Genomic DNA, 57,671 nt, shown 5'->3' with positions numbered 1-57,671 from the left:
TCATCGGCCGGGTCGGGGCGGCCAGCCTCGGTGGCCCGCTGCTCGCCCCGCTTGACGGCGTCGTCTATGACGGGGTCGAGCGTCGTGTCCAGCAGGCACTCGATCAGCGAAGACGGGGTGTAGTAACTACCCGTCGTCTTACGGCTGTTGCCCGCCACCTCGATCAGCTCGAAGTTGCGGTCCGTCGCCGAATGCTTCGGCTCCAGCTCCAGCAGGGACTCGTAGACCGAGCCCAGTTCCTCGGCGTCCAGGTGGCGGTAGTCGACCGCGCGCCAGCGCCGCGCGCCCGGGTCACGAACCTGGGCCAGGTGTCGGACGGCAGCGAGTAGCGACTCATTGGACAGCTTCAGGCCGTCGAGCGGCGCGTCGGCCTCCTTGTGGGAGAACAGGCCACCGAGGCCCGGCAGGCCCAGCTCCTGACGACCACCCTCCGTACCCAGGGCGTCGAGGACGATCCGCAGAGCCTCGTACTGGTCACCATGAGCCGTGCCCTGACGCCGCCGGGCCCGCTCACGCAACCGGGCAGAGGAGAAGTAGCGCTCGTACGCCTCCCGTTGCCGCTCGTCGGCCTCCGGGTCGAGCAGGGCCTCCCGGTCCTCGGCGACGAAGACGAACAGCAGTCGGTACACCAAACGCAACAACGCATCCCGAAGCGCCTTCGGGTCGGTGTTCTCCCGCAGCCGGACATTCTCCGGATGCCGAAGGAACCCCGTACCGAGCACGGTCAGCGCGTTCTGCACCCCCAGCCGCAGCTGATCCAGGGCCCGCGCCCCCGAAGTGACAGCCTCCGCACGCCACTTCTCCAGCCAGCACGCCGAAGCCGCCGCCCCCTCCGCCACCGCGAACCGCGACGCGTGCAGCAAGCTGTACAGCAGCACGAACTCGCTGAACAGCTCGCCGTCGAAGATGGCTTCCAGGTCGAAGTCGACGTAGGCCGCGGTGGAGAAGGACGACGAGTCGCGCAGCAGACGCAGGTGGCGGCCGTTGGTGAGGACCGCCCACAGGTGGGCCTCGGTGCGGTTGAGGCAGTCCTGGAGCATGGACTGGGCCGGTACCTGGCCGGGGGCCGGTCGCTTGTCCAGCTCCTGGTTCCACGGCAACAAATGAACCAGCGCCGGGCCGTGGCGGTGGGACACCGGGAAGCGCTTCTCCGGGTCGGAGTCGGCCGCGATGCCCGCCCCGCCGACCTCCGTCAGCGCACCGAAGTCCAGCTTGCGGAACAGCTGGGAGAGCCAGTCGGTGCCGGCCCGGCCGGTCGGGTCGGCGGCGGGCGCTCCGGTCACAGGGTCGGAGGGCAGGGCCGCGCGCAGGTCGCGCCAGAGGGGCTTGAGGTACTCCCAGGCGCGTTCGGCCTCGTCGCGCACGGGGACCGAGGCGGGCAGGCCGTAGTCGGCGGACTTGGTGCCCGGCAGGTTCCGCGCCTCGGCGATGCGCAGCAGCATGTCGGCGGGGAGCAGGCCGCCGACCGTGGTGACGGCGGTGAAGGCCAGGGCGGTGCGGGTGGCGGCGGGCATCAGGCTTCGGCTCCGGTGACGGTGGAAACGGGCTGCTGCGGCAGGTAGACGTACACACCGAGGACGTCGGCGGGCTCCTGCGGGACGACCTTCAGGCCACGGACGATCTCCTCGTTGGCCTTGCGCACCCGGCGGTGCGAGGCGTCGAGTTCGGCGGCCAGGCGTGTGCCGTACTCGGTGAGGTGCGCGGACAGGTCCGGCAGACCGTCCAGGGCGCGGGTGATCTGGTTGCGGGCGAGCTGCTCGTGGGTGTTGGCACTGGCCCGAGCGGAGAGGAGCGCGGCGGCCTTGTCGTCGTCCAGCCAGCGGGCGCGCGCCGGCATGCCCTCGTAGGCGAGCAGCCGGGCGTCCTCCGCCACCACCTGCCGCTCGCCCGTGCGGGACGGCAGGGTGAGGTGGAAGCGGTAGCGGACCAGCAGGAGCGTCGTGCGGATGCCGACCGCGTCCGTGGTGACCACACCGCAGCGGCGGGCCGGGCGGGGGCCGGGGGTGTTCGCGTCGAGCGCCGAGTCCAGGACGTACGAGGCGATGGCGCCGATCGCCGGGTCGGTGCGCACCAGGGCGGCCTCACCGCGGCCGATCGCCGGTGTCGTACGGAACGGGATCTGCCGGTCCTCCTCGATCAGCCGTCCGCCGAGCGTGGCGGCGAGCGCGTCGCGCAGACCGGCGGGGGCGCCGCCGGCCTGCGCGGTGAAGTCGCCGTTGCCGTCGCGTGGTTCGAGGACCAGGGCGTCCAGGTCGCGCAGCGCCTCCAGGGCGAAACCGCGGACCTCGTCGGCGCCGCCGAGCGCGGCCCGTACGGCGGCGACCTCGCGGGCCACCTCCTCCGGGTGGATGGCACGCTGGGCGTACTTGGAGCGGGAGGTCTTCTCCCGCTCGGCGGCCGAGTTCCACTCGCGCTCGATGCGCTCGAAGGACTCCTGGTGGGTGTCCAGCTCGAACAGGCTCTCCTGGCTGCCCTGCCGTCCGTGCAGCAGCAGCCACTCCACCACGGCGTCGGTGACGCCGGAGGCGGTCTCGTCGGGGACGGAGACGGAGATGCCCAGGTCCTTCTTGATCTGCCGGTGCTTCTGGAACAGCACCTCCAGGACCTTGCCGTCGATGCCGTTGTCCTCGCCGAACATGGTGATGACCCGGACCTGGTCGCGCTTTTGGCCGTAGCGGTCGACGCGGCCCTCACGCTGGTCGTGGCGGGTCGGGTTCCAGGCCAGGTCGTAGTGGACGACGGCGTCGAAGTGGTGCTGGAGGTTGACACCCTCGGAGAGGCAGTCGGTGGCGATCAGAACGCGGCGCGCGGCCGGGTCGCCGTCCTCGGCGGACTCGGCGGCGAGCAGCTCGATGCGCTCCAGACGCTGCTGCGGGGAGAGGGTGCCGGTCACCGCGGCGATCTTCGTCTTCTTGCCGAGCTTGCCGTCGAGCTGCTCGGCGAGGTACTCGGCGGTGGGGATGTACCGGCAGAAGACGATCGGGTGGTAGCCCTCCGCGATCAGCTTCTTCAGGTGCCCGGTGAGCGCCTTCAGCTTCGCGTCCTCGGCCGGTCCCACCAACTGCGCGGCCCGCTGGGCGAGATCGAGCAGACGGGCGCCCGCATCCTCCGTCTCGGCGGCGCCCGGCGCGACGTCCATGCCCTCCAGCCGGTCGTTGTCCGCGGAGTCGGAGGCCACCGGGGCGCCCAGCACGTCCGCCTCGTGCGCGGTGCGGGCCGTGGCGGACTCGGATCGGGTCTTCAGGGTCTGCGCGGCGGCCGCCGGCGAGGAAACCATCGAGCGCAGCAGCGCGATCACTGACCACCAGGCGATACGCGCCTCCCGCCTGCCCTGCGCGTCCGCCGCCCGGACACGGTCCCTGGCATAGGCGATGGCGTCGTCGAGCAGCGCCCGGTAGGCGGGGGTGAGCCGATACTTCTCGTCCCTCGTCCAGCGGTCGGACGGGAACGCGGTCCGCTCGGCCAGGGAGTCGTCGGCGAGACCGTCCTCCTTGGTGAGATATTCGCGCACGTCCGCGCGTTTGCGGGCGACGAAGTGTTCGGCCAGCCGTGCCCGGCCCGCCGCCGACTCCAGGTCGAGGTGCGCCAGTTCGGGCCGCACCAGGCCGAGCAGATTGCGGAACGCGGACTCCTTACCGGAGTGCGGGGTCGCGGTCAGCAGCAGCAGGTGTCGGTCCGCGTCGGAGGAGACCCTGCGCAGCAGCTCGTAGCGGAGCTGGTTCGAAGCCGACGACGCGGCACCCTGCGCCGCGTCGTCGGCGGCCACGCACGTGTGGGCCTCGTCGACGATCACCAGGTCCGGGCAGTGCCGTACGAAGTCCTCGCGGTGCCGGGTCGACTTGATGAAGTCCGTCGAGATAATCGTGAACGGGTGCTTGTCGAACAGGGACTGGCCCAGTTCCAGACCGCGCTCCAGGCGCGACACCGTGGAGGCCAGGACCAGTTCGGCGTCGATGCCGAACTTCTCCCGCAGCTCGCCCTGCCACTGCTCGGCCAGTGCCGGGGAGCACAGCACGGCCAGCCGGGTCGCCTCGCCCTGAGCCAGGAGCTCCTTGGCGATCAGGCCCGCCTCGACCGTCTTGCCGATACCGACGTCGTCCGAGATCAGCAGCCGCACGGTGCGCTGCCGTAGCGCCATCAGCAGCGGGACCAGCTGGTAGGCGCGGGGTTCCACCGCGATCGACGCCAGGGAGCGGAACGGGCCCGCACCCGACCGGAACCCGATGCGCAGCGCGGTGCGCAGCAGACCGGCGGCACGCTGGTCGCCCAGGTCGGCCGGGCTCGGCGCCGCGAACTCGGCGGGACGCACGTCCTCGAAGGCGGGGAAGACGGCCGCGATGTCGTCCTCGCTCCCGCCCAGCGGGCGCAGCACCAGCATGTCGGCGGCGCTCTCGGGCAGCACCACCCATTCCCGGCCACGGGCGGCGACCAGCGAGCCGGCTGTGTACGTGAGGCTCATGGGATGTCTCAGTTCCTAGAGGTCGAGAGAGGGGGCGAGGCGATCAACGGAGGTGGAAGTAGGCGGCATTGAGTTCCGCGATGGCGTCCCAGTCCGCGTCCGCCGGGAAGCGCAGGACGTCCCAGCCGGCCTCCTCCAGGCGATATCCGGCCTCGATGTCACGCGTGGAGTCGGCCGGGTGGCCGACGACGTCGACGAACACTGCGAGGTTGGCACCGTCCAGACGGAAGACGAGGTCCGGGCAGGCCCCGGCCTCCGGGACGAGGACGCCGGCCTCGTCCGGCAGCCGGTAGCCCTTCGCCCTCAGCCATCCCAGCAGATCGCCTTGCGCGACCAGGGCCGCCAGATCCGCCTCCACCGTGGTCGGCGAGGCGCTCCGGGGCGAGGCGCTCGCGGGGGCGAGCCTGCGGAACCGTTCGCTGCGGGACTCGCCGCGGTCCTCCCGCTCGGTACGGGCGTCGGCCAGCTGAACCAGCAGCGGTCGGGCCGCGAGCCGGCTCAGCTGGCGGTGGTGCGTCTGGTTGGCGTAGGTCAGCAGACAGGCGTAGCAGCCGCGGGCACACTTCTCGCCGTCCGCCGGACCACCCTGGTCCTCGCCGGTGTCCGGGTCGAAGTGGCAGATCTCCAGCGCGGTCCGGGCGGCCTTGGCGAGGGCGTCCTTGTCGTGCTGGATCCGGCGCAGCACACCGGCGCCGCCCTCGGCGGCCTCCGTGAACAGCATGTGGCGGCGCGGGCCTTCGTCCGGCGGCAGCAGCTCCGCGGTGAGTTCGGAGTCCTCCAGCTCGAACGCCGCCTCGATGCCCCGCTCCAGCGCGTACAGGAACGACCACGCCACCGGCTCGGGCAGCGGCTCCTCAAGGGTGACCACGAGGATGTTGCGGCGGTCCTCCACGAAGGGCAGGACCCGCTTCTTGCGGCGCTTCTCGTTGCCGTCCTCGTCGACCACCGGCATGCCGGTGCCCTCGATGGCGTCCGCGGCGGCCCGGTCGTTGAGCCAGCGGCCGTCGCCCAGGTCCAGCCAGTAGCCGTCGTGCTCGCCCTTGTCGCGCACGCGGCCGAGGTTGGTGATGCGGACGGTCGCGGAGTCGCCGTAGTCCAGGTCGAGGACGGGCGCGCCCGAGGCGTCGGTGACGTGCGAAGTGAGGCGTCCCTTACGGGCACCGTGGTCCTGGAACGCGTACGAGGTCTCCAGGCGGAAGCCGGCCCGGCGGCGCTCCTCCTCGTCGGAGGAGATCCGCTCGCGCGGCGTGGTGTACACGGTGTGCAGGTGGAGCAGTCCGGTGCGCTTGCTGCCCAGCTCCGCCCCGCACATCGTGCACTTGTCGGCGCCGGGCTTGACGGCGTAGTGGTAGCCGCAGCCGTCGCAGCGCCTGGCCTCCGCCGTCGCCAGGTCGCCCGAGGCGTCCGGCGGCAGCTGCACCCGGGTGACCTGGTAGCGGGCACCCTCGTGGTAGATGAGCGCACCGGGGCCGAACTCGCGGATCGCGAGGAACCGGGGACGCTGCAGATAGTCGCCGTCGGCGTTGCGGCGATTGCCCGAGCGCGGGATGTACGCGGCCAGCGGCAGCCGGGGGAAGCTGTAGCCGGGCAGGAACCCCTCGGACGCCAGATAGCGGTACGGATTGAAGTCGCTCATCACCGACTTGCTGTCGACGGAGCGGTTGAGCAGCAGGTTCGTCTGCGTCTCCGCCTCCCGGCGGCGCGAGCGGGCCCGGCTCTGCTCGCCGGGGGAGAGGGTGTGGTCGACGACGCGCTTGTTCTGCTCGTACTGGTCGATGACGGCCGCCCGGAACAGGTCACGCCACCGCTCGAAAGCGGCGTCGAACTCCTGCGGTGCCCGCTCGATCCGGTCCTCGATCCACTCGTCGTACCACCAGGTGGTCGACTCGAAGTCCGCGATCAGCGGGGCGAGGACGGTACGGGCGGTGGCGGCCGCGCGCCTGCGGGCATCCTCGTCCAGAGAGTGGCTGAGGAAGTCGGGACGGAGCGGCAGCGGCATCTGCGGATCGGGGCGGTCGTCGCCTTCGGGGTCGTAGGCGACGTCGACGACGTCCGGGATCGCGGTGCCGAGCTTCATGCCGGTCTCCGCCAGCCATATGCCCTGGAGATGGGAGCGGACCAGGTCCTCGTTGGCCAGGTCCAGACGCGGCGGGGCCACCTGGCCCGACACCATGTCCTGAGAGCGGCGGAAGTAGTACTGGTCGTGGCTGTTGCCCGTCGCGCAGTACGTCGTCACCAAGGCGGGCTGTCCGGATCGGCCCGCCCGGCCCGATCGCTGCGCGTAGTTCGCGGGGGTCGGCGGCACATTGCGCATCAGCACGGCGTTGAGCGAGGAGATGTCCACGCCCAGCTCCATCGTCGGCGAGCAGTACAGCAGGGGCAGTTCGGCGTCGCGGAACAGCCTCTCGCGCTCCAGCCGGTCCTCTGGAGTGACCTGCGCGGTGTGTTCCCGTGCGAACAGGCCGGCCAGCTCGGCGGCCGCGGTCCGGTACAGGTCGCGGAAGAACGGGTTGACCCGCGGGCCCTCGCCGCTGGTGTAGGTGCGCGCCAGGGGATCGACGGCGCCCCGCTCACCGGTCCCGGCCCGCCAGATCAGCGCGGCCGCCGACACCCGGTAACCGGTGCGCTTCTGACCCGCGCGGCGGCGGTAGGCCGGACCGGACTGCTCGGGGGTCGCGTCCACCTCGCACACCAGGTACGCGTCGCGCAGCACGATCAAAAGGTCCTCGATGACCTTCTGGACGTCGTCCAGGTGGACGTCGCGCAGGTCGGGCATGTTGCGCCGCAGATACTTGCCGAACTTGCCGCGGGCGGACAGGAACTGAGCGGTCCGCTCCATGCCCGGCCGCGAGCCGTACGGGTAGGCGGTGCCGACGGCGGGCCGGTCGCTCTCGCCAAGTACCCACGGCCCGGTCAGTCGCTCCTCGCTCGCCCGCTGCAAGGTGTCGAAGTCGTCGCGGAAGTACTGCACATCGATGGCGAGGGCACGCCGCATGAAGTCGAGCAGCGTCCGGGCGATCTCCTCGCGCAGTGCCGGATCGGCGTCGCGCAGCGCGGCGTGCGCGGACTGCCAGCGTTCGCGGTCGGCGGCGATGACGCCCAGGTCCTCGTAGTCGATCCGCAGCAGCCCCGTCTGCTCCAGGTTCGGCATCGTGATGCGCCAGCCGCGCTCCAGGTCGCGGTAGAGGCGATATCCCACGACATCACGGAAGGCCTTCACGGCCCGACGCTCCATGGACGGAGCCAGGTTGGCGCCCGCCGCGAACTCGCGGGGCGTCAGGCCCATCACCTCGGTGACGGCCTCGGCGAGTTCGTCGTGGCTCAGGCCCTCCTCACCGGCGCGCACCGCGGCCTGGTAGAGGGCGCCACGCAACTGGGTCACCTGGGCGAAGTCGTTGAAATGCCCGGCCTGCAGTGAGGCGTCCTGCCGGTTGTCGACGAAGGTGAGGAGCTTGCGCGCCTCCTTGCCCAGGCTCTCCTCCGGCACCGCCCGCAGGGACTTCACGATCGACGCGGAGATCAGCGAGGTCGCCGAGGAACGTCCCTCCTGATCCAGGGTGGCCAGCTTGGCGAAGTCCCGGCCGCGGGTCTGCTCGTAGGAGACCTGACAGTGCACGCAGAACAGGAACGGTGCCGGGACGAAGGCCGCCACCAGCCCCTCGCCCGACTCGTTCCCGTGGGCGTCCACGACGACACGCTTGGGCAACCGGGGCCTGTAGGACTTCTTGACGACCGTCACATCCTGCGCGTCCCGCTCCAGCCACGACTCCGGCAACCGCCGGTCGTCCACGGCCTTCTGCGGATCGGCCGGCCACTCGTAGTCCTCACCGGGCATGCCCAGGTAGAGGTAGCCCTCGCCCTCGCGGCCCCCGGAGGCGGAGGTGTCCCGGCGCGGCTCGTACCGGAACGAGCCGCCGTCCTCGGCGCGCCAGACCGTCAGATATTCCTGGCCGCACTCGCGGCAGAAAGCCAGCGGGAACAGCGGCTTGCCGTCGCTGTCCGGCTGCTCCAGCTGATAGGTGCGGGTCAGGGGCCGGGTGAGCGGGTCCTCGAGCGTCGTGTAGACGGTGTCGCCCTTGGAGAGGAACTGGTGCAGCCGGAACGCGAACAGCGGCCGCTCCGTCACCGGATGCTTGGCCTGCGCACCTGCCTCCAGCGTCGTCCGGATCGCCTCGCGCGCGCTCTCCTCGGCCACCCCCGACTCGTCGGCCAATTCGGCGGCCGCCTCCTCGACGGTGCCCGGCGCGCAGCGGCGAAGGCGCCCCGTGTCCTGCTCGCGCTCCAGACCGAACCGGGACTCCACCCAGCGGGCCAGCGGGTCCTTCGTCAGCGCCTCGTACGAGCGCGGCGCCGCCGGGACCCGCAGCCGCTCGGCGGGCACGGAATCGGGGGCTTCCTCGGTCGCCCGGATCAGGGTCTCGCCGATGACCCGCTTGGGCAGCACCGTCGTACCGAACAGCCGGCCCGCGACCCTGGCCACCTCACGCCGCTGGTCCTCCCAGGAGCCCTCGGTGGACATGGTCGCCGAGGTGCCGATGCACTGGAGAGTCGCGGAGGCGCGGCAGGCCTCGCGCACCCGGCGGATCAGGAACGCCACGTCCGCGCCCTGTCGGCCCCGGTAGGTGTGCAGCTCGTCGAAGACGAGGAACTGCAGCCCCTCCGCCATGCGGATCAGGCTGGATCGGTCGTCCGGCCGGGTCAGCATCAGCTCCAGCATCACGTAGTTGGTCAGCAGGATGTCCGGCGGGTTCTTGCGCAGCTCACGGCGCTCCTCGGTGGACTCCTGACCGGTGTAACGGGCGAAGGTGACCGGCTCCCGGCCCTTCCCGAAGCCATGGCGCAAATACTTCTCCAGCTCACCCAACTGTGAGTTGGCCAGCGCGTTCATCGGGTAGACGACGATGGCCCGCACCCGGCCACCCGCGTCCGGACCAGCCTCCTGACGCTCCTTCAGCACGTGGTGCACGATCGGGACGATGTACGACAGCGACTTGCCGGAACCGGTGCCCGTCGTGAGCACATAGGAGTCGCCCGCCTGCGCGGCCTCGATCGCCTGTCGCTGGTGGAGGTGGAAGGTGAGGGGCCGGCCGTCGGGGCGCGGCGAGGTCTCCTTCTTGCCGGCCTGGAAGATCTCCGCGCACTTCGGGTGCAGCACGCCGTCCCGCACGAGGTCGGTGACCTGGCCGCCGTCGGCGAAGAACGGATTCAGGGACAGCCAGGGGTCGGGCCACTGCGACTTCGCCCGCAGGTCGTCCGCGACGAAGCCGTCGATGCGGGCGTCCCGGATCACCGTCGCGCTCTTGGTGAAGTCCTCGTACTCGCTGATCAGGTCGGCATGGATACCGAAGACGTCCATCGCCTCGGGCAGACGCGGCTCTCTGCGCGGCACCGGTGCGGGGGCGGCCGGGGCAGGCTCGGGGAGCAGGGCACGCAGCCGTGCCACGGGGTCCATCGCCTGCCAGTGCGGAGCCAGCAGGGCGGCCGTGTCGTCCGGCGCGAGCGCGAGCGGGATCAGCGCCTCGCGTACCTGGGCGGCGTTCTCGGGCCGGTTCTCGGCGTCCTTCTCCAGGAGGCGGTCCACCAGCCGGACCAGCTCGGCGGGCAGGTCGGGGCGCACCAGGGTCAGCTTCGGCGGGTCCTCGTGCTGGTGCTGTTCGGACAGCTCGTACGGGGTCCTGGCGGAGAACGGCGGCCGTCCGAGCAGCAGCTCGTACAGGATGCAGCCGAGTGCGTAGAGGTCGGCCGAAGCGGAGACACGCTCGGCCCGGAACTGCTCGGGTGCCATGTAGCGGGCCGTGCCGACACTGACGCCCGTGCTGGTCAGCCGCGTCTGGTCGGGATCGTCGACGACCGAACCCATGCCGAAGTCGAGGACCTTGACCGTGCCGTCGCGGGTCAGCATCGCGTTGGCCGGCTTCAGATCGCGGTGGACGACCCCGGCGGTGTGGGCGGCGGTGAGACCGGCGGCTATCTGCGCCCCGACGGCGGCGGCCCAGGAGACCGGCAGCTGGGGCTCCTCGTCGATGAGGTCCGCGAGCGGATGACCGTCCAGCAACTCCATGGCCAGGTAGGGCAGGCCGCTGCCGCCCGGCGTCCGGTCCACACCGCCGTCTATCAGCAGGGTGAGGTTCGGGTGGCCCTGGGAGAGCATGCGCATGATCCGCACCTCGCGGCGGAAACGGTCGATCTCCTTGTTCGACCCCGACGCGTCGACGGCGACTCCGGTCCGGGCGCGCAGCACGGTCTTGACCGCGACCTCCCGGTGCGGGGAGTCCGGAGCGGCCTGGAGGTCTTCGGCGCGGTGTACTTCCCCCATGTTTCCGCGCCCGACGATCCCCGTGATCCGGAACCGTCCGTCGACCGTCTCCTGGCTCACTGGCCCTCCCCGTCTCACCCGTCGCATACAAGGTGGGTACATTGCGTAGGGAGCGTATACCTTCACCCGTTGACGAGCATCACACCTTCGTGTTGACGATGTCAACGGAAGTTCATGCCTCTCCTGTGCCGTGGCCGGAAAGCCTCGCTCCTCTGTTCGCCGTGCTTAGAGTCGTCCATCTCGGTGCAGGCCTCATGGGAGGCCCGGTCTGCGGGGGCAACAGGGGGCGGGATTGAACGAGGCCGCGAGACTGCCTTATCCAGTGAAGGAGCTGCTGGCGGCGGCACGCTTGGAAGTCGCCGCAGAGCTGCGCAGCGATGGCAAGGACGGCAGCAAGGTCTCGCTCTCGGCGGGGCGCAGGGTGTCCAGTGCCGACGGCAGGAACGAGTACCTGTTCGACTGTAAGAAGTGGCTGGACGGACTCGACGGCAAGGCTGCGCTTGTGCGTGCGTCGCGTTCGACGGGCGCGTGGACACCGGCGGAGGTGTCGCGCATGCCTGAGGGGAAGGTCCGCGTCGCGACCGGGGCGGACCTCGGAGCAACGCCCTCCCATGTGCAGATCCGGGAGGACGATGCGGCCCCCTGGCGCGTTCTTGTGGAACGGCTGGAGACGGTGGGGCAGCCGAATCACCCGGTCAGGGTGGATCGCGCGGCCTGGGCTCTCGGACAAGGTGCTCCACAGCTGGGAAGAGGTGCAGGAGCCGCCGCCCGATGGGTGGCGAACTGGGCATCTCTCAAACTCAATGCTCGTCAGCGTCAGGCGGTGGAACACGCACTGGATGGTGAGGTGCTGTTCCTGTGGGGCCCGCCCGGGACGGGAAAGACCGATGTCGTCGGGCACATCGTCGAAGGGTGCTACCGCCAGGGGCATTCGGTGCTCTTCCTGGCTCCCACCAATGTCGCCGTGGACCAGGCTCTGGAACGCATATGTGAGCTGCTTTCGGGAGAGGAGGGGTTCGACGGTGGGCTTGTGCAGCGAGCAGGGGACATCGCCGTCGCCTCTCTGCGGGACAAGTACGGCGACCAGGTCGACGCCCAACGGATCGCGGCGCGACTGAGCGCCCACCTCGACGAGTCTCTCGGGCAGCTCGCAACGGCGTTACGGCATACCCGAGAGGGCATCGCCGCCCATGACAGGGTGGACGGCCTCCGTACGGAGCTCGCCGCTGCGCGGCGTGCGCAGACCGATGCGGGCAACAGGCGGACGGGCCACATACACGCCCAGAACACCGCTCGATCCGTCATAGCCGCCCAAGAGGAAGTGATCAGGAAGACAGGAGCCCCGAGCGGCCTCTTCGCAGGACGCAAACAGGCACAGCTCGACAAGGCGCAGGCCGCTCTCCGCCAGGCACGCATCGACGTCCAGCAGGCGTCGACAGACCGGGCGGCGGCGGAACGAGACGTGCGCCGGGCAGCGGTCGAGGTGGAGAGGCTGGACGGGGCACTCGCGGCCGAACAGCCGAAGCTCTCCGGGCTGCCCGCCCGCTCGACCCTGCTGTCCCAGGCCGAGCACCTCCAGCAGCAGATCGGCGAACTGGAGGAACAGCGCCGGAAGATCAAGGAGACCGTGCGCTCGAAGTGCCGGGTCCTCGGCGCGACGGTCACCATGGCCGTGCAGGTGCGCAAACTCCTCGACCGAGTGGACGTGGTCGTCGTCGATGAGGCCGGGATGGTGAATCTGCCGTCCGCCTGGTACGCCGCCGGACTGGCAGGGAAGCGGATCGTGTTCGCCGGGGACTTCCGCCAGCTGCCGGCGGTGACGAAGGGGGACGGCGACCGCAAGGCAACGGAGGCTGAGCGGGAGCACGCTCGGCAGTGGACGGCGCGGGACGTGTTCCACAGCGCTGGGCTGGTGAGCGCGGGCGGATCGGTGATGCCGGATGCGCGGCTCGTCGCACTCGACACCCAGTACCGCATGCGCAGCGCGATCTGCGACCTCGTCAACACCGTCGCGTATCCGGACGCGCCACTGAAGACGGGCCGCGACGACGGCTCCCGCATTCCCTTCAACGGATTGGTCGACGCGCCACTGATCCTCGTCGACACCTCGCGTCAGCGCATCCGTGGGCGCGATCACCAGACCAACACCGTTCATGAGGCCGCCGTGCACGAACTCGTCCGCGGACTTCAGTACGAGGGCGTGCTGCCCGGCCGCAAGTGGGACGACATGCCGGTCGGGGAGAGGGCAACCGACCGCCTCGCCGTGATCGCCCCGTATCGCAGGCAGGTCCAGGCGCTCAAGAGCAGCCTCGGCTACCGTTTCGGTGAACAGTTCGAGGGCCTGGTCGACACTGTGCACCGCTTCCAGGGCAGCCAGCGACCCGTCGTCATCCTGGATACGACGGCAGGGGCCGGCGCCCAGCCCGGCTACTTCTTCCAGGGTGCTGGGCTGTCCTCGAACACCTGCCGTTTGCTCAACGTCGCGCTCAGCCGGGCGCAGGACCACCTCATCGTCATCGCGGACGTCGAGCATCTGCGGCAGCACCTGTCGGCGACGAGCGAAGCGCGACGGATGCTCGACCACCTCGAAGCACACGCCCAGTGCATCTCCGTCGACCAGCTCATCCCCGTGCGTGAGGCCGCGCAACTTGCGTCGCTGTCCGAGGAAGAACTCGCCCGGCCGGCGTTCTTTCCGGCCGACGAGGTGCCTCGCGCCGTGAGGTGGGACATCGACCGGGCCAAGCGCAGCATCGAGGTCTACTGCCCCTTCCTCGATCCACGGCCCGTGCGGGACTGGTCGACGCGGCTGGCCAAGCGAGTGGCGGACGGAATCAGTGTGACCGTCCGCACACGGCCGCCGGAGGAGCAGTCCTCGGACGCAGCTGTGGAACGCGTCCGCGCACTGGTCCAGGAACTGCGAGCGGCCGGATGCCAGGTGGAGTTCCGTGAACGCATGCACGAGAAGGTGCTCATTCTCGATGCCGCAGTGCTGTGGCACGGTTCGCTCAACTTGCTGGCGAACGCGGGCCCGACGGATCTGATGATGCGCCTCACGGACCCCGCCGCATGCCAACGGGTGGGACGCGTGATCGAGCGTGCACGCAAGGAGCGCGCCGCATGGAATCCAAGGGCCTCTCGACCGTCAGAGGATCCGGCCGCGGCGCGCAGTGGGAGCCGGCTCTACCTGAACGTTCCCTACGCCGAGAAGGACGAGGCGAAGAGCTTGCTCGGTGCGCGGTGGGACAGTCGGCGCCGCCAGTGGTACGTGGACGCGGACCGTGTCAGCCGCGAACAGGCGTCGAGATGGTTGCCGAACCGCCCTGACGGCGATTCCTGAGCGCGCATTCGACTTTGGCCGGCCGTGGCCGACTTGGAGCACTTCGATCGAGGCCGGAAGTCCCTGAGGAATCCCGGAGACGCCGCCGCATCTGCCCCGACCTGTGTTCGTGCTGGTCGGAATGGGTGCGGCGGCACTCATCCGGAGGGGTGTCAGATGTCCCGGAAGATCTCGATCTGCGCCCCGATCGAGTTCAGGCGCTCGGCGAGATCCTCGTAACCCCGGTTGATGACGTACACGTTGCGCAGCACCGACGTGCCCTCGGCCGCCATCATCGCCAGCAGCACGACCACGGCGGGGCGCAGGGCCGGCGGGCACATCATCTCGGCGGCGCGCCAGCGGGTCGGGCCCTCGACCAGGACCCGGTGCGGGTCGAGGAGCTGGAGACGGCCGCCGAGGCGGTTGAGGTCGGTGAGGTAGATCGCGCGGTTGTCGTAGACCCAGTCGTGGATGAGCGTCTTGCCCTGTGCGACGGCCGCGATCGCCGCGAAGAACGGGACGTTGTCGATGTTCAGGCCCGGAAAGGGCATGGGGTGGATCTTGTCGATCGGGGCTTCGAGCTTGGAGGGGCGGACGGTCAGGTCCACCAGCCGCGTACGGCCGTTGTCCGCGAAGTACTCGGGCGACCGGTCGTGGTCGAGGCCCATCTCCTCCAGGACCGCCAGTTCGATCTCCAGGAACTCGATGGGGACGCGGCGCACGGTCAGTTCGGACTCCGTCACCACGGCGGCGGCCAGCAGGCTCATCGCCTCGACCGGGTCCTCGGAGGGGGAGTAGTCCACGTCGGCGTCGATGTTCGGCACGCCGTGCACGGTCAGTGTGGTGGTGCCGATGCCCTCGACCTTGACGCCCAGCGCCTCCAGGAAGAAGCACAGGTCCTGGACCATGTAGTTGGAGGAGGCGTTGCGGATGACCGTCACGCCGTCGTGCCGGGCGGCGGCCAGCAGCGCGTTCTCGGTCACGGTGTCGCCGCGCTCGGTCAGCACGATCGGCCGGTCGGGCAGGACCGTGCGGTCGACCTGCGCGTGGTACTGGCCCTCGGTGGCCGCGATGTCCAGGCCGAACCGGCGCAGCGCGATCATGTGCGGCTCGATGGTCCGCGTGCCGAGGTCGCAGCCGCCGGCGTACGGCAGCTTGAAGTGGTCCATGCGGTGCAGCAGCGGGCCGAAGAACATGATGATCGAGCGGGTGCGTACGGCGGCCTCCGCGTCGATCGCCGCCATCTCCAGCTCGGCCGGCGGCACCAGTTCCAGGTCGACGCCGTCGTTGATCCAGCGGGTGCGCACGCCGATGGAGTTGAGCACCTCCAGCAGGCGGTACACCTCCTCGATGCGAGCCACCCGGCGCAGCACCGTGCGGCCCTTGTTGAGCAGCGAGGCGCACAACAGCGCCACGCAGGCGTTCTTGCTCGTCTTCACGTCGATGGCGCCGGACAGACGACGACCGCCGACCACGCGCAGATGCATCGGGCCCGCGTAACCCAGTGACACGATCTCGCTGTCCAGGGCCTCGCCGATGCGGGCGATCATCTCAAGGCTGATGTTCTGGTTCCCGCGCTCGATGCGGTTGACCGCGCTCTGACTGGTGCCGAGCGCCTCCGCGAGCTGCGTCTGTGTCCAGCCTCGGTGTTGCCGGGCGTCACGGATGAGCTTGCCGATGCGTACGAGGTAGTCGTCTGCCATGAGGTTGAGGTTATCTCAGATATGAGATGGTGCCTGTCAGGGGGGCCGTTCGGGTGACACGGTGACGGTCCGTCAGTGCCACCTTTCGGAAGGGTGCGCCATCACCCGGAAAGATACGGGCAAATGCCGCGATGTCGTATGAGTTGCGGTTACCCCCGTTCGGCGTATTGATGGGGGGGAGCGGGGGCGTGTCCGCTCCCCGTCGGGCAACCCCGGTCCGCGCGTGTCCCTCTCTTTCCCCGAAGGGGGATGCGCATGAAGACCAAGTTGTGCCGGCACCTCGTCGCCGCGGTGCTCGTCTGCTGTTCGCTCGTTTCCTGTGGCGCGCGGCGCGCGGACGTGGCAGAGGGGGGTTCGCCGACGCCGCGACCGTCCGTCGCCGACAAGGCGTGCGACGTCGAGGGCGTTCCGGACACCACCGACGACGACCAGGAGCTCCCGGACACCACCAGCGACGACCAGGAGCTCCCGGACACCACCAGTGACGACCAGGAGCTCCCGGACGTCACGTCCGACGACCAGGAGCTCCCGGACACCACCAGTGACGACCAGGGGCTTCCCGACACCACCAGTGACGACCAGGGCTCGCCCATGGGTGACACCACGGAGGACGGTGCGGGCGTGCCGCAGGTCGGCCCGCATAGCTGGTTCCCGATGACCCGCGACTTCCGCGCGTACCTGAGTGCGAGCACCCGGAAGGCGGACGCCGCCATCGCCGCCCACGTGGAAAGAGTCTGCGTCCGCACACCCGAGGGCGGCGGCCGCACCCTGTCCGAGGTGCGGGTCGACTACGGCGTGTGGGAACAGGACGCCATGGACCGCACCGCCAGGGTGTTCGCCCGCTGGCGACAGTCCGTGTACGGCGATCACGGTCATGTGGACGTCATGGCCCCCGCCAAGATGGACGCCGAACAGGACTGGTAGATCACTTGCCCGGGACCGGCCGGGTTGGGCATGACCATCCAGCGGCCATGTACTAGAGTTATCTCGACATCGAGATATCTGCCAGGCGCACCGTAGTCGCCACCCGCTAAGGGTTACCTGACTTAGCCTTACCTCAGCGGAACGGCCCAGTCGGGGTGGCGGCACGATTGACGGTGGTACGCGCACATCAATGAAGGAGACTGTCGTGTCGGCGAACAGCTTCGACGCCCGCAGCACGCTGCAGGTGGGCGACGAGTCGTACGAGATCTTCCGGCTGGACAAGGTGGAGGGCTCGGCCCGCCTGCCGTACAGCCTCAAGGTCCTGCTGGAGAACCTGCTCCGCACGGAGGACGGCGCGAACATCACCGCCGACCACATCCGCGCCCTCGGCACCTGGGACTCCCAGGCCCAGCCCAGCCAGGAGATCCAGTTCACGCCGGCCCGCGTGATCATGCAGGACTTCACCGGCGTGCCCTGTGTCGTGGACCTCGCCACCATGCGTGAGGCCGTGAAGGAGCTCGGCGGCGACCCCGCCAAGATCAACCCGCTGGCGCCGGCCGAGCTGGTCATCGACCACTCCGTCATCGCCGACAAGTTCGGCACCAACGACGCCTTCAAGCAGAACGTCGAGCTGGAGTACGGCCGCAACAAGGAGCGCTACCAGTTCCTGCGCTGGGGCCAGACCGCCTTCGACGAGTTCAAGGTCGTCCCGCCGGGCACCGGCATCGTCCACCAGGTGAACATCGAGCACCTGGCCCGTGTCGTGATGGTCCGCGACGGCAAGGCCTACCCGGACACCCTGGTCGGCACCGACTCGCACACCACGATGGTCAACGGCCTCGGCGTCCTCGGCTGGGGCGTCGGCGGCATCGAGGCCGAGGCCGCCATGCTCGGCCAGCCGGTCTCCATGCTCATCCCGCGCGTCGTCGGCTTCAAGCTCACCGGTGAGCTGCAGCCCGGCACCACCGCCACCGACCTGGTGCTCACCATCACCGAGATGCTGCGCAAGCACGGTGTGGTCGGCAAGTTCGTGGAGTTCTACGGCGAGGGCGTCTCCGCCACCTCCCTCGCGAACCGCGCCACCATCGGCAACATGTCCCCGGAGTTCGGCTCCACCGCCGCGATCTTCCCGATCGACGACGAGACCCTGAACTACCTGCGCCTGACCGGCCGCTCCGAGCAGCAGGTCGCGCTGGTCGAGGCCTACGCCAAGCAGCAGGGCCTCTGGCTGGACCCGAAGGCCGAGCCGGACTTCTCCGAGAAGCTCGAGCTGGACCTGTCCACGGTCGTTCCGTCCATCGCCGGCCCGAAGCGCCCGCAGGACCGTATCGTCCTCGCAGGCGCCGCCGAGCAGTTCAAGCTGGACGTCCGCAACTACGTCGACGACATCGACGAGGCGGGCAAGGAGTCCTTCCCGGCCTCCGACGCCCCGGCCGTCCACCCCAACGGCTTCCCGTCCAACCCGGTTCCGGTCACCGCCCCCGACGGCACGACCTACGAGCTGGACCACGGTGCGGTGACGGTCGCGGCCATCACCTCCTGCACCAACACCTCCAACCCGTACGTCATGATCGGCGCCGCCCTGGTCGCCAAGAAGGCGGTCGAGAAGGGTCTGACCCGCAAGCCGTGGGTCAAGTCCACCCTCGCCCCGGGTTCGAAGGTCGTCACCGACTACTTCGAGAAGGCCGGCCTCACCCCGTACCTGGACAAGCTGGGCTTCAACCTGGTCGGCTACGGCTGCACCACCTGCATCGGCAACTCCGGCCCGCTGCCGGAGGAGGTCTCCAAGGCCGTCAACGACCACGACCTCGCGGTCACCTCGGTCCTGTCCGGCAACCGGAACTTCGAGGGCCGGATCAACCCCGACGTCAAGATGAACTACCTGGCGTCCCCGCCGCTGGTCGTCGCCTACGCCATCGCGGGCTCCATGAAGGTGGACATCACCCGTGACGCCCTGGGCACCGACCAGGACGGCAACCCGGTCTACCTGACGGACATCTGGCCGTCCGAGGCCGAGGTCAACGACGTCGTCGCGAGCGCCATCGGCGAGGACATGTTCTCGAAGTCGTACCAGGACGTCTTCGCCGGCGACGCCCAGTGGCAGTCCCTCCCGGTCCCGACCGGCAACACCTTCGAGTGGGACGCCGAGTCCACCTACGTCCGCAAGCCCCCGTACTTCGAGGGCATGGGCATGGAGCCGGCCCCGGTCGAGGACATCGCCGGCGCCCGCGTGCTCGCCAAGCTGGGCGACTCGGTCACCACCGACCACATCTCCCCGGCCGGTGCGATCAAGGCCGACACCCCGGCCGGCCAGTACCTCACGGAGCACGGCGTCGAGCGCCGCGACTTCAACAGCTACGGCTCCCGCCGCGGCAACCACGAGGTCATGATCCGCGGTACTTTCGCCAACATCCGCCTGCGCAACCAGATCGCGCCGGGGACGGAAGGCGGCTACACCCGCGACTTCACCCAGGACGGCGGTCCGGTGTCGTTCATCTACGACGCCTCCCGCAACTACATCGAGCAGGGCATCCCGCTGGTCGTCCTGGCCGGCAAGGAGTACGGCTCCGGCTCGTCCCGCGACTGGGCGGCCAAGGGCACGGCTCTGCTCGGCGTCAAGGCCGTCATCGCCGAGTCCTACGAGCGCATCCACCGCTCCAACCTCATCGGCATGGGCGTGCTCCCGCTGCAGTTCCCGGAGGGCGCCTCCGCCCAGTCCCTCGGCCTGACCGGCGAGGAGACCTTCTCCATCTCCGGCGTGACCGAGCTGAACGAGGGCACCACGCCGCGCACGGTCAAGGTCACCACCGACACCGGTGTCGAGTTCGACGCGGTCGTCCGCATCGACACCCCCGGTGAGGCCGACTACTACCGCAACGGCGGCATCATGCAGTACGTGCTGCGCAACCTGATCCGCAAGTAAGCGGACCTGCACAGCGGTTCAGGGCCGCACCCCCGGCACCGGGGGTGCGGCCCTTCGCCGTCCCTCCGCGACCGGGTCATCGCCCCGGCCCAGCCGGAACACAGCCTTCTCTCAGCGGACCGGCACAGAATCGCTACATGTCTCGCGCCCCCGGTCCGCCGGACCCACCGCCCGGTCGCAGTCGCACGAGAGCTCGGGGAGGTCCGCGGTGACGGCGACCGCCGGCTCCGTGCGGCTGGTCGCTCCCCCAGGTTCTCGGCTTCGCTCGAACCCGGGGGGACCCCCATCGCGGCGGAGCCGCACATCGATACGGCCCGCGCCCCTTCGGGGCGCTCCCGCGGTCCCGCCGACGGGGAGGCCCGGATGACTCGCCGCCCCCTGCGCACCCGCCTGCCCCTCCTCCTCACCGCCGTCCTCGCCTGCGTGTGCGCCGCGCTGGCGCTCGTCACCGCCCTCACCCAACGCGCCTATCTGATGGGCGAGTTGGACGACCGGGTCAACGACGCCGCCGTGCACGGGGTGACCGGGGCCGCGGACCACCCCGAACGCCCCGCCGACCTCGCCTTCCTCGGCACCGGCGGGCATCCGACAGGGCTGCTCGCCGCCCGGTTCGACACCGGCGGGCACATCCTCGCCGCGGCCGTCGTCCGCCGGGACGCCGGCCCCGCCCCGCTCACCGCGGCCCAGCGCGCCGCCCTCGCCGGGGTCCCCGACGACGGCGGGGCCCACACCCGCGCGGTCCCCGGACTCGGCACCTACCGTGTCACCGCCCTCGACGCGAGCGGCAGCCGGTTCCTCGCGGGCCTGCCCCTGGGCGACGTACGGCACACCTTCGACGCACTGGTCCGGATCGAGGCCGCGGCCACCGCCGCCGTGCCGGCCCTCGCGGGCGGCATCTGCGCCCTCGTCGTACGGCGGCAACTGCGCCCGCTCGGCCGGGTCGCCGCCACCGCCGCCCAGGTCGTCCGGGCGCCACTCGGACCGGACCGGCCCACCGCACTCGCCCGGGTCCCCGCACCCGATGCCGACCCCGGCACCGAGACCGGCCAGGTCGGCGCCGCCCTCAACCACATGATCGACCAGGTCGAGGCCTCACTCGCCGAACGCCGCCGCGGCGAGCAGCGGATGCGCCGCTTCATCGCCGACGCCGGCCACGAACTGCGCACCCCGCTCGCCTCCATCGCCGGCTACGCCGAGCTGATGAACCGCATCGCCCCCGACGCCGCCTGGCACCGGATCACGGCCGAGTCGGCCCGGATGACGGGCCTCGTGGAGGACCTGCTCCTGCTCGCCGGGCTGGACGCGGGCCGGCCGCTGCACGCGGCCGAGGCGGACCTCGCGGCGGTGGTCGCGGAAGCGGTACGGGAGACCCGTACGTCCGGAGCGGACCATGTCTGGCGACTCGAACTCCCCGCCACGTCCCCGGCCTTCATCGTCGGTGACGGCCCGCGCCTGAAGCAGGCGGTGACCGCACTGCTCGTGAACGCCTGCGTACACACCCCGCCGGGTACGACGGTCACCGTCGCCGTCGAGACCACCGCCGGCCACCACACCGTCCGCGTCCGCGACGACGGCCCGGGCATTCCAGCCGACCTGCTCCCCGCGGTCTTCGACCCCTTCACCCGCGCCGACCCCTCCCGCACCCGCACGGGCCTCAGCGAGGGCGGCTCGGGGCTGGGCCTCGCGGTGGCGGCGGCGATCACCGGCGCGCACCAGGGCCGTATCGACGTCCACAGCGCGCCGGGCCGCACCGAGTTCCGCATCGAACTCCCGGCCGCCGAGCCGTCGTCCAGGTGCGCGCAGACCCCCTCGGCGCACCGGCCCGGGCCGCTGCACAGCCCCCTCTGAGCCGTCCGGCCGCGCCCTACGGCAGTGCCTGCTCCGCCCAGATCACCTTGCCCTGCGGGCTGTACCGGACGCCCCAGCGCTCGGTCATCTGCGACACCAGGAACAGCCCACGGCCGCCCTCGTCGGTGGTCGCGGCGTACCGCAGATGCGGCGAGGTGTTGCTGCCGTCGGCCACCTCGCAGATCAGCGTGCGGTCACGGATCAGCCGCACCCGGATCGGCGCGCCGCCGTAGCGGATGGCGTTGGTGATCAGCTCGCTGAGCACGAGTTCCGTGGCGAAGTCCAGCTCGGCGAGACCCCACTCGTCCAGTTTCCCGGACACGGCGAGGCGCATGTCCGACACGGCCGCCGGATCGGTCGGCACGTCCCACTCGGCGACCTGCCCGGGCGTCAGCGCCCGGGTGCGCGCGACGAGCAGCGCCACGTCGTCCGTGGGCCGCCCGGGCAGCAGCTCGTCCAGCACCGCCTGGCAGCTCTCGTCCGGTGCCCGGCCGGGATGACCCGCAAGGGCCTGCGCCAGCAGCTCCATGCCCACGTCCAGGTCGCGGGCGCGGTCCTCGATGAGACCGTCGGTGTACAGCACGAGCTCGCTGCCCTCGGCCAGCTCGAGCTCCGCCGTCTGGAACGGCATGCCCCCGATGCCGAGCGGGGGCCCGGCCGGCAGGTCGGCGAAGGTGACACTGCCGTCGGGCTGGACCAGCGCCGGCGCCAGATGCCCCGCCCGCGCCATGGTGCAGCGGCGCGTCACCGGGTCGTAGATCGCGTACAGGCAGGTGGCGCCGGTGATCTCCCCGGCCGCCTCCGCAGAGGCCTCGTCCTGGTCGATGCGGCCGACCAGGTCGTCCAGATGGCCCAGCAGCTCGTCGGGCGGCAGGTCGAGGGTGGCGAAGTTGTGCACCGCGGTGCGCAGCCGTCCCATGGTGGCCGCCGCGTGCAGGCCGTGGCCGACCACGTCACCGACGACCAGCGCCACCCGGCTCCCCGGCAGCGGGATCACGTCGAACCAGTCCCCGCTCACCCCCGACTGCGCCGGGAGATAGCGGTAACCGACGTCGAGGGCGGTCTGCTCGGGCAGCGCCCGCGGCAGCAGACTGCGCTGCAGGGTGACCGCCAGCGCGTGCTCACGGGCGTACCGGCGGGCGTTGTCGATGCTGACCGCGGCGCGGGCCACCAGCTCCTCCGCCAGCGACAGGTCCTCCTCCTCGAACAGCTCCCGCTTGGCCCGCCAGAAGGTGGCCATGCCCAGCACCACACCGCGGGCCCGGATCGGGGCGACGATGAGCGACTGGATGCCGTAGTCGAGGATCTCCCTGGCGCGCTGGGGATCCTGTGCGTGCCAGTCCTGTACGGCGGACAGGTCGGTCACCAGTTCCGAGCGGCCGCTGCCGTACCCCCGCGCCTGGGGCGTGGACGGCACGAAGTGGATCAGCCGGTCCTTCTCGTAGAGCGGATGGTCGTCCCGGACGCCGTGGACGGCGATGCGCCGCATGTCCGTCGCGGTGGCGGACGGCTCCTCGCCGTGCAGCACGCCGTCGGCCAGGTCCACGGTGACGAAGTCGGCGAAGCGCGGCACGGCGACCCGCGCCAGCTCCTCCGCCGTGCGCTCCACGTCCAGGGTGGTGCCGATGCCCAGACCGGCGTCGTACAGCAGCGTGAGCCGCTCCCTGGCGACCTCCGCCCGTCCGGACAGTGCCTGGAGCTCGGTGGAGTCCCGGAGGGTCACCACCCTGCCTCCGGGGCAGCCGGCCCGGTCCGTGGCCCGCTGGTTGACCGCCAGCAGCCGTTCGCCGGCGAACAGCACCTCGTCGGTGGCCTCGCGCCCGGAGACGAGCAGGTCCACGATGTCCGGATCGAGGTGCACCAGCTGGGACACCTGCTGTCCCTCGGCCTTGGCCGGCAGCTCCAGCAGCCGCCGGGCCTCGTCGTTGGCGAGCAGCAGCCGCCCGTCGGAGGCGACGATGAGCACGCCTTCCCGCACCGAGTGCAGCACCGTGTCGTGGTGCTCGTACATGCGGGTCATCTCGTCCGGGGCCAGGCTGTGGGTCTGCCTGCGCAGCCGCCTGCCCACCAGCGCCGTGCCCCCGGTCGACAGAACGAGCGTCACGGCCCCGGCGGCCAGGATGATCGGCAGCTGCCGGTTCACCTGGCTGGTGATGTTCTTGACCTTCAGACCCGCGGAGACGAGCGCGACGACCTTGCCGTGGGTGTTCCTGATCGGAACGGTCGCCTGTTCCTCGTGGCCCAGCGGGCCGTGGACGCTCTCCGTGTAGACCTTGCCGGCCAGCGACGGTCCGATCGTGCCCACGAACCGGTGCCCGATCTTGCTCGGGATCGGGTGGGTGTAGCGGATGCCGTGGGTGTCCATGACCACGATGAAGTCGACGCCCGCCGACTTGCGGCCCGTCTCGGTGAGCGGCTGCAGGATCTTGGACGGATGCGGTGTCCGCAGTGCCTGCAGGATGCCGGGGGAGTGCGCGAAGGTCTGGGCGACGGCTATCGACCGGCGCCTGGCCTCGCTGCCGGTGTCCCGCTCCGACTGCAGGACCAGGGCGAGGACGCCGCAGAAAACGAGCACCGCGACCAGCGCCACCTGCAGGACGAAGACCTGCCCGGCGACGCTCCGCGGGCTCTTGCCGATCACGGAGCGCCAGGACAGACGCCTGAATCGGTCAGTCATGTCCGACATGCCGCCTTTGTAGCACCGGCCTTCACCGGGTGGCTATGGCCTGTCCGCGAGTCGGACGCGTGTTCAGCCCCGGTCGACGGGAATCGTCCCTGGTCGTGAGGGTGGGGGCGGGGCCGCAGATCGCTGCGGAAATCGGGCGCCTGCGGCGCGAAAAGCTCTGGGCGGACCCGGTGTTCACGTGCACCGGGTCCGCGAGCCGGGCGGGTGAGGGGGGTGTCGGAAACCCGCCCGGGTGGTGCTGGTTTGTGAGGTAGGCCACATGGACGACAACGTTGTCTTATGGTCTGTACATGACTCTACCGCCTCAACCGACAACGATGTCAACTCACTTGGGGTAGCCCGACCGGGTGATCCCGGCGTGCGCCTGCCGGGCGTACGCGGCCCTCCGTGCTACCGGTGGGGCCCGTTGACGCCCTTGCGGCTTGTGGGACCTGTGGTGCGCGACCCGTCCGTACAGCGGAAGGGTCGCGCCATGCGTTTTCGCTGCCCTTCCTGTTACTGGCGTTACTGCCGTTACTCGAGACCGCCGAGCCCGGCCGCCGATCTGCGCGCGTTCGCTCCGGCCACCGGCTGACCGGTTGCATGACAAGGGGGCGGACCCCGACGGGCCCGCCCCCCGTACCCCTGTCAGGCCAGCAGCTCCACCTCCGCCAGAGTCGACTCGCCGTCCAGGACCAGCCGGTACCTCGTGTACGTGCCCGGCGTGGCGATGGTGAACGCCCGGGTCTGGTGGTCCCAGGTGAACGACTCGCCGGAGCGGTGGTCCAGGGTCTGCCAGGTGGTGCCGTCCGTGGAGCCCTGCAGGGTCCAGCCGGTCGGCGCCCTGGTGTGGTCCGCCGAGGAGGTCAGCGTGTACTGGACCGGCTTCACGGCCCCGTCCACCGGAAGATCCACCGAGGTCACCGTGGCGTCTGTCGCCGAGGTGTCGTCGAACAGCGCGCCGTCACCCTTCAGGACGTCCGAGCGGGGCGCCGGCACCTTGTCGTCCTGCGTGATGGAGACGGGCGCGGCGCTCTTGCCCGTGCCCCATGCCGACGGCTTGGCGCCCATGGAGAACTGCAGCACCCCGCCCTTGGACAGCAGCGAGTGGGGCAGCGAAGTCGACGTCCAGGGGCGGCCGTCGAACGTCACGCTCTGGATGTAAACGTTCCTGGCGCTGTTACCGGGCGCCTTGATCACCAGGTCGCGGCCGTTCTCCAGGTGCACGGTGACCTTCTTGAACAGTGGGGAGCCGATGGCGTACTCGCCGCTGCCCATCACCAGCGGGTAGAAGCCGAGCGCGGAGAAGAGGTACCAGCCCGACTGCTCGCCGTTGTCCTCGTCCCCGTGGTAGCCCTGCCCGATCTCGCTGCCGGTGTAGAGCCGGGAGAGGATCTCCCGGACCGCCGCCTGTGTCTTCCAGGGCTCGCCGGCCGCGTCGTACATGTACGACACATGGTGGGCGACCTGGTTGGACTGCCCGAGCATGCCCATCCGCACGTCCCGGGCCTCGGTCATCTCGTGGATCACGCCGCCGTAGGAGCCGACGTAGTCCGGGGAAGCGGTTTCCGGGGTGGAGAAGAACGCGTCCAGCTTCTCGGCGAGCCCCTTCCGGCCGCCGTAGAGGTTGGCCAGGCCCCGGCTGTCCTGCGGGACGCTGAAGGCGTAGCCCCAGCCGTTGGTCTCGGTGTAGTCGTAACCCCACACGCGCGGGTCGTACGACGAGGAGTCGACCCGCCAGTCGCCCTTGGCGTCACGGCCCTGGAAGAAGCCACCCGCCGCCTTGGAGTCGAACAGGTTCACATAGTTCCGGGCGCGGTTGAGGAAGTACTCGGACTCCTCCTTGTAGTGCCTCTCGCCCGTCTTCTTGTACAGGGCCTCGCCCATCTTCGCGATGCCGTAGTCGTTGACGTAACCCTCCATCGCCCAGGACAGGCCCTCGGAGGTGGCGGTGCTGGTGTAGCCGAGGAACGGCGAGGTGCTCATGCCCTTGCGGCCCACGCCGGACATCGGCGGCACGACCGTCGCGTTCTTCAGGGCCGCGTCGTAGGCCGCCTTCGCGTCGAAGTTCACGCCCTTCACATACGCGTCGGCGAACGCCACGTCCGAGGAGGTGCCGGTCATCAGGTCGGCGTAGCCCGGGGAGGACCAGCGCGAGGTCCAGCCGCCGTCCCTGTACTGCTGCACGAACCCGTCGACCATCTCCCCGGCCTGAGACGGCGTCAGGAAGGAGTACGCCGGCCACGTGGTCCGGTAGGTGTCCCAGAAACCGTTGTTGACGTACACCTTGCCGTCGACGATCTTCGCGCCCGTGTGGGTCGGGGTGTCCTGGCTCGGCATGGGGGAGAAGGGGGAGGCGTACTGGTACGTGTCGCCGACCTTCTCGAAGCCCGAGTTCGGGTACAGGTACAGCCGGTACATGCCGGAGTACAGCGTGGTCAGCTGGTCCGGGGTCGCGCCCGCCACCTCGACCTTGCCGAGCAGGCTGTCCCAGGTGCGCTGCGCCTGCGTCTTCACGGTGTCGAAGGAGGTGCCGTCCGGGACCTCCTGGCGGAGGTTGTCCTTCGCCTGGTCGATGCTGATCAGCGAGGTCGCCAGACGCAGGGTGACGGTGTGGTCCGAGCCCGCGTCGAAACGCAGGTAACCCTTTACCCCGCTCGATCCGCCGTCCGTCACCGGCTTGTCGAACTCGCCGTAGACGAACAGCCGGGTCGCACCGGTCGACAGGCCCGACTTCACGTCCGAGTAACCGGTGACGATCCCGTGCTCCTTGTCGAGCGTCAGACCCGCCTGCTCGGTCACGTTGTCGAACAGCACGCTCGCGTCGTCGCCGGGGTAGGTGAAGCGCAGCATCGCCGCGTGGTCGGTGGGCGTCATCTCGGCCTTGAGACCGTTTTCGAAACGCACGCCGTAGTAATACGGCCGCGCCGTCTCGTTCTCGTGCCGGAAGGGCAGCTCGCGCGCCTCGCGGCCGGTGTCCGGGGTGCCGGACGCGGCCGACGGCATCACCTGGAAGGTCTGCCGGTCGCCCATCCACGGGCTCGGCTCATGGCTCGCGCTGAAGGCCTGGATCGTGGGCAGGTTGTCGTCGTTGTTCGCATGTGCGTACTCGTACAGCCAGCTCAGCGACGACGCGTTGGTCACCGGCGTCCAGAAGTTGAAACCGTGCGGAAGGGCGGTCGCCGGGAAGTTGTTGCCGCGCGAGAAGCTGCCGCTGGAGTTGGTGCCGCGCGTGGTCAGCGCGTAGTCCGACAGATGTGCCTTCGGCTGCTCCGGCGGTACGGGCTTCAGGGCCACGTCGTCGATCCAGCCCCGGAACTTCGTCGGCCCCGCGGGGGAGTCGTACGCCACCAGGATCCGGTCGACCGTCTTGCCGGCCGCCACCGAACCGATCCGCGCGACCACGTCGTTCCACTGGTTGACGTACAGCGACTTCGACTCGCCCTGCCCGCGCGGCGACAGCGGGAACCCGTGCTGGTCCTGGGCGCCCAGACCGCTCAGATACGTGCCGTCGGTGAAGGCCAGGTCGAGGGAGACGTTCGTGGCGTCGTAGTCCCGGTCGCCGTCGGCCATCTGCGGAAAGATCCGGTACGACAGCTGGGTGTCGCCGCCGACCTTCACGTTGACGTCGAAGACCTTGTTGTACGAGTACGCCCGGCCGCCCGCCGTGTGCCGCCCGGCGTAGCGCAGCGCTCTCTTCCCGGTGAACCCGACCCGGGCCTTGGCCGTCGGCGAGGCGGTCGGGCCCTTGTCGACCAGCGTCAGCATGTCCTGCGGCACCGGGCCGCCCGCGGCGCCGGTGGAGAACTGCACATCGGCGAGCTGGAGTATGCCGGAGGCGCCGTTGTTCTTCGTGACCTCCAGCCGGAAGTGCTGGTACTCGGCCGGCTCGGCCAGGTCGTAGGACTTGGTCCGGAACCGCTCGGAGAAGGTCTCGCCCGCGCGGGTGTCGACCGTCTTCCAGTCCTTGCCGTCGGTGGAGCCGAGCAGCGTCCAGTCCCTCGGGTCGCGCTCGGCGTAGTCATTGGCCGAGGTGAGCGCGTACGTCACCAGCTTCACGGGCTTGTCGAGGTCGAACTCGACCCAGCCGGTGGGCTCGAAGGTCAGCCACTTGGTGCCGGGATCGCCGTCGACCAGGTTCTCCTTGACCTCGCCCGCGCCCGTGTTCTCGCCGCTCGCCCGGACCTCGGTGACATGGTCGTTCACATTGCCCGGTATGCCGGTGCTGTAGCCGCCGTCGACACCCGAGGCGCGCTTGGTGCCGTCCGGCGCGGTGTCGACGGTATTGAGCCAGTCCGGAGCCGGATCACCCGTCTCGAACGAGGATGCGAACTCCCGGTCGGCGGCCGGAGCCTTGGCGGGCAGGGCGACCGCCGCGCCCTGGGCGCCGACAGCCATGACAAAGGCGGCCGTGAGGACGACCGCCGGGCCCCATCTGTGCCGAGTTCTCCGCTGCATCTACGGATTCCCCTCCTGCGACCGCTCTGGACAACGTTGTCAACTTCGGTGCGCAGGAACCAGTAGGTGGTCAAGTGGCCGTTGATGTCAAGGGTGTTGGGTGTGGCATTCAGGGGCTAATGACACGGGTTTTTCGCACAGGGTGCCGACGGGGGGCTCATATTTCCGCGAGGTCTCAACTCGGAAAAGACCCATCGCGAACCTTGCATTCGATCTTGCTCCGCTGGCGGGAAGTGGACTATACCTGTCGGCGTTTCCCGCACGACCCTGCACTACCCGACCGCGGTGCCGGGGAGGATCCGGTTCACCGCCTGAGTCCTGGAGAAGGCGAGGACTTGAGCATGGGATCCACTGCGCACCAAGGTGGCGAGGGTGTCGGCCGCCGCGATCTGATCAAGCGTTCGGCCGCGCTCGGCCTGGTGGCCGCCCCCGGAATGAGCCTGCTGTCCGCCTGCGCGAGCGGCGGCGGAGGCGGCAGCAACAACGACGAGGGCAACACCAAGGGAAAGGCGTCCAAGGACAACCCCTTCGGCGCCAAGAACGGCAGCAAGCTCGACGTCGTCGTCTTCAAGGGCGGATACGGCGACGACTACGCCAAGGCCTGGGAGGCCGACTTCGGCAAGAAGCTCGGCATCACCTCGACCCACACCGGCACCCAGGAGATCACCGGCAAGCTGCAGCCGCGCTTCAACGCCGGCAACCCGCCGGACCTCGTCGACGACTCCGGCGCCCAGCAGATCAAGATCGACGTCCTGTACAAGAACGGCTCGCTGCTCGACCTGTCCGAGGTGCTGGACGCGCCCTCGGTGGACGACCCGAGCAAGAAGGTCCGGGACACCCTGATCCCCGGCACGCTCGACCCGGGCATCCAGGAGGGCAAGGTCGTCGCCCTCAACTACATCTACACGGTGTGGGGTCTGTGGTACTCCGGCAAGCTCTTCAAGGAGAAGGGCTGGACGCCGCCGAAGACCTGGGACGACTTCCTCGCCATCTGCCAGGACGCCAAGAAGCAGGGCATGGGCGGCCTCGCGCACCAGGGCAAGTACCCGTACTACATCAACGTCGCCATCATGGACATGATCGCCAAGAAGGGCGGCATCGACGCCGTCAAGGCGATCGACAACCTCGACCCGAAGGCGTTCGTCGGCTCCGACGCGGCCCAGGCCGGTATCGAGGCCATCTACGAGGTCGTCGAGAAGGGCCTGTTGATGCCCGGCACCAACGGCCTGACCCACACCGAGTCGCAGACCCGGTGGAACCAGTACAAGGCCGCGTTCATCACCTGCGGTTCCTGGCTGGAGAACGAGCAGCTGAAGCAGACGCCGACGGACTTCGACATGAAGTTCCTGCCGATGCCCCTGCTGTCCGGCAGCAAGATGCCGTTCGAGGCGATCCGGGCCGGCTCCGGTGAGCCGTTCATCATCCCGGCGAAGGCGGCGAACCTGCCCGGCGCCAAGGAGTTCATGCGGCGGATGCTGTCCAAGGAGTGGTCGACGCTGTTCGCCAAGGAGGCGAACTCCCTGACCATTCTCCAGGACGGCGTGGACCCGAGCGTGAAACTGCGGCCGGGTACGCAGTCCACGGTGGAGGCCTCCAAGGCGGCCGGCTCCAACACGTTCCGGTATCTGTACCCCGACTGGTACAGCGAGATGGACACGGCGATCCAGAACGCGTCCAATGAGCTCATGGCGAAGCGGATTCAGCCGAAGGAATGGCTGAAGCGGTGTCAGGCGGCGGTGGACAAGCAGGCGAAGGACCCGGCGTCGAAGAAGAACCGGCACGAGTGACATTCGCCTGGGCGCCACAGGGGTGCGGGTGTGATTGCGTGTGCTGGTCCGTCGTGGCTGGTCGCGCCCGCGCGGCGGAAGCCGCGAATGGATCACGTCCCGCGCCCCTGGGGTGTTGGCGCTCACCGGAATATCAAGGGCAGGATCGCCATGCGCAAAGGGCAGTACCGGTTCGTCGCGGGGTTTCTCTTCGTTCCCGTGGCGCTTTATCTGATCTTCGTGATCTGGCCGTACATCCAGACGTTCGGCTATTCACTGACCGACTGGAAGGGACAGTCGCAGACCTTCAGCTTCGTCGGTCTGGACAACTACAAGGCGCTCTTCCAGGACGATGTGTTCCTGGAGGCGATCTGGCACAACATCCAGTTCCTGATCTTCATCCCGGTGATCACGATTCTGCTCGCGCTGTTCTTCGCCTTCATGCTGAACGCGGGCGGACGCAGCAGGGCCGGCGGGGTGCAGGGCGTCGCGGGGTCGAAGTTCTACAAGATTGTCTACTTCTTCCCGCAGGTGCTGTCGCTGGCGATTCTCGCCGTGCTGTTCAACGCGGTGTACCGCAGTGACGGCGGCGGTCTGCTCAACGGCGCGCTCATCAAGATCGGCCTGGTCGACGCCGACAACCCGGTGGAGTGGCTGAACGAGCCGAACCTGGTGCTGTGGGCGCTGATGGTGGCCGTGATCTGGCAGGGCGTGGGCTTCTATCTGGTGCTGTTCTCGGCCGCGATGCAGTCCATCCCGCGGGACATCTACGAGGCCGCGCTGATCGACGGCGCCAACCGCAACCAGTCCTTCTTCCGCATCACCCTGCCGCTGCTGTGGGACACCGTGCAGACCGCCTGGGTCTACCTCGGCATCGTCGCCATGGACATGTTCGTACTGGTGTCGTCCATGACCCAGAACATGGGCGCGTACGGCGGCGGCCCCGACCATCACAGCGACGTGATGTCGACGGTGATGATGCGCAACTTCCTCTACTACGGCAAGAGCGGCTACGCCTGCGCGATGGGCGTGGTCATGCTGCTGCTCACCCTGGTCCTGTCCGTGGTCACGCTGCGCGCCACCCGCCGCGAGCGCATCGAGTTCTGAGCGGGAGTAAACGACGATGACTGCACTCAAGGAGACCGCCCCCGCTCCGGCCGAGGGGCCCGTGGCCAAGGTGCCCGCCCGGCGCGGTGACCGACGCGGCGAGGGCGTCGTACTGAACGTCTTCTCGCACGGTTTCCTCGCCCTGTGGGCACTGCTGATCGTGCTGCCGCTGCTGTGGCTGGTGCTCAGCTCCTTCAAGACCGACGCACAGATCGGCGGCTCCGCCTTCGGCTGGCCGCACAGCTGGTCCTTCGACGTCTTCCACCGTGCCTGGAGCAAGGGCATCGGGGACTACTTCCTGAACACCGTGATCGTCCTGGTGTTCTCCGTGCCGCTGACCATGCTGTTCGGGTCGATGGCCGCGTATGTGCTGGCCCGGTACCAGTTCTGGGGCAACCGGCTGCTGTACTACTTCTTCGTCGCCGGCGCCATGTTCCCGGTGTTCCTGGCCCTCGTCCCGCTGTTCTTCATGGTCAAGCGGCTGGACATGCTGAACACCTACCAGGGCCTGATCCTGGTCTACGTCGCCTACTCGATGCCGTTCACGGTGTTCTTCATGCACGCCTTCTTCCGGACCCTGCCCACGGCGGTCTTCGAGGCGGCGATCCTGGACGGCGCCTCGCACACCCGGACCTTCTTCCAGGTGATGCTGCCGATGGCCAAGCCGGGCCTGATCAGCGTGGGGATCTTCAACACCCTGGGCCAGTGGAACCAGTTCATCCTGCCCACGGTGCTCATGCAGCCGCAGAGCGGCTCCGACCCCGAGCGCTATGTGCTCACCCAGGGTCTGATCCAGCTGCAACAGCAGCAGGGATACGCCTCCGACCTGCCCGTTCTGTTCGCGGGTGTGACCATCGCCATGATCCCGATGCTGGTCGTCTACCTGTCCTTCCAGCGCCAGGTACAGGCGGGTCTGACCTCGGCCACCCTGAAGTAGCGGGACGCTACGCGACCGTACGTGTGCACACCGTTCCGGGCTCCGGAGCGGTGTGCACACATGTGTCCGGGCGCCCGGAAACGGTTCAACCTCTTGACGTAAGACACCCCGAACAGCTCAGCTTAGAGTTCACTAGTTGGACATACGCGGGGCCTCACTGAAGCGGCCCCGCGCTCAGGAGGTCGTCGTGGAGACTCCAGGGTCGCAGTCGTCGCTGCACCGAGCCAACCTGGAGCGGGTCGTACGGGCCGTGCGCTTGGCCGGGTCCCTCACACAGGCGGAGATCGCGCGGACGACCGGTCTGTCCGCCGCGACCGTCTCCAACATCGTGCGGGAGCTGAAGGACGGCGGAACCGTCGAGGTCACGCCCACGTCGGCGGGCGGGCGGCGGGCCCGCAGCGTCAGTCTGAGCGGGGACGCCGGGATTGTGATCGGCGTCGACTTCGGGCACACCCATCTGCGCGTCGCGATCGGGAACCTCGCCCACCAGGTGCTGGCCGAGGAGGCCGAGCCGCTGGACGTCGACGCCTCCGCCGCGCAGGGCTTCGACCGGGCGGAGGAGCTGGTCAGCCGCCTGATCGCGGCTACGGGCGTGAACCGTTCGAAGGTGGCCGGCGTGGGGCTCGGCGTACCGGGTCCGATCGACGTGGAGTCGGGGACCCTGGGATCCACCGCGATCCTGCCGGGCTGGACCGGCGCCAAGCCCGCCGAGGAGCTGCGCGAGCGGCTCGGCGTGCCCGTGCACGTGGACAACGACGCCAATCTCGGTGCCCTCGGCGAACTGGTCTGGGGGGCCGGCAAGGGCGTCCGCGATCTTGCGTACATCAAGGTCGCGAGCGGTGTCGGCGCAGGTCTGGTGATCGAGGGGAAGATCTACCGCGGACCAGGCGGCACAGCCGGAGAAATCGGTCATATTACACTCGATGAATCCGGCCCGGTCTGCCGCTGCGGGAACCGCGGCTGCCTGGAGACCTTCGCGGCCGCACGCTATGTGCTCCCGCTGCTCCAGCCCAGTCACGGCCCCGACCTGACTATGGAAGGCGTCGTACGGCTGGCCAGGGACGGAGACCCGGGCTGCCGTCGGGTGATCGCCGACGTCGGCCGCCACATCGGCAGTGGGGTGGCCAATCTTTGCAATCTCCTCAACCCGAGCCGGGTGGTCCTCGGCGGTGATCTCGCCGAGGCCGGTGAGCTGGTGCTCGCGCCGATCAGGGAGTCCGTCGGCCGCTACGCCATCCCCAGTGCGGCGCGCCAACTGTCCGTCCTCCCGGGGGCACTTGGCGGTCGCGCCGAAGTGCTCGGAGCGCTCGCTCTCGCTCTCAGCGAGATGGGCGATTCGACACTTTTGGACGGTTCGCTGTCTATGGCGGCCCCTGCCTTCACTTAGAGAACGGATGGCACCGTTGCCATCTCGTTAAGGATTTACTTCTTGACGTCGCACGTGTGGCCGAGTTGACTTCCAGCCACCTCGGCCGCAACGACGCGGCCTCGTCAGGGAGGTTTCTGAAGTGAACATGCGTATGCGTCGTGCGGCCTTCGCCGTTGCTGCTGGTGCCATGGCCGTCTCTCTCGCCGCCTGTGGCAGCGCCAAGCAGTCCGGTGGCTCCACCAAGTCGTCCAGCCCCAAGAAGGGCGACGCGATCACGGTCGGTCTGCTCCTGCCGGAGAACCAGACCGCCCGCTACGAGAAGTTCGACAAGCCCTTGATCGAGAAGAAGGTCCAGGAGCTCACGGGCGGCAAGGGCAAGGTCGTCTACGCCAACGCCAAGCAGGACGCCACCCTGCAGAACCAGCAGGTCGACACCATGATCACCAACAAGGTGGACGTGCTGATCGTCGACTCGGTGGACGCCGCGGCCATCAAGAACTCGGTCGAGAAGGCCAAGCAGGCCGGCATCCCGGTCGTCGCCTACGACCGCCTGGCGCAGGGCCCGATCGACGCGTACACCTCGTTCGACAACGAGACGGTCGGCAAGACCCAGGGCCAGGCCCTGCTGACGGCCCTGGGCTCCAAGGCCAAGTCCGGCAAGATCGTCATGATGAACGGTTCCTCCACCGACCCGAACGCCGCGCAGTTCAAGAAGGGCGCCCACGAGGTGCTCGACGGCAAGGTGAACGTCGGCAAGGAGTACGACACCAAGGAGTGGAAGCCGGAGAACGCCAACTCCAACATGGAGGGCGCCATTTCCGCTCTGGGCAAGAAGAACATCATCGGCGTCTACTCCGCCAACGACGGCATGGCCGGCGGTATCATCACCGCCCTCAAGGCCGCGGGCATCAAGGTCCCGGTCACCGGCCAGGACGCGGAACTCGCGGGTGTCCAGCGCATCGTCGCCGGTGAGCAGTACATGAGCGTCTACAAGCCGTACGCCCCCGAGGCTGCCGCCGCCGCCGAGATGGCCGTGGACCTCGCCCAGGGCAAGTCGCTCGACACCGTCGCCAAGGACAAGGTCGACAGCCCGACCACCAAGCAGGTGCCCTCCGTCCTGGTGCCGGTCACCGCGCTGACCAAGGACAACATCAAGGACACCGTCATCAAGGACGGCGTCTACACGGTGTCCGACATCTGCACCTCGCAGTACAAGGCCGCCTGCGACAAGATCGGCCTGAAGTAAGCAGCCGCACGCGTCTTTCCAACTAGGGGAATTCACCCTTGAATTCCCCTAGCGGGAAGAAGGCGCCCACAAGCTCCTCCGGTGCCCCGCACAATCAAACAGCCCCGCAAGCTCGGTGCGGGGCGCCGGACGGAACTACCCCCCAAACTTCTGCACAACCTCCCGCCGGGTCAGGCGGCGAAGGAGATGGTTCACGTGTCCGCTACGCCCGTGCTGGCGTTGCGCGGGGTCTCCAAGCGGTTCGGTGCCGTTCAGGCGCTCACCGACGTAGAGCTTGAGGTCCACGCCGGTGAGGTGGTCGCCCTGGTGGGCGACAACGGTGCCGGAAAGTCCACGCTGGTCAAGACGATCGCCGGCGTGCACCCCATCGATGAGGGCGTCATCGAATGGGGCGGCAAGGCCGTCCAGGTCAACAAGCCGCACGACGCCCAGAACCTGGGCATCGCGACGGTGTACCAGGACCTCGCGCTGTGCGACAACATCGACGTCGTCGGCAACCTCTTCCTCGGTCGGGAGATCCGCCGCCGCGGCGTACTCGACGAGGTCGAGATGGAGCGGCGCTCGCGTGAGCTGCTGGACCAGCTCTCCATCCGCATCCCCAGCGTCCGCATCCCGATCGCCTCGCTCTCCGGCGGTCAGCGCCAGGTCGTGGCCATCGCCCGCTCCATGCTCGGCGAGCCCAAGCTGGTCATCCTCGACGAGCCCACCGCCGCGCTCGGCGTGGAGCAGACCGCGCAGGTCCTCGACCTGGTGGAGAGGCTGCGGGAGCGCGGTCACGCCGTGATCCTCATCAGCCACAACATGGCCGACGTCAAGGCCGTCGCCGACAAGGTGGCCGTGCTGCGTCTGGGCAAGAACAACGGCGTCTTCGAGGTCAAGTCGACCTCGCAGGAAGAGATCATCTCCGCCATCACCGGCGCCACGGACAACGCCGTGACCCGTCGTGCGGCGCGCAGCAATGGGGAGATCAAGAAGTGAGCATCGACAAGACCTCCACGCCCCCCGAGGACGTCCCCGTGGAGAACCCCGAGGCGGCACGCGGCTCCGACGTCGCCGTCGACCCCCGTCTGCTGGTGCGCGAGCAGGGCCTCGCGGGCTACGTCACCGAGTTCAAGCGCAAGATGAAGGCCGGTGACCTCGGCTCCATCCCGGTCGTCATCGGCCTGGCGATCATCTGGATCATCTTCCAGAGCCTGAACTCCAACTTCCTCACCGCGGGCAACCTGTCCGACATCTCCGTCGCCATGGTCGGCACGGGCATGATCGCCGTGGGTATCGTGTTCGTCCTGCTGCTGGGCGAGATCGACCTGTCGGTCGGTTCGCTCTCCGGTGTCGCGGGCGCCACCTTCGCGGTGCTGAACGTCACCCACGGCATGAACGAGATCCTGGCCCTGGTGCTGTCGATCCTCACCGGAACGGTCGCGGGCGCGGTGCAGGGCTTCTTCTTCGCGAAGATCGGCGTGCCGGCCTTCGCGGTGACCCTGGCCGGTCTGCTGTTCTGGAACGGCCTCATGCTCAAGATCCTGGGCGACAACGGCACGATCAACCTGAACGACAACGGCCTGGTCGCCAAGCTGACCAGCTACTACTTCTCCGACGTGGCGGCCGCCTATGGGCTCGCCATCGGGGTGACGGTGCTGTTCTTCCTCAGCTCCTACTTCGGCAACAAGCGCCGCGAGGCCGCCGGCGTGCCGTCCCGCCCGCTGAGCGAGACCGTGCTGCGCACCGTGCTGCTGGCCGTCGTGGCCTTCGCCGCGGCGATCGTCTTCAACCAGTACAAGGGCCTCCCGCTGGCCGTGGTGGTCTTCGTCGCCGTGCTGTTCATCACGGACTTCGTGCTGCGCCGCACCTCCTACGGCCGCAAGGTCTTCGCGCTCGGCGGCAGCGTCGAGGCGTCCCGCCGTGCCGGTATCAACGTGGACATGGTCCGGATCTCCGTGTTCGCCGTCTCCGGTACGTTCGCGGCGATCGGCGGTCTGTTCATCGCCTCCAAGATCGCGTCCGCCAACCAGGGTGCCGGTGGCGGTGACCTGCTGATGAACGCGATCGCGGCGGCCGTGATCGGTGGCACGTCCCTCTTCGGTGGCCGTGGCCGCACCTGGAACGCGCTCCTCGGTGTGCTGGTGATCGTCTCGATCCAGTACGGCCTCGCGCTGCAGGGCATCGCCTCGCCGGTGCAGTACATGATCACCGGTGGTGTTCTGCTCGCCACAGTGGTCATCGACGCGGTGACCCGCAAGACGCAGAAGAGCGCTGGTCGCGCATAGCGCCCCCGGACGGACGACCGCGCCCGGTGCCTGAAAGGTGCCGGGCGCTGTCGTGTCGTGCAAAGCATGAACATTAGACTCGGGCGAGCCCGGCGAAAGCTCGATCAGCTCTACTGCAAGGAGGCACGGGTGCCGCTGCTGACCCGCATCAGGGGACCGCGCGATCTGGACCGGCTCAGCCTGGAGCAGCTGGACCAGCTGGCAGAGGAGATCCGGACCTTCCTCGTCGACGCCGTCTCCAAGACCGGCGGCCACCTCGGCCCCAACCTCGGCGTGGTGGAGCTGACCATCGCACTGCACCGCGTCTTCGACTCGCCGAAGGACAAGGTGCTCTGGGACACCGGCCACCAGTCCTACGTGCACAAGCTGCTCACCGGCCGGCAGGACTTCTCCAGGCTGAAGATGAAGGGCGGCCTGTCGGGCTACCCCGCGCAGGCCGAGTCCGCGCACGACGTCATCGAGAACAGCCACGCCTCCACCGTCCTCGGCTGGGCCGACGGCATCGCCAAGGCCAACCAGCTGAAGAAGCGTGACAGCCATGTCGTGGCGGTCATCGGTGACGGTGCGCTCACCGGCGGTATGGCCTGGGAGGCGCTGAACAACATCGCCGACGCCAAGGACCGCCCGCTGGTCATCGTCGTCAACGATAACGAGCGGTCGTACGCCCCCACCATCGGTGGCCTCGCCAACCACCTGGCCACCCTGCGGACCACCGACGGGTACGAGCGTTTCCTCGCCCGGACGAAAGAGCTCCTGGAGCGCACCCCGGTCGTCGGCAAGCCGCTGTACGAGACCCTGCACGGGGCGAAGAAGGGGTTCAAGGACTTCATCGCGCCGCAGGGCATGTTCGAGGACCTGGGCCTGAAGTACGTCGGTCCCATCGACGGCCACGACATCGAGGCACTGGAGTCCGCCCTCGCCCGCGCCAAGCGGTTCGGCGGGCCGGTCATCGTGCACTGCCTCACCGAGAAGGGCCGCGGCTACCAGCCCGCCCTGCAGGACGAGGCGGACCGCTTCCACGCCGTCGGCAAGATCCACCCGGACACCGGTCTGCCGATCGCCTCCTCCGGCGCCGACTGGACCTCCGTCTTCGGCGACGAGATGGTCAGGCTGGGGGAGGAGCGCGAGGACGTCGTCGCCATCACCGCGGCCATGCTCCAGCCCGTCGGCCTGGACAGGTTCGCCAAGCGGTTCCCCGAACGGGTGTACGACGTCGGCATCGCCGAGCAGCACGGCGCCGTCTCCGCCGCGGGCCTCGCGTACGCCGGGGTGCACCCCGTCTTCGCCGTCTACGCCACCTTCCTCAACCGCGCCTTCGACCAGGTCCTCATGGACGTGGCCCTGCACAAGTGCGGGGTGACGTTCGTGCTCGACCGGGCCGGTGTCACCGGAACGGACGGTGCCTCGCACAACGGCATGTGGGACATGTCGATCCTGCAGGTCGTGCCCGGCCTCAGGCTGGCGGCCCCGCGGGACGCCGAGCAGGTGCGGGCCCAGCTGCGGGAGGCCGTCGCGGTGGACGACGCGCCGACCGTGGTGCGCTTCTCCAAGGGCGCCGTCGGCCCCGCCGTGCCCGCCGTGGGCCGGATCGGCGGCATGGACGTGCTGCGCGAGCCCGGCACCGACCGGCCCGACGTGCTGCTCGTCTCCGTGGGCGCGCTCGCCCCGATGTGCCTGGAGATCGCCGGCCTGCTGGACAAGCAGGGCATCTCCACGACCGTGGTCGACCCGCGCTGGGTCAAGCCCGTCGACGAGGCCATGGCCCCGCTGGCCGAGCGGCACCGGGTCGTCGTCACCGTCGAGGACAACAGCCGGGCCGGCGGCGTCGGCTCCGCGATCGCCCAGGCCCTGCGCGACGCCGGCGTGGACGTGCCGCTGCGCGACTTCGGCATCCCGCCGCGCTTCCTCGACCACGCCTCCCGCGCCGAGGTCCTCGCCGAGATCGGCCTGACCGCCCCGGACATCGCCCGCCAGGTCACCGGGCTGGTCGCCAAGCTGGACGGCAGGTTCGACCGTACGGCCGCCGAGGTGGACTCGGTCGAGTCCGCGCGCGACTGACGCGAACTCGCCCCTCACGGGCCGGTCCGGCCACTCCTTGCGGTGGCGGAACCGGCCCGTCTGCGTGAACCTGCCTGTGCCGGGGCACACGCATCCCGACCCTCTCGATCATGACGGGCCACGGCGAGGTCCCCAAGCATGGGAGGCAGGCACGTGAGCAGCGCGCTGTTCAGGACGAAGAACGTCGAGCAGTCCATCCAGGACACCGAGGAACCGGAGCATTCGCTCAGGAAATCCCTCTCCGCGCTCGACCTGACCGTCTTCGGCGTCGGTGTCATCATCGGCACCGGCATCTTCGTCCTCACCGGACAGGTCGCCAAGAACAACGCCGGCCCGGCGGTGTCCCTGGCCTTCGTGGTGGCCGGCGTGGTCTGTGCGCTCGCCGCCCTCTGCTACGCCGAGTTCGCGTCCACGGTCCCCGTGGCGGGATCGGCGTACACGTTCAGCTACGCCTCCCTGGGCGAGCTGCCCGCCTGGATCATCGGCTGGGACCTGGTGCTCGAGTTCGCGCTCGGTACGGCGGTGGTGGCGGTCGGCTGGTCCGGCTACATCCGCTCCCTGATGGACAACGTCGGCTGGCATCTGCCCGACTATCTGGCCAGCCGGGACGCGGCCTCCGGCTTCGGCTTCGACATCCTCGCCGCGGCTCTGGTGCTGGTGCTCACCGGCATCCTCGTCCTCGGCATGAAACTCTCGGCCCGGATCACCTCGCTCGTCGTCGCCATCAAGGTGATCGTCGTACTCATCGTGATCATCGCCGGTGCCTTCTTCATCACGGGCAGCAACTACTCGCCGTTCATCCCCAAGCCCCAGCCGGTGCCGGCCGGCGGCAACCTCAAGGCCCCGCTGATCCAGCTGATGTTCGGCTGGGCGCCCGCCAACTTCGGTGTGATGGGCATCTTCACGGCCGCCTCGGTGGTGTTCTTCGCGTTCATCGGCTTCGACATCGTCGCCACGGCCGCCGAGGAGACCCGCAACCCGCAGCGGGACATGCCGCGCGGCATCCTCGGCTCCCTGCTCATCTGCACCGCGCTCTACGTCGCCGTCTCCCTCGTCGTCGTCGGCATGCAGAAGTACTCCAGGCTGTCCGTGGAGGCCCCGCTCGCCGACGCCTTCAAGGCCATCGGTCATCCCTGGTACGCCGGCGTGATCAGCTTCGGCGCCGCCGTCGGCCTGACCACCGTGTGCATGATCCTGCTGCTCGGCCAGACCCGGGTGTTCTTCGCGATGAGCCGCGACGGACTGCTGCCGCGCTTCTTCTCCCACGTCCATCCCCGCTTCCGCACCCCGCACCGGCCGACCATCCTGCTCGGCGTGATCATCGCGATCGTGGCCGGCTTCACCAGCCTCAGCGCGCTGGCCGAGCTCGTGAACATCGGCACGCTCTTCGCGTTCGTCGTCGTCGCGATCAGCGTGATCATCCTGCGCCGGACCCGCCCGGACCTGCCGCGCGCCTTCCGCACCCCATGGGTCCCGGTCATCCCGATCCTGTCGGTGTGCGCCTCGCTGTGGCTGATGCTCAACCTGCCGGCCGAGACCTGGCTGCGGTTCGCGATCTGGATGGTGATCGGTTTCGCCGTCTACTTCTTCTACGGCCGCACCCACAGCCGGCTGGCCCCGGGCGGGCAGACCGCCACCGGCGAGACCCAGCGGCCGGCCGCCGGAGACACTCCGTAACCGTCTTCATCGAGCGACCCCTCGTTCCGGCTCCGCATGTCCCGCTTCAGCAGGGGTTGCGGGGCCGAATGGCGTGCTCCCCGTGCCCGTCGCCCCACTCGCCCCCGCACGGACCGTCACCACGAGGACCGTCACCCGGACGGCGTACCGGAGACGGCTGCTGCCTCTCCTCGCGGCGCCGGCCTGCGCCACCCGGCTGCCGTCCTTCGTCCGTCCGTGGAACCCGGACGAGGGGTGCCTCGCCGTCCAGGCCCGGCTGCCGGCCCAGGGCGGGCAGCTGTACGACACCGTCGTGGACCGCAAGCCACCGCTGCTGCCCCGGCTGTACGAGGCCGCGTTCGCGGTGTGCGGTTCCGGACCGCTGACCCTGCTGCGGGTGCTCGCGGTCCTCGCCCAGCTGCTCACGGCGGTGCTGCCGGCCTCCCTCGCCCGGCGCCGCTGGGGCGACGGCGCGGGCCGGACGGCGGGAGTGCTGTATCTGCTGGTCTCGGTCGGGCTCAACCCCTAGGACGCGCAGGCCGCCTCCTTCGAGGTGTTCACACTGCCCGGCACGGCCGCCGCCCTGTGGTGTGCCGACCGCGGGCGCTGAGATGCGGCCGGGGCCCGCCGTCGCGTCCCTCACCAAGCAGACCGGCGGCGCGGTGCTGCTTCCGGTGGCGTGGCTGCTGCACCGGCAGGACGCACCGCGCGCGGGCGCGCTGCGGCTCGCGACCGGCTGTGCCGTGCCGGTGCTGGGCGCGGCGCTGCTGACGGGCCCGGCGGGGTTCCTGTTCTGGACGGTGACCGGTTCCGCCGCGTACGCCTCTTTCACCGGCTCCGAACTCCACGTCCTGGCCCGCGCCCTGGTCAGCACCGCGATCCTGGGCGTGGCCTCGGCGGGCCTGCTCCTGCCGGTCGTACGGACCGTGCGGATCACCCGTGCCGCAGCCATGGACCTGTGGCTGTGGCTGGCCTCCTCGGCGGTCGCGGTGACCCTCGGCTTCCACTTCTTCGGCCACTGCTACCTGCAACTCACCGCGCCGCCGGCCCTGTTGGCGACCGCTGCTCTGCAGATGCTCCCCGCCGGGCGACGCGCGGGCGCCCTCCGCGCCTCGGCCGGCGCCTGCGCCCTCTTCCTCGTCCGGGGTCTCACGGTCCCGCGCCCCGAACTCGCCCACGCCCAGCGCATCGCGGCCGCCCCCGACCAGCGCACCACGCCCGCCGACCGTGTTCTGGTCCGGGGCATGCACCCCGAGACGTACTGGCCGGCCGGCCGCACCCCCGCGAGCCGCTATCTCACCGCGGGCCTGCTCACCGACTACGACAGTACCGTGCGGGGCCCCGTGACCCGGGCGCCGTGTTGCTGGACGCGGCGGCGTAGTTCGCGGTCGGCCGTGACGACCAGGCAGGGGCGGTCGCCGGCCGTCGCCGCAAGGGCGACGATGTGGTCGTCGCCGCTGCCGGGCGCGTCCTCGACGCGCACCCCGGGCACCGACTCCACGCCCCGGGCCGCGCCCTCCACCACCAGGACCAGCTCCAGCGGACCGGGCAGGCCGGCCACGCCGGACCGGGCGAAGGGCGGCAGCCGGTCGCGCAGGCGCTCGGCGGCACCGCGGCGGTCGCGCCACCAGCCGTCGGGCACCGACCCGACGACGTTCGCGCCGTCGACGATGAGCAGAGGGAGGGGCTCGTCCGTCGCGTCCGTCCCACCCGAGGTGTCCGTCATGTTCCGTAACAGCCCTGTTGCGTCGCGTCCGTAACAGCCTCAGTCTGTCACGGGATTCCTCGCCCAGCGGCCCGTGATCTCGGCGATCGCGGCGGCGGCGCGCTCGGCGGGCCGCCCGCCCGCGCGCACCTCTGGGGAGAACTCGACGTGCAGGAACGGCACATGGTCGGCGTCGGCCACCTGGCCCTGCACGTTCGTCAGACCCTCCAGCGGGCAGGACCGCGCCCACGCCCGGCACACCCGGAAGCCGTGCCCACGCAGGGCGTCGGCCAGGTCCTGGCCCTCCGGCCGGCCCGCAGACCCGGCGCCGGTGGAGGCGATGACGTCGTAGTCGGGCGCGGCGGAGGCGGCGAAGCCGTGCAACTGGATCCCGGGCATCCCGCGGCGGGCCAGTTCGGCCCAGATGGCGTGGAAAACGGTGTCCTCGCGGTGTGCCACGTCGGCCGCGTTACCGACCCCGGCTTGGCGGTGTGCTCCCGCGATCACGAGGATCCCGCCGGGTGAGCCGCGCAGCACCCGCACGCCCAACTGCTCGGTGCCCAGATCGAAGCCGGGATGCGGGACCTGCACCGACCAGCTCGGGCGGTGGTCCAGATCGAGGTAGACCCGGCCCCAGCCGCGCGGCGTCGCGGCGGAGTCGGTGCGGTCGGCGACCTCGGTATAGCGGTGGCCGGAGGGCCGGTCGACGACCGTGCGTACGGTGAAGTCCCGCTGGGACAGCCGCTGTTCCGCTTGAGCGCGGTGACCGTCGAGCAGCAGGCCGATGGCCGCGGCGATGTCCTCGCGGTCGGCCCGGCCGGGCGGCAGATAGCCCCGGCCGGGAGCGAACCGGCTCGTGTAGTCCGCCACCTCGCGGGCCAGGTCGATCTGCTCGGCCCCCTTCGGCGCGGGTCCGCGGCCGTCGTGCGCGGTGCCGCCCGGGCTGCGGAGCAGGACGGTGAGACCGGCCGCCAGACCGGCGACGACCAGCAGCAGGGTTGCGATCGTGATGAGGCGTGAGCGATGGGCTCTCATGGTTGTATCAAGATATCCCGGTGAACAGTCGCCGTAGCCGGACCCTGCTGTCCCTGCTGACCCCGCTCTCCCTTCTCGCCGCCGTCTCCGGCTGCGGACTCCTCTCGGACGACGCCGGAGCCCCGGCCGGCGGGCGTTCCTTCACCGTTGCGGCCGCCGGGGACATCCTCATGCACCCCGAACTGGTCGACCAGGCCCGCAAGGACGCGAAGCGCACCGGCAAGGGCGTGGACGGGCTGGACTTCGGTCCGATGATGGCCGGCATCAAGCCGCTGATCAGCAGGGCGGACCTGGCGATCTGCCACTTCGAGCCGGTGATGGGCCCGGCGCGGGGACCGTTCGAGGGCTTCCCGGACTTCCAGGTGCCGCCGCAGCAGGCGAAGACCCTCAAGGACATCGGCTACGACACCTGTTCCACCGCCTCCAACCACACTCTCGACCACGGCTACGAGGGCGTGAAGCACACCCTGGACGCACTGGACGCCGCCGGGCTGAAGCACACCGGCTCGGCCCGCACCGCGAAGGAGGCGAGCACCCCGCTGATCATGGACGTCAAGGGCGTCAAGGTCGCGCAGATCTCCTTCGCCTACGGTTTCAACGAGCCGCACAAGCTCCCGAAGGACAAGCCGTGGCTGGCCAACCAGCAGGATCTCGGCCGGATCAAGGCCGCCGAGCAGCGGGCCCGCGCGGCCGGTGCCGAGGTGGTGATCCTCTCCCTGCACTGGGGCCGCGAGCACCATCCGGAGCCGTCGGCCGCGCAGCTCTCCTTCGCCCGGCAGATCGCCCGGAACACCGGCATCAACCTGGTCATCGGCCATCACGCGCACGTCGTGGAGCCGATGGAGAAGGTCGACGGGACCTGGATCTCCTACGGCCTCGGCAACCAGATCGCCCGGCACGAGGTGCCGACGGGCCTGACCGAGGAGGGCGTGATCGCCTGGTTCACGTTCACCGAGCGCGGCGAGGGCCACTGGGACGTCCGGCCGCGCTTCGAGCCGACGCTGCTGACGATCCCGCCGGACGCCGAGAACGTCCGCGACGGCGGTACCGCCGCGTACAACGGCGACGACGTGCGGGACTACCGCCTGCTGGACGTGCCGGCCGCGCTGCGCGACGACCACGACCTCACCGGGGCCCGGAAGGCCCGGCTGCGGCTGGCCTTCGAGCGCACCGAGGGCACCCTGCTGAACCGTGGCGCGGCCGGGGACGGGCTGAAGCCGCTCACCCCGCTGCCCGAGTAGATGCCGAAACACCCCTTATGGATAGGGTATTTGTCCGAACTTGTCCGACGGTTGCGCGATGTTGCCCAGATCACGTCGTACTTACCGCAACTTAACCCCCCTCTTGTCTGTCTGAGGTTTCCGGGCGAGCTCTTACTTTCGGCGCGCCCGGAGCCCGTATTCACGAGAGGACCCTTCCGTGGCGTCACCGCCCCCGGCGCGGCAGCATCGAGCCCGCCGCCGAGCCGACATGTCGCTGATCGGAGGCATCCGCCCGCCGATCGCGGTCCTCTCGGCGCTGCTGCTGACGCTCGCCGGCATCACGGCACTCGTCCTGGGCCGCGTCGACGACACCGGCGTGCCGAAGGCGGTGCTGACGTCCCAGCAGCACTTCGCGGAGGACGGCGCCGTCGCGCTGCGCGCCTCCATCGACGAGTCCGTCACCGACGTCACCCGCTCCGCCGCGCTGTTCAGCGCCGGGCAGCCGGTCTCCGGCGACGCCGTCCTCGACAAGCTCGGCAGCACCTACGCGAAGTGGATGGGCACCGCCGTGGTGGAGGTCCGCACCGGCAAGCTGGTCGCGGCCCGCGGCGAGACGGTGCCGCTCACCTCCGTGGACCTCTCCTCGCTCAGCGGCGAGGACGGGCTGGCCCCGCGCATGGTCCGGCAGAAGAACGGCGAGGTACGCCTGCTGTCCTTCGGGCTGCTGACCTGGCCGGGCAAGCCGCAACTGCTGCTGGTGGCCTCCCGGAACCTGAAGTTCCCCGGCATCAGCCTCGGCCAGTTCCGCTCCATCGCCGTGGTCGACGCGGGCGGCACGATCCTCAGCAGCGACGGCATCGCAGAACCCGAGTCGGCGCGCAACAGCGCCGACCGCAAGGACATCACGGCCTCCCGCAAGCAGCTGAAGGACTTCGCCGAGCAGGCCGCCCGCCGGGCGCAGCGGGATCCGCGCAGCAGCAAGGAACCCGGCAGCGGCGGCTACCAGGGCGTCAGCGGCAGCCTCCTCGGCGGCAAGCTGCTCGGCGACCGGCCCGTCGCCGGATACGCCACGCTCGCCGTGGCCGAACCCGGCGAGACCACCACCGCAGCCGGACTCGGGCTGTCCGTGGTGGCCATGGTCAAGGTGACCGAGGAGTCCGGCCATGCCGGCTCCCCGGTGTTCGGACTGGCTGCGGGCGGTGCCCTGCTCGTCGTCGGCGCGCTGGCGGTGGCCGTGCTGCTGGGCACCGTGCAGCGCCCGCTCATCCGGCTGTTCCTGGAGTCCCGCCGACTCACCCGCGGCGATCTGACCCGGCCGGTCACCGTCCCCGGCTACGGCGAGGCGCACCGCATCGGCGGCGCCCTGGAACGGCTGCGCCGGCAACTGCTCGGCGAGAGCGCCGAGGCCACCGGACCGGCCGCACGCCCGCGCGGGGTGCGCCGGGTGGGCACGCGTGCCCTCCTCGCGGTCTGCGCCGTGCTGCTGCTGGCCTGGGCCGCACCGCTGATGCTGCTGTTCAACCGGGCCGACAACACCGCCGAGGTACCCCGGCAGCTCGTCAACGACCAGCGCGAACGCACCGACACGCTCAGCGACCGGGTGCGCCGCGCGCTCAACGAGGGCGACGCCGACCTGCAGTCGGTCGCCTCCCTGATCGGCGACAAGACCTCGCCCCAGGCCATGGAGACGGTCCTGGAGCACACCTACAACGAGAACAAGCGCTACCGCTCCCTCTACGTCGTCGACTCCTCCGGCGCCGTCCAGGTCCGCGAGGGCAAGAAGCCGAAGGTGATCCAGTCCGACCGCGTCTCCGGCAGGCCCCTGCGGCTGCTGGGCCGCGGCGGCAAGGAGCCCGTGGTCGTCGCCGCGGCCGAGATACCCGGCCGCAACGGTGGCCGGCTGGTCGGCGAGTTCCGCGTCGAGTTCCTCAACGCGCTGCTGACCCGGCCCGGCCTCGGCGTGGTCCGGCTCGTGGACGACCGGCACCAGGTCATCGCCGGCAACACCGGCTTCCTCGCCTTCCAGTCGCTGCCCGACCAGCACCTGGAGGACCTGGTCGAGGCAAGTGCCCAGCGGCTCGGCAAGAAGCCGCAGCCCAATGGCCTGCTCTACCGCGGGGACGGGCTGCGGATCGCCGCCGCAGCTCCGTTCTCCGGCGGCGGCTCGGCCGAGTCGCTCCACTTCAGCGTGGTCAGCTGGCAGCCCGTCGACCGGCTGGCCATCCCGGAGTTCGACGCCCAGAACCGCACCGTCCTCGCCGGTCTGCTCGGTGCCGCCGCGGCCGTCGCCTGCCTGGGCTGGCTGCACATCGTCGTCGCCCGTCCGCTGCGCGCCCTCGCCGACCGGGCCGAGGCCCTCGCCGCAGGCGACCGCAAGACCGTGCTCTTCCCGCAGCACCACGACGAGGTCGGCGCCGTCACCCGCTCCCTGGAGCTCATCCGGCAGCAACTGCAGGACCAGCGCCGCCAGCAGCCCCGCCGCACCCCGCCGCCCCGGCCCTCCGCACCGCACCAGGACCCGCCGGAGCAGAACGCACCGCCGTCGCACGCGGAGCAGAACGCACCGCCGTCGCACGCGGAGCCGTACGCACCGCCGTCGCGCCCGGAGCCGTACGCACCGCCGTCGCGCCCGGAGCCGTACCCGTCGCAGCAGTACCCGCCCCAGCAGTACACAAGGAACTGATCACCCGTGTTCTTCCTCTACACCGTGCTGCTGGTCGGCTGCGCGACACTGCTCGTCGCGGGCGTCGTGGAACAGCGGCGGCACTTCACCAACCTGGACCACATCCCCACCCGCGTCCTGGTCAACGGCATCCGCGGCAAGTCCTCCATCACCCGGCTGTGCGCGGGCGCCCTGCGCGGCGGCGACCTGGTCACCGTCGCCAAGACCACCGGCACCGCGGCCCGGTTCATCCACCCGGACGCCACCGAGGAGCCGGTCTACCGCAAGTTCGGCATCGCCAACGTGGTCGAGCAGATCGGCATCGTGCGGCGCGCCGCCGCGTACAAGCCGGACGCGCTGGTCATCGAGTGCATGGCCGTCATGCCGGCCCTGCAGGAGATCAACCAGTCCAAACTGATCCGCTCCACCATCGGCGTGCTGTGCAACGTCCGCGAGGACCACCTCGCCGAGATGGGCCCCACCCTGGACGACGTGGCGCGCTCGCTGTCCCGCTCGATGCCCGAGGACGGCATCTGCGTCACCGCCGAGAAGGACCGCTTCCACATCCTCCAGGAGGAGGCGGACTCGCGTAACTGCAAGCTCGTCTACGCCGATCCGGAGACGGTGACCGACGAGGAGCTGCGCGGCTTCAGCTGGTTCACCTTCAAGGAGAACGTGGCCATCGCCCTCGCCGTCGCCGAACTCCTCGGCGTGGACCGGGAGACGGCCCTGCAGGGCATGTACGACGCCCCGCCGGACCCCGGTGTCCTCTCCGTCGAGCGCTATCTGACGCCCGAGGGCAAGAAGCTGCGCTTCGCCAACGTCTTCGCCGCCAACGACCCCGAGTCGACGCTGATGAACATCAACCAGCTGCTCGACCTCGGCGCCATCCACCGCCCGCTCAACGTGGTCGTCAACTGCCGCCCCGACCGCGTCGAACGCAACGGGCAGATGGGCGAGATCATCCCCGACCTCGACCCCGAGCGGGTCTTCGTCATCGGCCACCCGGCCAAGTCCGCCATCGACGCCATCCCCGCCGAGTTCCGCTCGCGCGCCGTGGACCTCGGCGGCGACAAGCGCGACCCCGAGGAGTTCATGGGCAGGATGCTGGACATGCTCGGCGCGGACTCGTCGATGGTCGCGATCGGCAACATCCACGGCCAGGGTGAGCTCCTGCTGGAGCACCTCGCCGAACTGCCACCGGACGAGAGCGCCGACGAACCGGCGGCCGCCGCCCCGGCGGGCCGGACCGAAGCGGCACCCGCCGTGGTCGAGCACGTCGAGACGATGCAGCTGTACGTGCCCCGCATCGACCCCTACCAGCGCTACCCGGAGGCGTACGAGGCGCGCTACGCGCACCAGCAGCCGTACGTCCCGCAGATCCCCGTGCAGCGGGACCCCGGACACCCCCACCCGCACCGGGGGCCGGCACCCCGGGCCGGGGACGACCAGCCGTACGCGTACGACACCGGGACCGGGCCGGGGCCGCACCACGGCGGCCCGCCCGCCCCCGCCCGGCCGCAGGCACCCGCCGACAGCGGCCCGGCGGCCGGACCGCACCGCCCCCGCGGGCTGTTCGAGCCCCGCCTCCCGCCCCAGCCTTCCGCCGACGACAGCCAGCAGTGGCACAGCCCAGGAGAACAGCGTTGATCCCCTCCGTCCTCACCCCCGAGATCGCCGCGATCGGCATCGGCCTGGGCCTGATGTTCTCGCTCATGTGCTACCTGACGACCAACCTCTCGCCGGGCGGCATGATCACTCCGGGCTGGCTCGCGCTCACGCTCATCGAGGACCTCCAGCGCGCCGCCCTCGTCGTCGGTGTGACCGTGCTGACGTACCTCGCCACGCTGCTCCTGCAGAAGTTCGTGATCCTGTACGGCAAGCGGCTCTTCGCGGCCGTCGTGCTCAGCGGTGTGCTGATCCAGGCCACCGTGATCATCGTGCTGCAGATGGAGTTCCCGCTGCTGTACGCCAACCAGACGCTCGGCTTCATCGTCCCGGGCCTGGTCGGCTACCAGCTGGTCCGCCAGCCCAAGGGCGCGACCCTGCTGTCCGTCGGCACGGTCACCCTCGCCACCTATGTGGTGCTGACCGCCGGCATCCTCCTGGGCGCCATGCCGTCCGCCTGACCCCGCCCGTACCCGACGCATTCCTGGAGCCCCCACCATGCCGAAGCGCAAAGGCCGCCCGGTCGTCCACACGGTGACGGTCCTGGCGCTGCTCGCGGGCAGCGCCTACTTCACCTACGAACTGCGCAAGGACCAGCAGGCGAAGCTTCCGGCCGCCCAGACCATCACCGAGAACCTGCACAGCTCGGGCGGGGCGACCGGCAAGCAGACCTGGGAGCGGCTGAACAACCCGGCGCGCTCGGTGCTGCGCGACGGCAAGGGCGCCGTCATCGCCACCTTCACGGACGGCGCCCGTACCGCCACCCTGAAGGGCCCGACCCGCACCTTCAGCGAACCGGCCAACACCACCACCAAGGTGGTCACCGACGACTGGGTCCGCCTCATGCCGGAGGCCTGGACCGAGGGCGCCGAGAAGCAGCAGTGGTTCAAGGACTGGTTCAAGCAGTACTACGGCAGCGAGGAGGACGACGTCTTCGCGTTCGCCTTCCAGTACATCGTGGGCGTGCCGGTCAAGAAGGACGACCAGGGCATCCAGTACGCGGGGCACGCCACCTACGGCCCCCTCAAGGCCGACGGCGTCGACCGCTACGAGCAGACCGACTTCTACGACTACCTGGGCATTCCGTACACCTTCCGGGACGGCGTCACCGAGTACCCGCAGCAGGACCGGCTGCGCGCCGTGGACTGCTCCGGCTACCTGCGCCTGGTCTACGGCTACCGGGCCCGCTACCCGCTGATGTCCGACAACGACCACGGCGACGGGCTGCCGCGCACCGCCGACGGCATGGCCCGCGGCAAGGAGGGCGTGGACATCATCAAGCTCCAGGGCCCGAGCCCCTGGTACGTGCGGCCGCAGAACATCGACGTCCTCCAGCCGGGCGATCTGCTGTTCTTCAAGATGGACCACCGCACCGGCAACCACATGGACCACTCGGCGATCTACCTCGGCCCGGACACCGAGGGCCACAAGGTCTTCATCTCCAGCCGCAAGGAGCAGAACGGCCCCACGATCGGCGACCAGGGCGGTGTCTCGCGTCTCGACGGAAACGGTTTCTACGCCGGGCTGTTCCGCACTGCGAAGCGGCTGTGACCAGGGGCGGCGAGGGTGTACGCAGGGCCCGCAGCTAGAGTGAACCGGTGAACGGCGACTGGCTTCTGCGCGGCCGAGACGGTCGGCTCGGTGTCTACCAGCTGTCGGGCGAGGCCGTCCTGTGCCGGACGGAGCGCGAACCCGGCGGCCCCTGGACCACCCCGCGCAGGGTGGGCGGCGACCAGAAACTGCACCCCGTGCTCGCGGTCGGCCAGGGCGCCGACGGCTACGCGCACCTGGTCTCCTGGCGGCCGACGTTGCCGGGCGAGTCCGGCGTGGTGCACTCCACGCACTTCCGGCCGCACCTCGCGGCGCTGGACTGGAACCCGATCGGCCACCCGAGGAAGCGGGGCGGCGACCGGTCCGGCACGCCGGCCGTCGCCGTCGACGCCCAGGGCCGCGCCCATGTGTTCGTCCGCAACGACGGCGGCGGCGTGCACATGGTCGCGCAGAAGGAGAAGGGCGGCTGGGAGCCCTGGGTGGATCTCAGGGGCAGCAAGGTGCAGGACGGCCTGGCGGCGGTGACGGGCGAGTCCGGCCGTGTCGAGCTGTACGCGGCCATTCCCGACGGGATCCTGTACTGGCGCCAGGAGAAGGCGGGCACCGGGCCGGTCCTGACGGAAACCCTGCGTACCCCGGTCCGCCCGGGCACCCTCTACGCCCTCGCCACGTCCCCCGACAGCACGACGCTCTTCTACACGGACACGGGCGGCGACCTGTGCGCCTGGCGCCCCGGCGGCAAACCGGTCACCCTGCTGCCCTCGGCCGGTTCCGGCCCGGTCTCGGCGGTCCGCTGCGAGCTCGACGGCCACGACTGCACCCTGCTCGCCCAGCGCTCGGCGAGCGGCCGCGTCGCCTTCGCCGCCTACCCGAGCGAACTGGAGTCGGCGGGCGCGTGGTGGGCCGAGTCGGGCCCGCGGCTGCCCGTGGACGCGACGGTGTCCCTCACCACGGACGCGGACGGCCGGGTGGCGGCGGCGACGTTGTCCCCGTCCACGGACCAACTCCTGCTGACCCGGCGGAAGGACGAGCCGGGCCTGGCCCTGGAGGCGTGGCGGCAGGTCTGAGTGCGCCATGATGGCCGGCGTGGACACCGAGACTCTCATCGACGCCTGGCGGCGTCTCCTCGCCGGCTCCGGAAAGACATGGGTGCTGTTCGAGCACGGCACCTGCGTGGTGCTCGAACGGCCCACCGGGGACCTCGCCGCCCAAGCCACCGAGATCCTGCGGGAGTTCGGGCCGGTACGGGTCGGGGGCCCCGCGGGCGACTTCCGCGTGCTCGAACTGCACAACGGCGAGGGCTGGCTGGTGACCGGCCACCACCCGGACGTGGTCACCTTCGTCCCGCTGGACGACTCCGCCGATCCCTCGCACCTGGCCGTCGGCATCCTCGGCCGCTCCCGGCGCGACCGGGACGGCACCGAACTGCACGTCGTCCACGTCGAGGACGACCGCCCGGCCGAGGCCTGACAACGCCGATGCCCGGCACACCAGTCGGTGTGCCGGGCATCGTACGACCGTACGCGGTGCCCTACGCGGGGATGCTCGCCACGCCCTGTGCCAGGAACTTCTTGCCGTTCACGCGCTCCGAGACGCCCTCGCGGTCCAGGTACGGCGTGATGCCGCCCAGGTGGAAGGGCCAGCCGGCGCCGGTGATGAGGCAGAGGTCGATGTCCTGGGCCTCGGCGACGACGCCCTCGTCGAGCATGAGCCCGATCTCCTGCGCCACGGCGTCAAGCACCCGCGCCCGCACCTGCTCCTCGGTCAGGACGACGTCGCCCTGCTTCAGCAGCGCGGCGACCTCCGGGTCCAGCTCCGGCTTGCCGCTGTCGTAGACGTAGAAGCCGCGCTTGCCCGCCTTGACCACGGCGGCGAGGTTCGGGGAGACCGTGAAGCGGTCCGGGAAGGCCCGGTTGAGGGTCTCCGAGACGTGCAGGCCGATCGCCGGGCCGACCAGCTCCAGCAGCACCAGCGGGGACATCGGCAGGCCGAGCGGCTCGACGGCCTTCTCGGCGACCTCGACCGGGGTGCCCTCGTCGATGACGTTTTGGATCTCGCCCATGAAGCGGGTCAGGATGCGGTTCACGACGAACGCCGGGGCGTCCTTGACCAGAACCGCGGTCTTCTTCAGCTTCTTGGCGACGGCGAAGGCCGTGGCCAGGGAGGCGTCGTCGGTCTCCTCGCCGCGGACGATCTCCAGCAGCGGCAGGACCGCGACCGGGTTGAAGAAGTGGAAGCCGACGACCCGCTCGGGGTGCTTCAGCTTCGACGCCATCTCCGTGACCGACAGCGAGGAGGTGTTGGTCGCGAGGATCGCGTGCGCCGGGGCGACCGCCTCGACCTCCGCGAACACCTGCTGCTTGACGCCGATCTCCTCGAAGACGGCCTCGATGACGAAGTCGGCGTCCGCGAAGCCCTCGGCCTTGTCCAGGACACCGGTGACCAGCGCCTTGAGACGGTTGGCCTTGTCCTGGTTGATCCGGCCCTTGCCGAGCAGCTTGTCGATCTCGGAGTGGACATAGCCCACACCCTTGTCGACGCGCTCCTGGTCGATGTCGGTCAGCACGACCGGCACCTCCAGGCGGCGCAGGAAGAGCAGGGCCAGCTGCGATGCCATCAGACCGGCGCCGACGACGCCGACCTTGGTGACCGGGCGGGCCAGGTTCTTGTCCGGGGCGCCGGCGGGACGCTTGCCGCGCTTCTGGACCAGGTTGAACGCGTAGAGACCTGCGCGCAGTTCACCGCTCATGATCAGGTCCGCGAGGGCCTGGTCCTCGGCGTCGTAACCCTGCTGCAGGTCGCCGTTCTTGGCGGCCGCGATGATGTCGAGGGCGCGGTAGGCGGCCGGGGCCGCACCGTGCACCTTGGAGTCCGCGATGAACCGGCCCTTGGCCACGGCCTGGTCCCAGCCCTCACCGCGGTCGATCACGGGACGCTCGACCTCGATGTCGCCCTTGAGGACCTGCGCGGTCCACAGCAGCGACTGCTCCAGGAAGTCGGCGCCCTCGAAGATCGCGTCGGCGATGCCGAGCTCGAAGACCTGCTTGCCCTTGAGCTGCTTGTTCTGGTTCAGCGAGTTCTCGATGATGACCGAGACGGCCTTGTCGGCACCGATCAGGTTCGGCAGCAGGGTGCAGCCGCCCCAGCCGGGGACCAGGCCGAGGAAGACCTCGGGGAGCGAGAACGCCGGGACGGCCTTCGACACCGTGCGGTAGGTGCAGTGCAGACCGGCCTCGACACCGCCGCCCATCGCCGCGCCGTTGTAGTAGGCGAAGGTCGGGACGGCCAGGTTGGACAGACGCTTGAAGACGTCGTGCCCGCCCTTGCCGATGGCGAGCGCGTGCTCGTGCTCCTTGAGGACCTCGACGCCCTTGAGGTCGGCGCCGACCGCGAAGATGAACGGCTTGCCGGTGATGCCGGCGCCGACGATCTCGCCGCCCGCCGCCTCCTTCTCGACCTGGTCGATGGCGGTGTTCAGGTTCGCCAGCGAGCCCGGGCCGAAGGTGGTGGGCTTGGTGTGGTCGAAGCCGTTGTCCAGCGTGATCAGCGCGAAGCGGCCGGCACCGAACGGCAGGTCGAAGTGGCGTACGTGCGCACTGGTGACGACCTCGTCGGGGAACTGCTGCGCGGCCTGCTTCAGAAGCTCGGCGGTGGTGCTCACTTGTCCCCCTCGAAGTGCGGGTTCTCCCAGATGACCGTCGCGCCCATGCCGAAGCCGACGCACATGGTGGTCAGGCCGTAGCGGACGGTCGGCTGCTCCTCGAACTGGCGGGCCAGCTGCGTCATCAGACGGACGCCGGAGGAGGCCAGCGGGTGGCCGAAGGCGATGGCGCCGCCGTACTGGTTGACGCGCTCGTCGTCGTCCGCGATGCCGTAGTGGTCGAGGAAGGCCAGCACCTGGACGGCGAAGGCCTCGTTGATCTCGAACAGACCGATGTCGGAGATGCCGAGACCCGCCTTGGCGAGGGCCTTCTCCGTGGCCGGGATCGGGCCGTAGCCCATGACCTCCGGCTCGACGCCCGCGAAGGCGTAGGAGACGAGCCGCATCTTGACCGGCAGGCCGTTCTCGCGGGCGAAGTCCTCGGAGGCGATGATCGAGGCGGTGGCGCCGTCGTTCAGACCGGCCGCGTTACCGGCGGTGACCCGGCCGTGCACGCGGAACGGCGTCTTGAGGCCCTGCAGGTTCTCCAGGGTGGTGCCCGGCCGCATCGGCTCGTCGGCGGTGACCAGGCCCCAGCCGGTCTCGCCGGCCTCGGGGCTGGTGCGGCGCACCGAGATCGGCACCAGGTCCTGCTGGATCTTGCCGTTGGCGTACGCCTTGGCGGCCTTCTCCTGCGAGCGCACCGCGTACTCGTCGGCGCGCAGCTTGGTGATGTGCGGGTAGCGGTCGTGCAGGTTCTCCGCCGTCATGCCCATGAACAGGGCGGACTCGTCGACCAGCTTCTCGCTCACGAACCGCGGGTTCGGGTCCACGCCCTCGCCCATCGGGTGGCGGCCCATGTGCTCCACGCCACCGGCGATGACGGCGTCGTAGGCGCCGAACGCGATCGAACCGGCGGTGCTCGTCACGGCGGTCAGGGCGCCGGCGCACATGCGGTCGATGGAGTATCCGGGGACGGACTGCGGCAGGCCCGCGAGGATGCCGGCCGTACGGCCCAGGGTCAGACCCTGGTCGCCGATCTGCGTGGTCGCGGCGATGGCGACCTCGTCGATCTTCTTCGGGTCCAGACCGGGGTTGCGGCGCAGCAGCTCCCGGATCGCCTTCACGACGAGGTCGTCGGCGCGGGTCTCGTGGTAGATGCCCTTCGGGCCCGCCTTGCCGAACGGGGTGCGGACGCCGTCGACGAAGACGACGTCCCTGACGGTACGAGGCACGATGGCTCTCCTCCAGGGTGCGGGGTGGCACTGCTGCGGCACGCATGCACTGAGCGCGCGCTCAGCACCATGCTACTTACGAGTAACGTGACTGCCCAGTCCCCGAGGCCGGAGCGGCGAAGGTCACATGAAAGCGCCGGTGGACAAGCGCCCCGTCAGGGGCGCGGGGAACTACGCGACCGGCCACGATGCACCCGCGGTCCCGTACGGCGATCACGCGGCCGTCGGCACAGAACGCGTCGCCCGCGCCCCCGACACGCCGGAGAAGCCGGGCGTCACCTGCCACGCCCCGGCCGGCTCCGGTGCCCGTCCGGCCTCGTCGCACACCGCCGCGCTGCTGCCCGTGTGCCCGAGGGCCGCCGCTGCGCCGACCCCTGCGATCCGCCGGTGCCCGAGCGACACGAGATACCGCACGGCCTCGGTGACCGCCGTGGGCCGGCGCCCGGCCGCCGGCACCCGGGTGCCACCGAGGCCGCGCGGTAGGCGACCAGGATCCAGGGACAGCCGTCCACGACGACTTCCGCATCCCGTTCCTGTACATGCCGTCCCAGGATCTTGGCGTGATCTCGACGTCCCTGCGAGGAGCGGCCGGGTGAGACGTATCCGGCGGCTAGGCGCCCTTCGCCGACAGCGCCGACACCAGCAGCGGTGTCACCAGTTCCACCTGCCACGCCCGCGCACCGTACCCGGCCAGCGCGGTCTCCACCGACCCGGCGTCGACCGCCTTCGGCGGCTCCCAGCAGATCCGCCGGACCGTGTCCGGGGACACCAGGTTCTCCTGAGGCATGTTGAGCCGCTCGGCAAGGGCGGTGACCCCCGCCCGGGCCGCGGACAGCCGGGCCGCGGCGGCGGGGTCCTTGTCGGCCCAGGCCCGCGGCGGCGGAGGCCCGGTCACGGGCTGACCCGGCTGAGGCAGCGCGGAATCCGGCAGGGCCTTGGCCCGGTCGACCGCCGCCTGCCACTGCTCCAGCTGCCGCCGCCCCATCCGGTGCCCGAACCCGTTCAGCGCCGCGAGGGCGTGGGCGTTGGCCGGAAGAGCGAGCGAAGCCTCCACGATGGCGGCGTCACTGAGCACCTTGCCCGGCGACACGTCCCGCCGCTGGGCGATCCGGTCCCGCGTCTCCCACAACTCCCGTACGACACCGAGCTGCCGGCGCCTGCGCACCTTGTGCATTCCGGACGTACGGCGCCACGGGTCCTTTCTCGGCTCGGCCGGCGGCGCGGCCGCGATCGCGTCGAACTCCTGCAGGGCCCACTCCAGCTTGCCCTGCCGGTCCAGCTCCTTCTCCAGGGCGTCGCGCAGGTCGACGAGGAGTTCCACGTCGAGCGCGGCGTACCTGAGCCACGGCTCGGGGAGCGGCCGGGTCGACCAGTCGACGGCGGAGTGGCCCTTCTCCAGGACGAAGCCGAGCACGTTCTCGACCATGGCGCCGAGACCGACCCGCGGGAACCCGGCGAGCCGGCCGGCCAGCTCGGTGTCGAAGAGCCGGGCCGGGACCAGGCCTATTTCGCGCAGGCAGGGCAGGTCCTGGGTGGCGGCGTGCAGCACCCACTCGACGCCGGACAGCGCCTCGCCGAGCCCGGACAGATCGGGGCAGCCCATGGGGTCGATCAGCGCCGTCCCGGCACCCTCGCGGCGCAGCTGCACCAGGTAGGCGCGCTGGCCGTAGCGGTATCCGGAGGCGCGCTCGGCGTCGACGGCGACCGGGCCGGAGCCCGCGGCGAAGGCGGCGACCACCTCGGCGAGCGCGGCCTCGTCGGCGACGACGGGCGGAATGCCCTCGCGGGGTTCGAGCAGCGGTGTCGGCGCCCCCATCACAGAAGATCCGGCGTCGTCCGGAGGAGTGCCTCCGGTGGTGCGCAGGGCACTGTCTGCTGCGGTGTCTTGGGCGTCGGTCACCTGTCAAGGGTATCCGTGTGTCGACGGCGCCCGTCGACGGAACGTTCCGTCGACG

32 protein-coding genes (1 of these 32 running past the window's edge) are annotated in these 57,671 nt (G+C 70.0%); 21 read left to right on the top strand and 11 right to left on the bottom strand.

Annotated features, from left to right (window positions below):
* The 3 genes in view from ACWGJ5_RS13525 to ACWGJ5_RS13515 are tightly spaced (at most 43 nt apart) and all read right to left on the bottom strand, a layout consistent with a single transcriptional unit that may run on beyond the window.
* Positions 1–1,514, bottom strand: partial view of an Eco57I restriction-modification methylase domain-containing protein gene (locus tag ACWGJ5_RS13525; protein ID WP_453309896.1) — the beginning only. 2,605 nt of this gene lie to the left of the window's left edge; 1,514 of the gene's 4,119 nt are visible here — the first part of the coding sequence; it begins with the start codon at positions 1,512–1,514; its stop codon lies off the left edge, out of view.
* A complete protein-coding gene (locus tag ACWGJ5_RS13520) occupies positions 1,514–4,459 on the bottom strand; it encodes a helicase-related protein (protein WP_453309895.1) in 2,946 nt (981 codons plus the stop codon). The genes ACWGJ5_RS13525 and ACWGJ5_RS13520 overlap by 1 nt, the downstream gene beginning before the upstream one ends.
* A 43-nt stretch (positions 4,460–4,502) precedes the next feature.
* Entirely contained in the window at positions 4,503–10,835 is a 6,333-nt protein-coding gene (locus tag ACWGJ5_RS13515; RefSeq protein WP_453309894.1) for a protein kinase domain-containing protein, read from the bottom strand.
* Positions 10,836–11,097: 262 nt separating this feature from the next.
* Here ACWGJ5_RS13515 and ACWGJ5_RS13510 point away from each other — a divergent pair, with 262 nt between their 5' ends.
* Positions 11,098–14,112, top strand: a complete 3,015-nt coding sequence (locus tag ACWGJ5_RS13510) for an AAA domain-containing protein (RefSeq protein ID WP_453309893.1) — start codon at positions 11,098–11,100, stop codon at positions 14,110–14,112.
* 152 nt (positions 14,113–14,264) lie between these two features.
* Here ACWGJ5_RS13510 and ACWGJ5_RS13505 read toward each other — a convergent pair whose 3' ends face one another.
* Positions 14,265–15,794 carry a helix-turn-helix domain-containing protein gene (locus ACWGJ5_RS13505; RefSeq protein ID WP_453309892.1) on the bottom strand — a complete coding sequence of 510 codons (1,530 nt, stop codon included), beginning with the start codon at positions 15,792–15,794 and terminating at the stop codon, positions 14,265–14,267.
* Positions 15,795–16,049: 255 nt separating this feature from the next.
* On the opposite strand from ACWGJ5_RS13505, the gene ACWGJ5_RS13500 reads away from it, so the two are divergent.
* From ACWGJ5_RS13500 to ACWGJ5_RS13490, 3 genes are all read left to right on the top strand, one after another.
* Entirely contained in the window at positions 16,050–16,718 is a 669-nt protein-coding gene (locus ACWGJ5_RS13500) for a hypothetical protein (RefSeq protein WP_453309891.1), read from the top strand.
* 205 nt (positions 16,719–16,923) lie between these two features.
* Positions 16,924–19,641 (top strand): aconitate hydratase AcnA, encoded by a 2,718-nt coding sequence (gene acnA, locus ACWGJ5_RS13495; RefSeq protein WP_453309890.1) that lies wholly within the window; start codon positions 16,924–16,926, stop codon positions 19,639–19,641.
* Positions 19,642–20,004: 363 nt separating this feature from the next.
* Positions 20,005–21,489, top strand: a complete 1,485-nt coding sequence (locus ACWGJ5_RS13490) for a HAMP domain-containing sensor histidine kinase (RefSeq protein WP_453309889.1) — start codon at positions 20,005–20,007, stop codon at positions 21,487–21,489.
* Between the two features lie 16 nt (positions 21,490–21,505).
* Here the strand turns inward: ACWGJ5_RS13490 and ACWGJ5_RS13485 are convergent, their stop codons facing one another.
* Positions 21,506–24,175, bottom strand: a complete 2,670-nt coding sequence (locus ACWGJ5_RS13485; protein WP_453309888.1) for a SpoIIE family protein phosphatase — start codon at positions 24,173–24,175, stop codon at positions 21,506–21,508.
* Positions 24,176–24,802: 627 nt separating this feature from the next.
* On the bottom strand, positions 24,803–28,612 hold the full coding sequence (locus tag ACWGJ5_RS13480) for a GH92 family glycosyl hydrolase (protein ID WP_453309887.1): 3,810 nt from the start codon (positions 28,610–28,612) through the stop codon (positions 24,803–24,805).
* A gap of 341 nt (positions 28,613–28,953) precedes the next feature.
* Between ACWGJ5_RS13480 and ngcE the strand changes: the two genes are divergently transcribed.
* From ngcE to ACWGJ5_RS13430, 10 genes are all read left to right on the top strand, one after another.
* Complete coding sequence (gene ngcE / locus ACWGJ5_RS13475; RefSeq protein ID WP_453309886.1) at positions 28,954–30,399, top strand: N-acetylglucosamine/diacetylchitobiose ABC transporter substrate-binding protein; 1,446 nt, start codon at positions 28,954–28,956, stop codon at positions 30,397–30,399.
* A gap of 150 nt (positions 30,400–30,549) precedes the next feature.
* Positions 30,550–31,485: a carbohydrate ABC transporter permease gene (locus ACWGJ5_RS13470; protein WP_453309885.1), complete on the top strand. Its 936-nt coding sequence runs from the start codon at positions 30,550–30,552 to the stop codon at positions 31,483–31,485.
* A gap of 16 nt (positions 31,486–31,501) precedes the next feature.
* Positions 31,502–32,422, top strand: a complete 921-nt coding sequence (locus tag ACWGJ5_RS13465) for a carbohydrate ABC transporter permease (RefSeq protein ID WP_453309884.1) — start codon at positions 31,502–31,504, stop codon at positions 32,420–32,422.
* A gap of 187 nt (positions 32,423–32,609) precedes the next feature.
* The gene (locus ACWGJ5_RS13460; protein ID WP_453309883.1) at positions 32,610–33,809 is read left to right on the top strand and encodes an ROK family transcriptional regulator; all 1,200 of its coding nucleotides are present in this window, start codon (positions 32,610–32,612) and stop codon (positions 33,807–33,809) included.
* Between the two features lie 133 nt (positions 33,810–33,942).
* Complete coding sequence (locus ACWGJ5_RS13455) at positions 33,943–35,037, top strand: sugar ABC transporter substrate-binding protein (protein ID WP_453310087.1); 1,095 nt, start codon at positions 33,943–33,945, stop codon at positions 35,035–35,037.
* Positions 35,038–35,223: 186 nt separating this feature from the next.
* Positions 35,224–36,015: an ATP-binding cassette domain-containing protein gene (locus ACWGJ5_RS13450; RefSeq protein ID WP_453309882.1), complete on the top strand. Its 792-nt coding sequence runs from the start codon at positions 35,224–35,226 to the stop codon at positions 36,013–36,015.
* Positions 36,012–37,304, top strand: coding sequence for a sugar ABC transporter permease (locus ACWGJ5_RS13445; RefSeq protein WP_453309881.1), 1,293 nt, complete (start codon positions 36,012–36,014; stop codon positions 37,302–37,304). Before ACWGJ5_RS13450 ends, ACWGJ5_RS13445 begins: the two co-directional genes overlap by 4 nt.
* 129 nt (positions 37,305–37,433) lie before the next feature.
* A complete protein-coding gene (gene dxs / locus ACWGJ5_RS13440) occupies positions 37,434–39,362 on the top strand; it encodes a 1-deoxy-D-xylulose-5-phosphate synthase (RefSeq protein ID WP_453310086.1) in 1,929 nt (642 codons plus the stop codon).
* A 153-nt stretch (positions 39,363–39,515) separates the two neighbouring features.
* Entirely contained in the window at positions 39,516–41,039 is a 1,524-nt protein-coding gene (locus ACWGJ5_RS13435) for an amino acid permease (RefSeq protein WP_453309880.1), read from the top strand.
* Positions 41,040–41,121: 82 nt separating this feature from the next.
* Positions 41,122–41,547, top strand: a complete 426-nt coding sequence (locus ACWGJ5_RS13430; RefSeq protein WP_453309879.1) for a hypothetical protein — start codon at positions 41,122–41,124, stop codon at positions 41,545–41,547.
* 789 nt (positions 41,548–42,336) lie between these two features.
* Here the strand turns inward: ACWGJ5_RS13430 and ACWGJ5_RS13425 are convergent.
* Both ACWGJ5_RS13425 and ACWGJ5_RS13420 read right to left on the bottom strand, forming a co-directional pair.
* A complete protein-coding gene (locus tag ACWGJ5_RS13425) occupies positions 42,337–42,744 on the bottom strand; it encodes an NTP pyrophosphohydrolase (protein WP_453309878.1) in 408 nt (135 codons plus the stop codon).
* A 39-nt stretch (positions 42,745–42,783) separates the two neighbouring features.
* Positions 42,784–43,758, bottom strand: a complete 975-nt coding sequence (locus ACWGJ5_RS13420) for a hypothetical protein (RefSeq protein WP_453309877.1) — start codon at positions 43,756–43,758, stop codon at positions 42,784–42,786.
* A 20-nt stretch (positions 43,759–43,778) separates the two neighbouring features.
* Between ACWGJ5_RS13420 and ACWGJ5_RS13415 the strand changes: the two genes are divergently transcribed.
* The 7 genes from ACWGJ5_RS13415 (at position 43,779) to ACWGJ5_RS13385 (ending at position 52,311) form a co-directional block, all read left to right on the top strand.
* Positions 43,779–44,999, top strand: coding sequence for a CapA family protein (locus ACWGJ5_RS13415; protein ID WP_453309876.1), 1,221 nt, complete (start codon positions 43,779–43,781; stop codon positions 44,997–44,999).
* Between the two features lie 229 nt (positions 45,000–45,228).
* The gene (locus tag ACWGJ5_RS13410; protein WP_453309875.1) at positions 45,229–47,643 is read left to right on the top strand and encodes a HAMP domain-containing protein; all 2,415 of its coding nucleotides are present in this window, start codon (positions 45,229–45,231) and stop codon (positions 47,641–47,643) included.
* Positions 47,644–47,649: 6 nt separating this feature from the next.
* Positions 47,650–49,272: a poly-gamma-glutamate synthase PgsB gene (gene pgsB / locus ACWGJ5_RS13405; protein WP_453309874.1), complete on the top strand. Its 1,623-nt coding sequence runs from the start codon at positions 47,650–47,652 to the stop codon at positions 49,270–49,272.
* On the top strand, positions 49,269–49,751 hold the full coding sequence (locus tag ACWGJ5_RS13400; RefSeq protein WP_228616435.1) for a poly-gamma-glutamate biosynthesis protein PgsC/CapC: 483 nt from the start codon (positions 49,269–49,271) through the stop codon (positions 49,749–49,751). Before pgsB ends, ACWGJ5_RS13400 begins: the two co-directional genes overlap by 4 nt.
* A 37-nt stretch (positions 49,752–49,788) precedes the next feature.
* Positions 49,789–50,841, top strand: a complete 1,053-nt coding sequence (locus tag ACWGJ5_RS13395) for an NlpC/P60 family protein (RefSeq protein WP_453309873.1) — start codon at positions 49,789–49,791, stop codon at positions 50,839–50,841.
* Between the two features lie 47 nt (positions 50,842–50,888).
* Positions 50,889–51,908, top strand: a complete 1,020-nt coding sequence (locus ACWGJ5_RS13390; protein ID WP_453309872.1) for a hypothetical protein — start codon at positions 50,889–50,891, stop codon at positions 51,906–51,908.
* A 10-nt stretch (positions 51,909–51,918) separates the two neighbouring features.
* Positions 51,919–52,311 (top strand): hypothetical protein, encoded by a 393-nt coding sequence (locus ACWGJ5_RS13385; protein ID WP_453310085.1) that lies wholly within the window; start codon positions 51,919–51,921, stop codon positions 52,309–52,311.
* Between the two features lie 61 nt (positions 52,312–52,372).
* On the opposite strand, the gene ACWGJ5_RS13380 is transcribed toward ACWGJ5_RS13385, so the two are convergent.
* The 3 genes from ACWGJ5_RS13380 to ACWGJ5_RS13370 all read right to left on the bottom strand — a co-directional run bounded on the left by ACWGJ5_RS13380 (position 52,373) and on the right by ACWGJ5_RS13370 (position 57,616).
* Positions 52,373–54,502: a 3-hydroxyacyl-CoA dehydrogenase NAD-binding domain-containing protein gene (locus ACWGJ5_RS13380; protein WP_453309871.1), complete on the bottom strand. Its 2,130-nt coding sequence runs from the start codon at positions 54,500–54,502 to the stop codon at positions 52,373–52,375.
* Positions 54,499–55,716 (bottom strand): thiolase family protein, encoded by a 1,218-nt coding sequence (locus tag ACWGJ5_RS13375; protein ID WP_453309870.1) that lies wholly within the window; start codon positions 55,714–55,716, stop codon positions 54,499–54,501. The genes ACWGJ5_RS13380 and ACWGJ5_RS13375 overlap by 4 nt, the downstream gene beginning before the upstream one ends.
* 610 nt (positions 55,717–56,326) lie before the next feature.
* Positions 56,327–57,616: an HRDC domain-containing protein gene (locus tag ACWGJ5_RS13370; RefSeq protein ID WP_453309869.1), complete on the bottom strand. Its 1,290-nt coding sequence runs from the start codon at positions 57,614–57,616 to the stop codon at positions 56,327–56,329.
* Positions 57,617–57,671: the final 55 nt, after the last annotated feature.

It is taken from the genome of Streptomyces sp. NPDC054783 (assembly GCF_053611725.1).
The sequence above is the reverse complement of the archived record's forward strand: the minus strand, read 5'-3'. Positions and strand labels throughout refer to the sequence as shown.

Excerpts from the sequence above, each read along its gene's own strand:
- ACWGJ5_RS13420 (WP_453309877.1), bottom strand. The coding sequence starts at position 43,758 with ATGAGAGCCCATCGCTCACGCCTCATCACGATCGCAACCCTGCTGCTG.
- ACWGJ5_RS13480 (WP_453309887.1), bottom strand. The coding sequence starts at position 28,612 with ATGCAGCGGAGAACTCGGCACAGATGGGGCCCGGCGGTCGTCCTCACG.
- ACWGJ5_RS13395 (WP_453309873.1), top strand. The coding sequence starts at position 49,789 with ATGCCGAAGCGCAAAGGCCGCCCGGTCGTCCACACGGTGACGGTCCTG.
- ACWGJ5_RS13500 (WP_453309891.1), top strand. The coding sequence starts at position 16,050 with ATGAAGACCAAGTTGTGCCGGCACCTCGTCGCCGCGGTGCTCGTCTGC.
- ACWGJ5_RS13410 (WP_453309875.1), top strand. The coding sequence starts at position 45,229 with ATGTCGCTGATCGGAGGCATCCGCCCGCCGATCGCGGTCCTCTCGGCG.
- ACWGJ5_RS13520 (WP_453309895.1), bottom strand. The coding sequence starts at position 4,459 with ATGAGCCTCACGTACACAGCCGGCTCGCTGGTCGCCGCCCGTGGCCGG.
- ACWGJ5_RS13505 (WP_453309892.1), bottom strand. The coding sequence starts at position 15,794 with ATGGCAGACGACTACCTCGTACGCATCGGCAAGCTCATCCGTGACGCC.
- ACWGJ5_RS13490 (WP_453309889.1), top strand. The coding sequence starts at position 20,005 with ATGACTCGCCGCCCCCTGCGCACCCGCCTGCCCCTCCTCCTCACCGCC.
- ngcE (WP_453309886.1), top strand. The coding sequence starts at position 28,954 with ATGGGATCCACTGCGCACCAAGGTGGCGAGGGTGTCGGCCGCCGCGAT.
- ACWGJ5_RS13385 (WP_453310085.1), top strand. The coding sequence starts at position 51,919 with ATGGCCGGCGTGGACACCGAGACTCTCATCGACGCCTGGCGGCGTCTC.
- ACWGJ5_RS13425 (WP_453309878.1), bottom strand. The coding sequence starts at position 42,744 with ATGACGGACACCTCGGGTGGGACGGACGCGACGGACGAGCCCCTCCCT.
- ACWGJ5_RS13450 (WP_453309882.1), top strand. The coding sequence starts at position 35,224 with ATGGTTCACGTGTCCGCTACGCCCGTGCTGGCGTTGCGCGGGGTCTCC.
- ACWGJ5_RS13455 (WP_453310087.1), top strand. The coding sequence starts at position 33,943 with ATGCGTCGTGCGGCCTTCGCCGTTGCTGCTGGTGCCATGGCCGTCTCT.
- ACWGJ5_RS13465 (WP_453309884.1), top strand. The coding sequence starts at position 31,502 with ATGACTGCACTCAAGGAGACCGCCCCCGCTCCGGCCGAGGGGCCCGTG.
- ACWGJ5_RS13470 (WP_453309885.1), top strand. The coding sequence starts at position 30,550 with ATGCGCAAAGGGCAGTACCGGTTCGTCGCGGGGTTTCTCTTCGTTCCC.
- ACWGJ5_RS13485 (WP_453309888.1), bottom strand. The coding sequence starts at position 24,175 with ATGTCGGACATGACTGACCGATTCAGGCGTCTGTCCTGGCGCTCCGTG.